This is a genomic window from Marmoricola sp. URHA0025 HA25, from assembly GCF_054059435.1.
This window is the reverse complement of sequence record NZ_JBSSCD010000001.1, coordinates 4,434,358-4,490,294: the sequence shown is the minus strand read 5'-3', so window position 1 is coordinate 4,490,294 and position 55,937 is coordinate 4,434,358. Positions and strand designations below refer to the sequence as shown.

The window sequence follows — 55,937 nt, the reverse complement described above, 5'->3', positions numbered from 1 at the left end:
CCGAAGACGCGTCCGGCGATGATCGCACCGAGGGCGACGATCACCGAGATGGCGAACAGGGTGATCACGCCCCACAGGACGTAGCCGGTGATCTCATCGGTGGGCGCCACCGCTCCGGGCGGGGCCTTCGGGCAGATCTTGGTCGCGACCATGATCGAGGTGGCGGTCAGAGTGGACATGGGCTGGCTTCCTTTCGTGGATGTGCTGGGTTTCAGCGGTCCTGGCCCTCGACCAGGGGTTCGTGGTCGACGCCGTCGCACGAGGTGTCGAAGCCGTCCGCCGCGAGGGCGGTGGCCGGGGCGGGCAGTCGGTCGCGCAGCTGGCCGGCCGCACTGAGCAGTGGCTGGGGCAGCGGCGTGGATGTCGGGCCGTAAACGCTGAGGTCGCGGTCCAGCGGGATCTCGACCAAGCCGTCGACGGCGTCAAGTGCCCGGATGGCCGGGCCGAGCGATCCTTCGACGGGGCGGCCCCACTTCTTGCGGCGAGGGCCGAGGACCGCGACGGTCACCTGGGCGGCGGCCTGGAGTGCGTCCAGGGCGACCTCGAGGCGGCGCATCCCAGGGACCGTGGCGGTCGTGGCCACGACAAGGACCGGTGCCGTGGCAACCAGCTCGGCCAGCCAGCCGTCGGCCAGGAGGTGGTCGAGGTCCCAGCCGCAGTCGAGGAAGGTGACCGCGACGGGCCGGTCGGGGTCGGTGGGCAGCGGCACGGCGGCCGCCGTGCTGATCCGCTCGGCAGCACGCTCGAGGAGGATCCGGTGGTGAAGCCCATCGCGCAGGCCGCGGCGCCAGCCGGTGCCGGTAGCACCGAGCTCGGCTGTACTGGCCGAGGCCAGGCCGCTCGCCGAGGCCGAGCAGCACTCGACGACACGGGCCGGTGAGGTGGAGACGGTGGCCAGCGCGAGGGCGAGGATGGTGGCTCCGACACTGCCCCCGGCGCCGATGATCGGGATGACGGTCTCGGCCGCGAACCACTCCCCCGACGACGGCGACGCGGCGGCGTTACCGGCGGTCCCGGGGCGGGCAGTGGAGCGGAAGCGTCCGGACTGCACTGCCTCCCAGGCTCGCTGGAGCTCACCGAGGGAGACGATCGGACGACCCGCCCCGGTAGCGACCGCCTTACCGGTTCGGGTGTCGTGCTTGGGGTCCTGGGTGGTCGTAGTCATCACTCGCCGTCCTCACCCAGGGCCTGGCGCGAGCGGGCGATCGCGTCGTGGACCTCGCTCGGGGTGAGGTGCTGGAGCCGCTCCTTCGCGCGGTGGCTAGCGCGGAGCCGCTCCCAGCAGGCGTCCATCTCGGCGATGGTCTGCTGCTCGAGCGCGGCGACCTGGAAAAGACGGCTGATGTCGCCTGGGGTGAGGTCGGAGTCGTTGGTGTCCATCACCAACTGAAGGCGCCGCAAGGAGCCCTGGTGCTCACCGCTGCCGGGATTGGTCGGGCGGCTCATGCGACGTACCGATCCGAGGCGGCCGTCAGGGCGGCGACGCTGGTGTTGAGGTGCCGACGGATCGTGGCGGAGGAGACACCCAGCCGGTCGCCGACCTTGCGGGTGATCTCGCGCCCGCCGAGGCCGCAGTTGGCAGTCCGACCGCGGGCCGGAACGGTGGTCTCGGCCTCCTCGATCAGCTCGGTCAAGACGAGCCGGTCACGGTCGCTGATGAGCCCCTCACACACCCCCCAGGCCAGGAGGGCCTCGACCTCCTGGGTCGGGGTCCGGTCGGCGAAGAAGTCGACGGTGAGCTGCTCGCGGGTCTTCTCGTTGAACTGGGCGGCGTCGACGCCGGGCTCACACTCACCCTCAAGGAGGCGTCCGTACAGCAGGCCGGTGTTGGCCCAGGCGCGGTCGGAGCGGCGTACCTGACCCAGGTCGCCGAGGTCGAGCAGGACCCCGGCGCGGGTGGCGGCCAAGATGTTGGCGGCTACCTTGCGGCGGCGCTTCCAAGGGAAGGAACGGACCTCGAGCCACAGCTGGGCGGCTACCAGGTCATCGATGCGAGGAGAGAACCCGGCCAGCCGGGCCGCCAGGGTGGCGGCTCCCGGCAAGAGGGCCCAGGCCAGTGCGGCGCCGGCGAAGTGGTCATCGCCGGCGTCGGTGGCTGCCATGTACGCCAGGGCGTAGAGGGCGTCCTCGCGCTTCTCCACGTCGACAGTACGGAGCCAGTCGCGCAACTCGTCGACCTCGACAACAGCACTCAGGCGCTCGTCGTGGGACGACCACGTCGACCAGCGCTCCCGGACCTGCTGCATCAGCAGGCCGTCCTCTTCCAGCCCCAGCTGCTGCTGCACGCTCATCGCGGTCCTTTCGTCGTGGATGGTCACGACGGAAAGGTCGCCTTCGGGCGTTACCGGTTTCGTTCCCGCAACCCGTGTTTTCGGAGGGGGAACGTGCCTGGGGAACGGTGCGCGAACTCGCGTTTGCGCAGGTCAACGCAACGTTCCCCGAGAAGTCGAGAAAGTTTGGGCTGACCCGTTGAATACCGTCCCAAGACCTATTGGTTCTATTAGCCGGTTGCGCGGTATCAAGGCCTTGCGGCCATACCCTGAGGGGGTGAGGTCCACCGTCGACAGGTCTCTCTGGGCACCGCTGAGCAGGAGGTGAGCACCGGTGACGACTCAACGTGGCCAGTCCTGGCTGCTCGCCGACCGGGGCATCCTCGACCCCGACGACCGCGTCTCGCAGCAGCTCCTCGCGCTCGCCCACGCCCGCCAGACCCGGCCCCTAGGTCACCTGCCACCGAACACCCAGCCTCAGGGTCAGGACAACTGATGGTGCCGATCGCCGGGTCAGGAATGCTTAATGAGGTAGTCGTCGCGGACAAGTGGAGCGCGGAGCACTCGGCTGACCATCGAGATCGCCAGACCTTCGAAGGCTGGATCGTCGAAGTTGAAGTCAGCTCGGTAGCGACCCGGGTCGAGTAGATGCTCGGCCGGCGCACAGGACGCCGGCAGTCCGCTCTTATCTCGGCGTGCAGGTGGCGTCCCCCAGGCGGCGTCGCGCTCCCCGCGTGCTGTTAGATGTCCGGATTGCACTGACATGTGAGGCAGGCCGGGATTTATCACTTCGGAGTCGCCGGGCGCTCGTTTCAGTTAGGTATCGCGCGGCTGACCACTCGCTGGCTTAGTGTCGGCCGCTTCGCGACGCAACTCCTGCAGATGCGGCTGCTCTTTGGAATGCGTCAAGCGCAGCGTCCCGTTGGGCGATGTCGTTGAACAAGCCGCCGAGCTCGAACCAGAGCTGTGCGCCCGTTGGCGAAGGGGCGAGCCCCGTGAGGATGGCTGCAGCGCGCTCGTAGGCACCGTTAGCGGTGCGTGGGTCGCCTTCGATGGCTGCGACCCGGCCGCGCAGGAGGTGTGCTTCGGCCGCGAGCAGGGGCACGTCGACGGCGATGTCGGCACCGTTGGCGATGAACTCCATGGCGGCGTCGTGGTGGCCGAGCTCGAGTTCGGCTCGCGCGAGCATGAGGTGGTGTTCTGCCACGTCGATGGGGCGGGGCGCGGACCAGACGAGTTCCTTGCCGGCCTTCTCAAGAGCAGTCATCGCGCCACGCACGTTTGGTGGTTCTGCCTTGAGTTGGGTACCGGCGTACCGGATGCGCACTCGTGCTCGGTCGCGGGCTGCGGCGCCGAGTTCGAGAAGCGCGAGCGCGCGCTTAGACAGGTCTAGGGCGACATCGAACGCACCTTGCTCGGCTTCGACAGCGCTCGCTTGCCAGTACGCGAGCGCCTGGTCGAGTGGGGTTTCGCGTTCGTCTGAGGCTTGGATGGCGTACTTGTACAGCTCGAGTGCGTAGTTGGTTGTCGCCTCGTTGCATGTAGGCGCCGGCGATGGCGATGGCGAGTTGGTTGGCTTCTGAGAGCCCTTCGAGGTTGAGTTCGCGGGCGATGACGGCTGCGTGTTCGCCGAGTTCGATGGCACGTCCGGCGTCACCGATCTCGCAGTAGCAGCGAGTGAGTGCGACAACGGCACGGAGCCAGAGAGTGTCGGTCCTGGGCGTGGACGTGACTTGTTCGAGGGTCTGGATGGCCTGTCTGAGGTCGCCGTGCGCTTCGAGTGCGAGGCCGTGGAGGTGTAGGGCGCGTCGTTGAAGATTGCGCAACCCCGGGACGTCGAGACCGCGTACAGCTTCAGTGGTGTGTTCGAGAGCCGTTGTGTTCTCGCCGAGTGCGAGGGCCATCTCTGAGAAGTCGAGAAGTAGCTCGATCTGGCGTTGCTGGTCGATGCTGACGCCGGTGAGGAGCTCTTCAACTGTGACATCGAGGCGTGAGGCGATGCGTTGGAGGAGCTTGTTGTCCAGGCGGCGGTCTCCGCTTTCGATGCGGGAGATGTGGGCGGGGGAGACGTCTCCTCCGGCGATGTCGGCTTGGGTGAGGCCGGCTGCGATGCGTGCGGTCCGGATGCGTTGTCCGAGCTCTACCGGGTCGATGGCGCGGCTGAGTTCGAGGAGGTCCGGTGTCACGTGTCCAATTCTGGCGTGCGCGGTGACGGTTCGGTAGGCGTGGGGGCGCGAGCCTGGTCGCGCATCTCGGTCTCCGGCCGGCGGGTGCGGTTCGGCGTCGCGGTGGTTCATCAGGCTGACGCTTGTGTGTGCTCGGGTGGGATGTCGGGCGGGAGTTCGCCGCGGGCGAATCCGATGCCGCCGGGGCCGATGCACCAGTCGAGGACTTCAATGGGCATCTGGTCCGGCCCGACGAGGAGCATCTTGCGGAGCCATGCGCGGTCGTCGCCTGGTTCGGGTGCGGGCCCGGGCGGTCCGCCGACTTTCCAGAACGCGTGGTCCGGGTCGTCGATGCGGCTGAGGAACTCGTCGACCTGGTAAGGCCAAGTGGGTGTGCTCCACCACCAGCGGGCTTGCTTGCCCCAGTTGGCGAGCATCATCAGCGTCGCGTGCGGGCCGTGGGAGTCGGCGAGGTCGAGGAGGTTGTCGAGCATGTGTCCAGCACGGTTGGAGAACTCTTCGAGCTCGTCGCGTGCGAGTTCGGCGAGGGTGATGCCGTGGGGGAGTCCTCGGTCGGGTGCGAACACGTCGTCGTGGAGGCAGCTGAACCAGGCTTCGAGGACTTCGGTGTATTCGAGGGTGAGGGCATGGCGGCTGTCGAGTCCTTCGGTGAGGGCGTCTGCGAACTGGGTCCACATGCTGTCGCGGATGATGCGGGTGGTGGCGACGTTCGCGGCCATCATCTCGGCGTCGTGGATGCGTCCGGCGCCGTGCCATTCCTCGAGGACGGTGTCGCGCCAGAGCATCCGGGTGAGCGCGACGGGCGCCCAGGTCAAGAGTCCGGGTATGTCGTCGGGGTGGGGTCCGTGTTCGGTGAGGACGCGTGGGAACGCCTCGATGTCGGCTTCGGTGATGCCGTTCATCTGCCCTCCCCTTCCTGGTTCCACTGGTGTTCCTGATGCTGCCACGAGCCGCCGACCTCGCGTCGATCTGGGCGCAGAGGAGCCGCGACTTTCCGCTTGGGAACTCGTTCTGTCGGTACTCGGGTCAAGAGTTCATCGGAGTGGCGAACCTCGCGTTTTGACCCTCCAGAAATTCGGGGAGGGTATGGTCCGAGACGTAGCGGAAGGGAGGAAATCTGATGAACGTTCAACATCTCCAGAAGCCCTTCACCTCGACCACCGCCGCTGCCCACGTCCCCAACATGAGCCACTCCACCAATCCCGCGCCCAGCCGGCATAGTCGGCGATTGCACGCTCCGTCCTCGCAGGCACGGTGAACGTCATGACCAGCCACGCCCACGGGGCAACCCGATGACTGCCACGCGGACCCTTGCTCGGTTCGAGTTCGAGGCGCACATGATGCCGGCCATCGCGGCCGCCTCGGACCGCCTTGTTGCCGGGCTCCCGGACCCCGGCCGGTACAGCGTCCTGTACGAGGTCCAGGCGTTCGAAGCTGTCCCGGACGTCGTCATCGTCCAGTACGACCCGGCCGCTCAGCGCCACCGCCTTCAGCATGGCGCCGCGCCGGTGACCGACACAACCTCGGCTCGAGTACTGCGGGCGCTGACCGCTGGAGTCATTGACATCGACGCGCTCGCTGCAAGCTCGGCCGTGTCCCGCGCGCACCTTCGCCGCAGCGTCCTCCCGACCCTGGCGGAGGGCGGCTGGACGAACCCGCTCGGCAGCCGAGCAACCGATGTCGAGCTCCTGCATGTGTTCGAGCCGCTGCTCAGCTGGGTCGTCACCGTGGAGGCCAAGCGGTCGAAGTGGCGTGATGCTGTCTCGCAGGTCCGGCGTCATCAGGCGGTAGCGAACCGGGCGTTCATGGCGCTCGACGCCGCCCACATTGCCCCGGCGCGCACGTACGCGAAGGAGCTCGCGCGAGACGGCATCGGCCTGATGAGCGTGGACGCCGCCACTGACACCGCTGCCGTTGAACGGATGCCGAGCAAGCGTCGCCGTCACCTGGACCTTGCTCAGCAGGTTCTGGGGGAGCGGGTCTGGGAGATGCGTCTGGCCCAGACGATCGTCGGGACGACGTCGCACGTGTTCGGGAGAGTTCTCCCATTCGTCGCGAGCGCCTGACATCGCCTCAGTCCGTTCGCTAGCTCAGGTGAGCAGCGTTTCCCAGTTCCCGAGGTGGTTGGGCGCGCTCTCGCCGAACAGCTGCGCGGTCGCGGAGAGCCCGGCAACGAACGCCTTCGCATCCTGGACAAGCTTCAGCGCTTTCGCCTGCCGCTTCTTGGGGTCGCGTCCTAGTTCACCGGTCAGCTCGGCCACGCTGAGCAGGTAGTGCAGCTGCTCGTCCTTCTTGTCCCAGGTGGTGGGGGACAGGGTGCGGCAGTACTTGCACGTGCACTGTGTGTGACCGGGCTGGTCGAGGAGCTTGCGGTGGTCGGGGTAGAGGGTGGTGTGAAGGACGTTTCGGTCGAAGTACCGCTGGCGTTCCTCGTTGCCGCCGCCACCGCCCTGCGGGGGCTTGTCTTCGTAGGCTCGTTCGGCTCCGGACATCCCGGTGGAGAATCCGCTGGCGCCCAGTGCGGTGGCCAGCCATCCGGTGCCGGCGCTGTTGGGAAGGAAGACGACCTTGCCCTCGGCCCTCGCGGTACGTGCGAGTTCCCTGTAGCCGGCGAGGACGTCGGCGTGGCGGAGCTGCGAGTAGTTGATAGGCGTTACCCGCGGCCACATGACTCGAACCCACCACAGTTTCTCGGGGTTCTCGACGAGCTCTGCGAGCAGGTAGTCACGGAACCTGCTGTTCGAGAGCCAGGTGTGGTGGAGCGTGAGGTTGACAAACATCGGCTCGTCCTCAAGTTCCTTGCGGGACTTCCTCACCCACTCCATCGCAGTGTCGAGTTCGGCGACCCCGGCGGTGCCGACCCAGCCGCTCGCGGAGAGGAACACGTTCGCGCCTGCGTCGTACTGGGCGTCGAGGACCCTGCCGACCCACTTCTTCTTGGGGATGGCGGGGACCTCCTTCGCCCACGGGTACCAGGTCTTGACTGATTTTGCGGGGACGGCGTGGGGGGCCTGGTTGGGGCCGTTGAGGGTGTGAATCTCGGGGTCGGCGATGCGCAGTGCGGCCTGCCGTACCGAGTGCATGAACGTTTGTGCTCCAGCGGGGGGCTGTCGGGTCAGGCGGGTTGCTGCTGCGATGCCGGCCTCGGTGCCGACGGACTTGGCTGCGCGGGTGATGAGGTCGGGCAGCAGCGCGGAGTGAGCCCAACTGCGGTGGACCACCAGGGTGGGGACGTCGCCGTTGAGGATTTCGCCGATGGTGGGGGCGTTGGGTGCTGCCGGGGTACGGACGAGCGAGCGGGTCACGGGGTGTCTCCTAGGTTCAGTCGAGGTCGTTCAGTGCCCGGGCTGCGCTGCCGCGTTGGTATGCGGTGGGGTTGAGCATCCGGGAGACGACGTTCTTGAGGTCGTTGGGTAGTTCCTCGGGTAGTTCGTCGGCGCCGTCGGTGAGCCGCTTGATGGCGGCGGCGTGGTCGAGTGCGTGGGCCCTGTCGCCGTAGAACGGGTGCTGCCCGGTGACCATCACGTGGAGGACGACGCCGATGCCGAAGACGTCGGCGAGCTGGCGGGCTTTCTCGCCTCGGAGCTGTTCGGGTGACATGAACGGCACGGTGCCGATGAGCTCGGGGTAGACGGTGAGGGTCTCCTGGTCGAGGACCTTGGCGAGGCCGAGGTCGAGTAGGACGGGCTGGCCGATGTCGCCCCCGCGGAGTGCGATGTTCTCGGGCTTGATGTCGCGGTGCACGGTGCCGGTGGCGTGGAGTTCGGCGACGCCGCCGATGAGTCCGCGGGCAAACCGGCGTACGTCGTCGGGCGGGACGGTTTGCCCGGGGGTGAGGTAGTGGGCGAGGTCTCCGCCGTCGATGAACTCGAACACGAGGGCGGCGTGGTCCTTGCCCTTGATGGTGACGGTCCGGGTCTCGCGGAGGTTGACGACGTTCGGGCAGGAGACCGACTTGAGGCCGCGGATTTCTCGCTTGAGGAACGGCTCGGGGTAGTCGGGGTCGATGATGACCTTCACTGCGAGGTCTTCTCCGCCGACGGTGACCTTCCAGGTCTCGCCGTAAGCGCCGGCGCCGAGCGCGGTCGCTGCGGTGGCTCCGAATCCGGCTGCGATGTCGGTGTCGGTGAACTGCGGCACGAACGGGGGCTGTCCGCCCGGCTGGTAGAAGGCCCTGATGAGCTGCACGCCGGCTCCTGTGTCTCTCGGTGTCTCAGCCGTTGACCGGCTCGATGGTCAGGCGCTGGAGGACCTGGCTGGGCAGGCACCGGTGCTCGCCGAGCACGGTCCGGATGAGTTCGCGGAGGTCGTCACCTTCGTGGCCCTTGTGCCGCAGGAGGAGCGCAACCCACGCGTCGCGGGCGTCGCGGGCGATGGCGCGCATCTCGTCGGGGTGGGCGAGGTACACCCATGGGTCGGCCGCGGTCGCGGCGTCCGGGCTGATGTTGGTCCGCGGGGACACGATGATGTCGGCGACGAGGTCAGGCATCGCGACGCCGCGGTCCTCGGCGACGAACTTCAGCTGTGTGTTGGCCTGTCGGACGTCCTTGATGGACAGGGACTGGTCGGGGTTCTCCTCGGTCTTGGCCTCGAGCGCGACCCAGATCTGCTCGGCCCAGCACCAGACCGAGTCGGCACGGGCCTGACCGCCGGGCTTGCCGGCGTCAGCGCCGAGCCACTTGCCGAGATCGGTGAGCGCGGGCTCGCTCTTCTGGTGCTCGACCGCGGCGAGGCGGGCGTCGATGGTGTCGAACGCGGTGCCGACCTTGGTCCGGGTAATGCCTCGAGCGACCGTCTCGGCGATGCGCTTGAGGGCAGGCAGGTCGCCGGCGACCTGCTCGACCGGGACGTCACCGGGGTCGGTCTCGCGGAGCCAGGTGGTGCCCTTCGCTGCCTTGTGGGCTTCGGCGAGGAGACCGGTGCCGGTTCGCTTCGCGTTCGCGTCGGACGCGGTCGCAGCGAACGAGTAGACGGCGGCGAGGTAGGTCCAGAACGACCGATAGGAGCGGAGCTTCTCCTCACCGGAGAGCGCCTGGGCGGCTGCCTGCGCGGCGGCGCGCGCGCCGACGTAGTCGCCACGCCAGGCGCACTGGGCCGCGAGAACCTCGTGCGGCGCAGACGCCGCGAGCTTGGCCTCACCCTCGATCGGAGTGCGGGTGAGGCGTGCACGGACCTCGCGCAGGTGGGGCTCGGCACCGGTGTGCCAGGCGTCGCCCTGCTCGAGGAACATGTCGATGTTGTGCTTGATGTCGGCCAGGGTCTGTTCCTCGGAGTTCTCCGCGCCGAAGTAGACCTCGGCCTGCAGGTCGACGTCGAGGGAGCCGATGCGGCTGTTGTTCGTCAGGTACCGCATGAGGTCGGTGCCTTGGACGAGCACGATGGCGTGGTCGTTCGGGCTGCGGGTCGCGCGGCCGGCGCCCTGGACGACACGGATGCGGGTGCGCTCCTCGAGGGCCGCACGCGCGCGGAGGTTGGTCGCGAGGAACTGCTCCTGCAGGTGCGGGAGCTCGGGGAGGCCCTGGAGGACGACCAGGCGGCACGCGTCGCCGGGCAGGTCGATGCCGTCGTACCGGCCGGCGAGCGCGAGGACACCCTTGGGTGCCTTGGCGAAGACCTCGGTGGTGGTCGCGATGTCGTCCTTGGTGAACAGCGGCGAGCCCGCGACGTTGACCGCGGTGGCCACCTCGACTGCCTGGTTGGTCGACTTGGCCAGGACCAGCGTCTTGCCGGCGGCCGTCGCTGCGGTCTGGGCGACCTGGAGGGGGTCGGCGTCGGTCAGGTCGGAGAACACGAAGTACCGGCGGCCCGACCGCGGTGCGCGGGAGTCCTGCGGCAGCGGCACTCGCTTGATGGACTCGCGGCCGAACGCTCGGTTCAGTTCGCCGGCGTGACCGAGGGTGGCGGACAGATAGATGCGCTGGTCGGCGTTGGTGAACGGGCGACAGGCGCTGGTCGGGGGGATGAACGGCCGGATGCTGATGGTGCGCCAGGAGACGTAGACCAGGCAGGAGTTCAGGCCCGAGCGGACCATCTGGGCCTGCCACCACTCCGGGCTCTTCTCGGGCAGTTGCGCCAGGGCGCGGTCGAGGCGGGCAGTGAGAGCGTCGTACCGGCTCGGGACGACGAGTCGGACGTCCCGCTTGGTGCCGATGTCGGGGGCAGGGGACTTCAGGCGCTGGACGAACATGCCGTCGAGGCCGGTGGCGACGATGTCGAGGATGGCCTCGTACGCCGGGTTCTTCCGCTGAATGTTGAGGGTCCACGCCTCGGCGACGTACTGCTCGGCGGCGTGGGCGTCGTCGAACAGAATGGTGCCGGGCTCGCCGAACTTCGGGCTTGCGTTGAAGATGCCGGAGTACGTGGTGAGCGCGACGGCCTCGGCGGACTCGTACGCCGCCTGGTCCTTGCCGTCCCAGTAACGGTGGCTGTCGACCAGAGTGACGGCCGCGATCTGCTCCCGACGTGCGACCTCGGCGACCTGGTAGGCGAGCTGCTTGGTCGGGCAGGCGTACACGACCGGCTTGTCGAACTTCATGCGGCGCCAGGTGGTGGCGAGCAGGCCGACCATGGTCTTGCCGGTACCGGTCGGCAGCTCGAACGCGACGTCGGGCTGGTCGACGAAGCCGGGGGCGTAAGCCCGCAGGAGGTCCGCCTGTGGCCGCCACAGCTCGGGGATGGCACCGGGCTTGCGGGGAATCTCGTCGAACAACTCCAGCGGTGTCGCCGGTACTGCGACCGGGCCGCTCACTGCACGGAAAGCCATTCGAAACCGCTCCTGACAAGCATTGACAAGTCGTATCCACAAGGTTCGACAAGCCCCGTTCGGGGTCCTCGAGGCGCCACTCTACGCGTAGGTCGGGCCGGAAACGGAACTGAAGCCGGTCTTGCGTGGCTGCTTTTCTCGTGCGAACCTGAAATCACGCGGTTTATCCGCGTAAAGTTTCACTGTCTCGCTAGCACTCGCTTCCCAGCGTCCAGCGAGTCCCCAGCCAGGACACTGCGCAGCTCGGCTCGCGCAGGGCGCGCCGAACTGCCTCGGCGCAGCCTCGCGCCGACGACGACAACAATCTCCCAGGGAGGGCAGATGACCACCAGCATCACCGGGAGCTCGGGCGAGCCCGAGACCGCCGCCAAGCAGCACCTGTACGACATCTGGCAGCACCCCCGCTACGGCGAGTACCCGCCGCGCGAGGTCGTCGACACCGTCTTCGCCCATGGCTTCGCCGCCGACCTGTCGCTCGGCATCGGGCAGGTCCACTTCGATGAGGTCAGCAAGCAGACCACTTGGACGTGCATCGCGGTCACCGACCGGGTGCTCCTCCAGGTCAGCGCGACCGCTGTCGGTCCCGGCGGTGACATCTGGAGCAGCTCCCGGCCGGGCCGCAGCGCCGTCGAGTACCTCGAGTACCCGAACGTGACGGTGGTGACTACGCCGCTGGCCAACCTCGCCGGCGTCGAGGTGACCGCCACCGGTGACGTGAAGGCGTGGCAGCCCGAGCACGCGGTCCGCCGGACGTGGAAGTTCCGCTTTATCGACGGCACGGACTTCGAGCTGAGCACCAACGAGGTCGACCGCCTGGAGCACCCGAACGTCTCCGAGGTCGCGACCTTCCTCGCCAGCAGCATCTGAGGCTTCCAAAGCACGAGGCGTGCCAGACCACTCCGTGTTCGCTTTGGCCGCTTAGTCATTCTAGGCCGAAGTGACGCACGTCCGGATCTCGGCATTATCCGGTAAGCCACCGCGCGGGTCAGGACAAGGACCGGAAAGCGCTGGTCGACATCAACTGGGCCTCCTCAGCCGTGGTTGTTCAGGACCTGGAGTTCGCCCTCCTTGATGTGCACCGTCGATACGAGCGCGGGCAGCCGAATGGTGCCCTGCTGGCCGGCGCCAGCCCAGTCCACCTTCCAGTACGAGTTCGCGGTGACGGTGTACTCGTGGTTTGGCTTGTTCCAGGACGTCTTCTGGTACGTGTAGCCGCAGTCCGGCGACGGCCTCGTCCCGTCGACCGAGCTGTTGTACGGGGTGCCCTGACCACAGTTGATCGGCGCTGAGCCATCACCCATGTCCCACTCGACCCTCTCGACCGTCGCGGTCGCCGTCACCGTGATTCCGCCGGCGCTGGCCGACGCTGTGATTGGCCCGTACGTGGTGGAGGTCGGGTTCTGAACCCACATCCACACCGGCACGCCGATCACCCCCATCGCCTTCGGGTTCGCCTCCGTCGGCATTGGCGCCAGACCAACCGTGATCGCGTGCATGTTCATCTGCTTGATGGCCAGCTGCGCGACCTGGTACGGGGTTGGTCCAGTACCGGGTCGGTCCGGCGGATTCGTGAGCCAGATCGGGATCGCTCCGTAGCCGAGCACCTGGCAGCCGTAGATGGCGCCATCCGGGTAGTGCCCACCCCACGCCGGATCAGTCGGCGGCGGCTGGGGATCGGCCAGCCACATGTAGCACTGGTTCGCATTCGACCACCAGTGCCCGTTGTCCTGGCACGGGACCGGCCCCTTATTGACCAAGTTCGAGCCGTCGCTGTAGCACGCCGGCCCCGTATCCCCGGAGCTCCCAGGGCCAGGGCCGTGGGTCGGGTTCGGGGTCGGGGTCGGATCGGGCACCGTGACCCACACCGTGCACTGCTGGGTGGTTGGGTTCACGAGCTGGCACTTGGTCTCCGCGTGTGCGGCCGGTGCGATACGAAGAACGACGATGGCCAGAGTTGCCGCGACGCCCAACAGCAGTGACGCAGTCGCCCTACCGGTGCGGAGCGGGGCGTAGCTCACAGCGTGCATTTCCCGACCTCCTGGTCCTCACCGACCGCTACGCGCCAGCCATTGGCACGGTCGGTATTCCAGTGGTAGTTGGCGACCGTGTACCGGGTCGTCAGTGCAGACACTGGCTGGCCGACCTGCTTCCCGGCCCGGTCCGTCACGCGGGTTGCACTCGCGTCCACGCACACGTCGATGGTGACGTAGGGGACTTTGCCCTTTGCTGGGTTGGAGTTGTCGAGACTGATCGTCCCGACTTGCATCTTGGTGACCTTGGTGTCGCCGGTCTGCTTCCAACCCTTGGACCGCCACTGACTGAGCGTGTTGTGCTCCGCGGTCAGCAACGTACTGACAGCGACGGACTTGAGGAGCGATAGCGGGGTGCTGGGGTCCTGCCCGATGCGGTCAGTAGTGGCGAAGTACTTTTCGACCATAGCCTGCGCCGCGGCAGATGCCTGGCTCTTGGGGTCTGGTGACGTAGAGGGTGAGGGAGCAGCCGCACTGGTGCTGGCTAGCGGCGTGGAGTGCGGAGAGCCACCCCCGCAGCCAGACGCCGCCATGGCGACGGTCAATAGCAGTGCGACTCCCCCGCGAGTGGTTCGCATCGTGTGGTTCTCCTTCTGTGTGCTGCTGGTCATCCCGTTGCCTTCCAGCTTGAGATGATCTTCCTCGATCGTTCCGAGAGGTCTCTCGGGGCGAGGCCGTCGTCCGAGCGGTTGTAGACCTCCTCGTTGAGGAACTTCTCGGCCTCCTCGAGACGGCCTTCGGCCTTCATGACGCGGGCGAGGTTGAACTGCATGGTCTGCTCGTCGGGGGCTGCGAGTACGCCGACCTTGGCGACGGCGTAGGCGTCCTTGATGGCGCCCTGCTTGAGGTAGTGGGTGGTGAGGATGTGGGCGGCGTCGGAGACCATGTAGACGGCTTCGTGGTCGGCGCGGTCGCCTTCGAGCAGCCAGGACCAGCCGGTCTCGCGGAGCTTGGAGTACGGGACGCCGTCGACGAGGGTGAGGGCTTCACGGAGGTCTGTCATGCCGGCTTCGCCTCGGCTTTGTGCGCGGGCCTTCTTCTGCTCGAAGAGCTTGGTGTCGACGATGACGCCGCCGGGGCCGGTGTCGAGCTGGTAGACGTTCTTGCCGTGTTCGCGCTTGGCGGGTGCGTCGGGGGCCTTGGGAAGGAAGGGCTGACCGGTGACCGGGTTGGTGCCGAGCCAGTCGCGCAGGATGGTCATGTCTACCCGCACCCGGTTCTTGTTCTCGTAGCCGAATGCCTCAACGACTTCGTCGGTGGTGGCCCCGTGGCGTGACTTCGAGGCCAGGTAGGCAACGAGCTCGGTGTAGAACCCGACGCGGTCAGCGACCTCGGTCATGTCGCCGCCGGCGGTGAGCTTGACCGGGCCGAGCAGCCGCAGTCGGGGCCTGGTCGGGTCCTTGGTGATCCACGCGTGGTAGTCCTCGTCGAGGGTGGCGAGTTCGGCCTCGACGGCCTCGCAGACCTTAACCGGGACGCGGGGTGCGACCTGCTCGAGGTCCTCCTCGGTGGTCGCGGCGGCTTCGACGTAGGCCCGGTCGTCGTCCTCGAGCATGGAGCGCGCGGGCTCCTGCTCCGCGGCTTCGGTGATCTCTTGGACGTTGCGGGGCAGGGTGTACTCGCGGCGGATCGCTCCGGACTTGTCGGTGAAGGCCTCCCAGCCGTCGATTGCCGTCTCGTCGATGGGCACCTCGACGTCGGCGAGGTCCTGACTCTGCTCGAGGACCTGTGCTGCACCGTCGGCGGCTTCGGCAGTTAGCCCAACCGGGATGAGGTCGAGTCCGGCCTTCTCCACCCGGAGCCGGCCATCGGGGGACAGGTCAATGGCGAACCCGCCGGCGAGGTCGCGGTCGGCCAGGACGACCGAGGCGCCGGTGCGGTCGGGGTGGTCGCCGATGACGTCGATGAGCCGTTGCAGGGACGCTTCGTCGGCCTCGACGGCGTCGACGAGGAGCAGGCGGGCCAGCCACAGCTCGTCGTCGATCTGGGTGGAGCGGCCGGTGGGGGTGTCGGTGCCGAGGCCCTCGGCTCGGTCGATCATCTCCAGGGCGGAGGCGAGGACGCTGTCGGCGGCGGCGTCGGTGGCGGTGGCGTGGTAACGGGTCCGGGTGGGGTTCATCCGGGCTGCCTCTGAGCCGGTGCCGACGCCGTCGATGCGCGCCGAGTCGGCCCATGGGGCCAGCGCCAGCTCGCAGGCGATGTAGCGCAACAGGTCGCGAGCGCGGTCGGTGTCGCCGGCGATGGTGATCGTGCCCAGGTGCTCGAGGTTGAGCAGCCACCAGTGGCCGTCCTCGTCGCGACCGACGGTGGCCAGGAGCGGGAAGGGCGCCGGGGCGCTCTGTGGGCCAGCGGCGACGCGAGAGCTGGTGGTGGCGGTCCACCGGAGCTTGTCGGGGCTGCCCATCCATGGGTCCGGCAGGTCCGCGGGCTCGGTGAGGTGAAGGGTTGCCGAGGTCTCCGTGAGCTCGACTGCAGCGACCGGCGGTGCGGACTCGTGTGCGGCGGCGATGTCGAGTGCGAGCTGGCGCAAGACGGCGTTGAGGAACTCGATGGACTGCTCCATCGGGTGCCCGGCGACGGTGATGGTCTTCTCGTAGGGCGCGAGCTCGGGCGGCGGCACCGCGACCGCGCGGCCGGGACGGCGGACCTCGAACTGGCGGCGCCGGCGGCGACGCAGTGCGAGGAGCAGGACGCCGGATAGCACCGTTCCCCCGGCGAGGCTGGAGACGACCCACGGCGCCGAGAGGATGTTGGTGTGCTCGCTGCTCGCCTGGTCGGTGGTGTCGTCGTGGGAGGCGGCTGGCGCGGTGGGCTTCGCGGGTGTGATCGGCTGAGCCGGGGTGCTCGGCGTGGCCGGGATGCCCGGGTCGGTGTCGTGCGGCGCCTGGTCGGTGGGCGTGGTCTGGTGTTGCTTCGGAGTCGTCTGGTGGGTCTTCGTCTGCGGGCCGTCGGCCGTGTTCCGGGGAGTGCGCGGCTGGGGAATGTGGACGGTGTACCCGGGCAGGATCAGGTCGGGGTTGGTGACGTGGTGGCCGTCGGGCTGGGTGATGCCGGTGGAGGCCTGGAAGATCTCGGGCCAGCGCTTCGGGTCACCGAGGTGGGAGGCGGCGATGTCCTCGAGGGTGTCGCCGTGCTCGACGACGTACGCCTGGGTGGCGTGGCTGGCGTTGTGGGTGCCGGGGATCTTCAGCACCCAGCCCTGCTCGAGGAAGCCGGGGTTGTCGCCGACGATGTGGCGGTTGAGCTCGACGAGCTCGTGGTAGCGGTTCCCGTCCCCGAGGTAGGTCTGGGCGAGGTCCCACAGGTTGTCTCCCTCGCGGACGCTGTAGGAGAACGTGGGGCGGGTGTCCTGGCGGGTCTCCTGGTGGATGGCTGGCGCGCGGTGGTGCAGAGCGGCCGCCGTGGTGGTGGTGTGCGTGTTCGGCGCCGGCGAATGCGGGGCGGGCGCGGCGATGGCGGCGCCGGTGTGGCCGAGGGAGGCACTGGCGAGGGGGGCACCGGCGAGGAAGAGCAGGGACGCAGCCGCGACGAGGTTGCGGGCCGCTCCCTGGGGCTTGCCGAGGATCGGCAGGTCGCGGGCCTCGACGCGGCCGATTCTGTAAGCCAGCTCGAGGAGGATGAGCACGGCGGCGATGAGCCAGGCGATCCAGACGACGCCCTTGATGATCTGGAGGGCGAAGGTGCCGTCGTCGCGGCTGAACAAGTCGTGCTTGAGGGTGGCCCAGTCAGGGATGTGGTGTGGGATCGGCTCGGAACCGAGCGCGAGCATCACCAGCGGCATCCCGATGAGGATGGCGAGGATGCCGAGGCTGGCCGCCAGGCCCTGGAGGCGGGTGGAGAAACGGGGTCGGGTGGTCATTGGGCCACGCCTCCTTCGGTGCGGATCAACTGTGCGGAGGCATCACCCGTGACCTTCAGGTGGCTGATGCCGAGAAGGCCGAGGAACGTCGTGTCGTAGGTCTCGCTGGTTGTCACCTCGATCGTGGTGCCGTTGACGATGCTGACCGATCCGTCCAGGCCGGCGGCTTGGAGGTACTGCTGGGCGGCGTTGCGAGCCGCAACGAAGTTCACGCTCGCCTGGGTGCCGGTGACGACGTCCCCGCTGACCTGCTCGGCGCCGACACGGGCGGCCTGGGCGGCGACGTCTTGGGCGTGCTGCTTGGTGTGGACCTGGCCGGGTAAGTCGGTGCCGATGCCGGCGATGCCGACGAGGGCGATCGCGCTGGCGATCATCCATACCGAGATCGAGCCGCGCTCGTCGCGGCGGTCGTCGCCGGGCAGCCGGTTGAGGGCGCCGGCGAGCGGGGCCAGCGGAGCGCGCATTAGGACCTGCCTCGGTAGGAGTCGAGCGGGCTGGTCATCGTCTCGGTGATGGTGCGCTGGTTGATCCCGGGCAGGCCGAGGCCGGAGACGTCGATGGTGCAGGTGACGGTGGCCTGGATCAGTGCCGCCGAACCGGTGGTGCCCAAAGCGGTCTTGAAGGCGCTGGTGTCGATGGTGACGTTGGAGCGGGTGCAGTGGATGCCCTGCTGGGCAAGGCTGGACATGGCCGAGGACTGGCCCGAGGAGGAGGCCTCGCTGCTGGTGCGGCTGATCGAGGCGCTGCGGGCGGCATCGTAGGCGGCGGACTGGACGGCCTGCTTGGCCATCTGGACGCGGCCGCCGAGGATGACCAGGGCGATGAACATGCCGAGCGCGACGGCGACCAGGACGGCCTCGATCGAGGCTGCGCCCCGCTCGTCGTGATCACGGCGGGCGTCGGGATTCCCGAAGGGAACGGGCCAGCTCATTGCGTGAGCCTCTCGACGGGCACGGTGGCGGACTGGGTGATCACGACGTTGACGCCGGGGATGACGCTCATGCTGTCGCCGGTGACGGTCACCGTTGCCGTGGTCGCCGTACGTGATCCGACCACGCTGGTGTTGACGATGACGCCGGGACCGCCGGCCTGGTTGAGGAACTGTTGGGCGGCGGCGATGCCGGAGGCCTGGCTGCCGTGCTGGGATCCGGCCTCTCGTGCGCCCTCTTGTGCGGCGGCGATGGCGACCGAGCGTGCGTGGTAGTACAGGGCGGCCTGGAGGCCGAGGAACAGCAGAGTGAACAGGCCGATCATCAGCAGGACCATCTCGACGGTGGTCGCTCCGCGCTCACCGCGGCGCTGCCGCCGGTGGGTGGGTGTGCTCAGCCAGCGCGCCAGACGAAGGCGCAGAAGGTGGCTGAGGCGGGTCATTCGTGGGTCCTTCCCGAAAGGGTGGTTGTTCGTCGAGCTACTTGATCTGGTCCTTCTTGGAGTTGACGTAGGCGGTGATGGCTGCGACGACGCCGCCGGCGATAACGATGAGGGCGACGGCCCAGATGACCTGCTCGATGGTCACCGAGCCGCGCTCGTCACGGTGACGGCGCAGGGTGTTGTGGGCGTTGGCGAGTGTGCGGTCAATGGGTGCCATCAGGCGGATGCGCAACAGGTTGAGGGCGATGAACTGCTTGATCATTGTCGGGTTCTCCTTGGTGTTAGGACTCGTGGCGGGACTCAGGACTGGATGATGCGGAGCAGGGTCGGGGCGATGAGGATGAGCATGAAGGTGACGCCGAGGAGGCCGCCGGGTACGTACATGCGCTCGGAGACGGCGTTGGACTTCGCGACTTCGTCGCTGAGCATCTGGGAGCGCATCTGGGTGGCGCGTGCGCGCAGGTGGCTGTAGATCTGGGCGCCGGACTCGCCGGAGAGTCGGGTGATGTCGGCCAGGTCACCCAGCTCGGAAACGGACATCTCTTCGGAGAGCTTCTCCAGTGCGTCCCAGGTGGTGGTGGTGCCGAGTTCCGCGGGCAGGAGCGCCTCGCGGAGACGCTCGAATGCCCAGTGCCGGGTGAGTTCGGGTGAGCAGGCGCGGACGAGGGCCTGGTTGGTGCCCGAGCCCTGGAGGCGCTCGGTGGCGACGAACTCGTAGTACGGGATGAGCATCTTGGTGAACTCGGCCCGCTTGGTCTTGGCGTCGTCGATGGCGTTGTAGTTGGGCAGGAAGAACATGCCTATAGCGGCGACGATGGAGAAGATGATCGGGAAGGAGAACCCGCTGAGGTGGATGAACCCGATGTGGCCGATGACGTAGGCTAGGATCGGGCCGGCGACCAGTCCGACGAGGGCGAAGGTGACCTTCTCGCCGTAGAACTGGGCGACCGACTTGCGCAGTACGCCGAGGTCCTTGTGCGGGGTGCCGACCCAGGCCCGGCCGGGGAAGACGCGCATGGCCCACAGGCCGACCTTCTCGGTGGAGTCCAGGTCACGTTCGGCGTCCTCGATGACGCGGCGGGCGCGGCGCTCGACATAGTCCGGGGAAAGCCGGTCAAGGGCGTCAGACAGGTCGGGGTGGGTCGGGGCCAGACGCCAGACCATCGCGGCGAGGGCGCCGCCGAAGATCAGGCCGCCGAAAATGGCCAGCTGGAGTCCGGTCGTCATCGTCCCTCCCCTTCCGGGCTGACCATGAGGCGCATGCCCTGGGGCGGCTTCGACATCGAGCGCATCCACAGCAGGATCGCGACGTAGGCCGAACCGAGGACGAGCAGGATGGCCTGCCCCAGTGCCGTGGTGTAGGGCTGGATGTAGGAGCCGTTGAGGAACATGTAGCCCAGCACGGCGATCGAGATGGCCGTGACCACCGTGGCCGTCGTGCGGGGCTTCTGCTGGTCGGCGGCGATCGAGCGGCGGGCGCGGACCGTGGCGGCGACCGATTCGGCGATGCCGTCGAGGGTGTCCGCGAGGCCGGCGCCGCCGGAGTTGGTGGCGGCGAGGACGAGGTTCAGAGCGATGAAGTCGCCGACCTCGTCGTCGATCTCGTCGGCGAAGACTCGCAGGGCACGGTCGATGGTCCAGTCCGACCAGAGCCGGTTGACCAGTCGGGTGACCTCGGGGCGGATCGCCTCTGGTGTGGTGGACAGCGACCGCTTGAGTGCGGAGTCCAGGCCCATGCCGATGGTGAGCCGTCCGGACAGGCCGCGGGTCCACTCCTCGAGCGCCTGGAGCCGTTCGGGGCTGGAGCCGCCGCGGGCCGGGCTGAGCAGGAACGGGAGCCCGATCGCCGCTGCAGGCAGCGCGACCACGGCGAGGAGGAAGCCGGTCAACACTGCGACGGCCACACCGACCAGGAACGCGATCAGGGCGCGGATGCGGGTGCGGCGTGGCATCTGCGCGATCCGGCGTCCTAGTCGGCCTTGCTGGTGCTTGACCGGGGTGCCGGGCAGAGTGGGCGGCGGCCCGACGACCAAGCCGATGATGCCGGCGACGAAGAGCGCGCCGCCGAGGGCGGGAATGAGCGGTGTCATGACGGCTGCACCCCCCTGGCTCCCATCGCGCGCTGGAACGCGGGCAGGTCGAAGCCGTGGGCTTGGAGCTCGTTGAGCAGGCCCTTCTTGATCGGCGTACCGCTCGGGGAAGCCACGGTGTTGCCGAAACCGGCCTCAAAGACGTGGTCGAGGTTGTAACCGGCGTCTCCGGGCTCGACCAGGGCGACCTCGGAGACCCAGCGGGTCCGTGACCAGTGGTTCTTGCCGTCGGGCTGGGTCAGCAGGCCGATCTGGACGACGACGTCGACTGTCTGGGCCAGCTTCAAGGTGGCCAGCTCCGAGGTTTGTCCCGCCTCCATGGCGCAGGTGACTAGCTTGTCCATCGTCTGCCGGGCGTTCTTGCCGTGGGTGGAGCTGATGGAGCCGGCTCCGGACTCCATCGCCTTGATCATCGCCCAGATCTCCTTGCCGCGGACCTCGCCAACGATCTGGCGCGACAGCGTGAAGCGGAAGGAGTCGTCGATGGCCTCGTTCAAGGTGAACTCGCCGGCGCGGCCACCGAACGCGTCGACCTCGGTCGAGCCGGGCCGGGCCTCCCAGGGCACCACGACGAGGTGCCGCTCGGGCATCTCGTGCAGGAAGAGCTCGTACTCGGTCTCGAAGGTGCCGATCTTCTCGAAGGGGTCGATGCAGGCGCACAGGGCTCGGATCAGGGTCGTCTTGCCAGCGCCCTGCGGCCCGGAGACCACGATCGACTTCCCGGCCCGGACACAGGCGCGCAGGAAGTTGGCCATGACCGGGGTGAGCATGCCCTTGGCGACGAGGTCCTCGAGGGTGATCCGGGTGAGGCGGTGGCGACGGATGACGACCACCGGGTAGACGGTGACGAATGCGGTGGCGGCCAGGCGGGCCCGCATCGGCTCTCCGTTGTCGTCGTTCCAGGACAGGGAGAGGTGCAGTTTGGGGACGGACTCGTTGAAGGGTCGTTCGTTGTCCTGGGGTCGAAACCGGTTGGCGACCCACCGGAGGAACTCGATCAGCTCCTCGTCGCTGTCGGCGACGGCGTGGGCGCGTTCGAGGCTGCCGTCGATGAGGTCGAGCCAGACAGTGTGGTGGCCGGTGATGATGATGTTCTCAACATCGTCGCGGTCCAGCAGCGGCTGGAGTCGGCCGAGCTTGAACAACGCGTCGTCGAGGGCCTTGCGCAGCCACTTGCGTTGTTCGAGTGTCCAGGGCTCGCGGCCGGCGGAGATGTCGCCCGAAACTCGCTGCTTGATGATGTCGGCGATGATCGAGCGGCCGCGCTGCTGGCGGGCGCCTGCGTCGAGGGCCTCGGCGTTGATCGCTTCGGCGAGCCGCGTCGTGGCCTCCAGGCGCAGTTCGCGCACCAGCTGCCAGTCGGCCCGGCCCGGCTGGTAGGCGCCCTGGTCTTCCAGCTGACTGGGCAACGCGGGCACGTCCCACGGCCCGGCGGCGCGGTGGCCGTTCTGCCCTCGGCCGTCGACACCGTCGATCACCACTCCGCCGGCCTGGTGGCCGTTGGCAGACCAGGTGACCTTGGGTCCGGTGGGCGCGTTGAACAGGGGCAGCCGGGCCGGGTCGGGCATCGGCTCGGAGTTGTGCTCAGACATCGGTGGCTCCGTTCGGCGCAGGGGTTCGGCCGCGGGCGGCCAGGGACCGGGCCGCGGCCGCGATCCGGTCCTGCCGGTTGGTCGGACGTCCGGCGAGCTCGTCGAGGTTCCCCGCATGCACCATGCGCAGCGCCTCGGCGGCGGCGGCGTAGGCCTTGATGAGTCCGGAGGTCTCGAAGTTCTTCGGGGGCCGGGATCCGTGGGAGTAGACCTCGGCAACGTCCTTGTCGTAGGGCAGGCTGGCCAGGACCGGCAGCTGGAGCGAGCGGGCAACCTGCCCGTCGCCGTAGGCCTGGACCCGCCGCGGAGCGTCTTGGACGATCATCATGGCGAGCCGGGCGGAACTGCCGTGCTCGCCGAACCGGGCCCGCAGGCTGGCTGCCCAGGAACGGGCACCCGCCAAGGAGACCAGGCTGTTGCGGGTCACGAGCACGACGAGATCGGCACGATCGATGAGCAGGCTCGGGCTGCCGACCAGGCCGAGACGACCAGCGTCGACGAGGACGTCGTGCCCGGCCTCGTCGAGGCGGTTCAGTACGCCAAGCAGCTGGGGCCACAGGGAGCTGAGGCTGGGGGCCTGCTCGTGGGAGCGGATGCCGGCCAGGAACCGGGCCTCGCTGTCGGGCAGCTTGGCGATCGCGGCGGCGAAGGCTTCGTCGAGGCGCTCCTCGGCCGCTGCGACGGCCAGGTCGATCAGCCCGAGGCCGGGTTCCAGCTCGCCGCGGAAGTGGCCGGCGAGCAGGGCCGAGGTGCCGGTCGGATCGGCGTCGAGCAGCAGCACCGGTCCAGGCCAGTGGTAGGCCAGGCCAGCCGCGGCCGTCGATACACCCGGAGAGCCGGATGCCGAGGTCAGCACGTACAGGGCCATGTCACTGCCCCCGCGAGTCCAAGACCAAGGCGACCTTGCCGTTGGCGGCCTTGGCGGCCAGGCCGGGAGCGGTGCTGGTGGGGACGGAGACGTCGACGACGCTGTTGCCGGTCTGCGGGTCTCCCCCGCTCGAGCCCGACGCGTTCGGCGCGCTGACACCAACCACGGTGCCCTCGATGGTGGCGGTGTCGGTGGCGAAGGTGGCGCTGTTGTCGTCGCCGACGGCGACTAGGCTGACCTTGTCACCGACCCTGATGCTGCTCGCCGGCATCTGCGCCGGGGTCAGGGAGAGGCCGACAACGGCCTGCCCCTTGGCAGGAACGCTGACCTTCCCGAACGAATGCGGAGTGACGACGCTGCCAGCGGCCATGTCGAGCTGGGCGACCTGGCCGATGACCGTCGACTCCTCGGCAGCCGGAACAGTCTGGAGGTCGGCGTCGCTGTTCATGTCGACGAGCTTGAGGTCACCGGAGGAGATGGTCTGGCCGGCGTGGATTGTCTTGACGACGGCGACGACCTGCTGGGAGTGGCTGGCTCGGGTGAACGCGAACGCCGAGACCACCGCTCCTAGGCACATCAGGCCGATACAGATGACGTAGAACAACGGCTTGCGGCGACGTCGGCCGTCAGCCTGCAGGAGCGTGGATTCAACGGCCGCAGTCACTTGAAGTCCTCCCGAGTTCGAACACGGTTCTGCCCACAGACGGGATCTGGAGTGCTCCTGGGGCTCACATCCCACAGAAGTCGCTCGTTACTCCCTAGCGAGAAATTAGCACGCTTGTCGATAGGGGGCGGCGCTTGTGTGTGCTCAAGGCGTGTCGCAGGGCGCACGGATCTCACATCGCCACGCTGCGCGGCGCGATGGATGGCGCCAGACCCGAGATACACCTGCCCTCCTCCGAGAAAGGACGGGCCACCACTGTAGAACCGATTGCGATCGAGAGGGTGAGACGGAGCTGCTTGCTCGACAGCGAGGTTCAGTTCAGGTCACGCCGAATGTGCCTTGGTATGCGCTAGGGCCCGGGCGACGGCACCGGCAGGGACCCGGAACGCCTGGGCGAGTGAGGCGATGACGGCGTCGCTGGGGCTGCGCGTCCACGCGCCACGTTCCCAGCGTCGGTAGGTGGACACGGCGACGTGCAACTGATCGGCGACGTCTGCACTCTCCAGACCAGCGACGAGCCGCAGGTAGCGCAGATCAGGATTGCCGTCGTCGCAACGCAGCAACTCGGGGACGGTGGCGCCGAGGACCTCCGCTAGCCGGTGCAGCAGCGCCGCGCTCTTGGGCTCGAACGCCCCGCGTTCCCACACTGACACAGCCTCGCCGCCCGCCAGCCCCAAGGCCCGCGCGACCTGCCCTTGGGTCAGTCCCGCCTTCTGACGAGCCTCGCGAAGCGCTGCGGGGTCGAGGGACGCGGTCACGGCCGGATCGTATCGGGGCCAGGCCCTCGCCACGGAGGCGAACTCCACCGTGCGGGCGCCCTCACGTCCGACCATCACGGTGCGACGGTTCCGAAACGTGTCACAAACCTGTCACTGGGCTATTTTGGGGGGGTGCACCGCGGTTCCCCCACTCCACGTCTTCGCAGGTCAGGACGCTTGCTGTGGAGCCGCCTGTCGGAATCGAACCGACGACCTATTCATTACGAGTGAATCGCTCTACCGACTGAGCTAAGGCGGCGGGGTGGTGCGCCGGACGAGTATAGGGGCGCGCAGGGACCGCGAAGAAACCGGATCAGCACTTCAGGTCGGGCTCGGGGACCTTGCCCTTCACGAGCCAGGACTCCACCGCGTCGTCGACGCAACTGTTGCCGCGGTGGAACCCGGTGTGGCCGTCACCGTCGCGGGTGATCAGCTGGCCGGTGTCGAGCTGCGAGGCCAGCGCCTGGGCCCAGGCCAGCGGCGTGGCCGGATCACGGGTCGTGCCGACCACCACGATCGGCGGTGCGCCCGCGGCGTGCAGCGCCACCGTGTGCTGGCCGCTCTGCACCGGCCAGCTCGCACACGTCGAGAGCCCGTAGGCGAACGCCCGGCCGAAGGTCGGCGAGGCCTTCTCGAACTCGGCGAAGTGGGCCGGCACGTCCTTGGTGGGGATGGTGTCGTCGTGGTCGAGGCAGTTGACGGCGTAGAACGCCTCCATCGAGTTGTCCGCGTAGCTGGAGGGTCCGCGCGACGTGTAGAGGTCGGCCAGGGCCAGCAGGTCGCCGCCCTGTCGGTCGTCGAGCGCCTGCTTGAGCGCGGCCGACAGCTGGCTCCAGTAGCTCTTGACGTAGAGCGGCATCCAGATGCCGATCATGCCGAGGCCCTCGGTGAGCTCGCGGCGCTCGCCGGTCGGCAGCGACTTCTGCTCCAGGGAGGCCAGCAGCCCCTGGATGGTCCGCAGCCCCTCGTCGACCGTGGAGCCGAGGAAGCAGCTGCCCCGGTCGACGCAGTCCTTGACGTAGGCGCGCAGCGCCGTCTCGAAGCCTCGCGCCTGCCCGAGCCCGAGCTGCTCGTTGGACAGCGACGGGTCGATCGCGCCGTCGAGCACGAACCGGCCGACGTGGCCGGGGAAGAGGTCGGCGTACGTCGCCCCGAGGAAGGTGCCGTACGACGAGCCGAGGTAGTCGAGCTTCCGCTGACCGAGGGCGGCCCGCAGGATGTCCATGTCGCGCGCCGCCTCCTTGGTCGACATGTGCCGTGCAAGGTCACCGCTCTCGTCCAGGCAGCCCTGGCCCAGCTGGTGGATCAGCTGGTCCATCTCGGCCCGCTCCGCGTCGGTGTCGGGATCGGGGTCGAACGCGACCAGCCGGTCGAGCTCGGCGGTGTCCACGCACTTCAACGGGTCGCTCTGCCCGACGCCGCGCGGGTCGAACCCGACGATGTCGTAGGCGTCGGAGAGCACGTTGCCGAACTGCAGGGAGCCGCCCGCGGCGAACTGGACGCCGGAGCCGCCCGGGCCACCCGGGTTGACCACCAGGGACCCGATCCGGTGGCCCTGTGCGGGCACCTCGAGCACTGCCAGCTGGATCGTCTTCGCAGCGGGGTTGTCGTAGTCGAGGGGCACGTCGAGCAGGGCGCACTTGTCACGACCGCAGCCCTGCCACTTCAGCTTCTGCTCGTAGAACCGCGCCAGCGCCGGGTCCGTGCTGGGCATCGGCGCCGTCTGCGTCGGTGACGCCGTGTCGGTGGGCTGCACTGCATCCGATGAGTGGGCGCTCGGGCTCGCGTCGTCGCCCCGGGTCGCGCCGACCACGACCGCCACCACCACAGCGAGCGCCACCGCGCAGGCAAGGAGCACGAGCGCGACGCGCCTCCGGTCGCCACCGGCCGGTGGCTCGGCCACGCCGGGCTCGGACGGTCCGCTCGGAGGCTCAGGGGGGTACGCCATGGGTCAGAGCCTAGGTCCACGCGCGAAGCCCGGAGCGCTGCTCGTCCACAGAGGGTCAGGCGTCGCCGATGCGGAGCGACACCATCAACGACTCGAGCGCGAGCATCGGCGGCACGTTGAACTCGAGCATCTGCTCCCGCGCCTCGAAGACCGCGTCGATGCGACGCAGGTTGCCCTCGGGCGTGGTGACCGCAGCCAGTCGCTCGACATCGGCCCGGATCTCCTCGTTGACGACCTCGGAGGCGGCTCCGAGCTGGAGGGTCAGCGCGTCGCGGTAGACCGACACGAGGTCCATCAGCCCGCGGTCGACCACATCGAGGTGGCGTCTCTTGGCGCGCGTCTTCTGCGACTTCTCGAGGTCGCGGAGCGCGGGGGCGTACTCCCGGGGCCGGCGGCCGCGCTCGACCACGCCGTAGATCCGGTCGAGGTCGTCCTTCTCACGCGCGTCGTGGGAGCCGGTGAGGGCATCCGCCTCCTCCTTCGCCACGTCGTGGACGGTGGCGGCCGCGAGCATGCACGCCCGCAGGTTCGTCAGGCTCGCGGGGATCTGCACCACGTGTCGGCGGCGCGAGCGGGTGTCGTCGTCGCGGGCGAGCGCACGGGCGCGGCCGATGTGCCCCTGGCTGGCGCGGGCGGCGTGCAGGGCGACCTCCTCGGACGCCCCGTCCCGGGTGCGCAGGAACCCGGCGACGTCGTCGGTGCTCGGGGTGGCGAGCACGACCAGCCGGGTGCGCGACCGGATCGTCGGCAGCACGTCCTCGACCGTGGGAGCGCAGAGCACCCAGACCGTGCGCGCATTCGGCTCCTCGACGGCCTTGAGCAGTGCGTTGGCGGCCGGCTCGGTGAGCCGGTCGGCGTCCTCGATCACCATCACCTGGTAGCGCCGCCCGACCGGCGCGAGAGCCGCGGTGCGGACCAGCTCGCGGACGTCGTCCACGCCGATCGACAGCTTCTCGGTGCGGGTCACGCGCACGTCGGGGTGCGAGCCGACGGCGACGTTGTGGCACGACTGGCACACCCCGCAGCCGCCCTCCTCGCACTGGAGTGCGGCGGCGAACGCGACGGCGGCGTTGGACCGGCCGGAGCCGGGCGGTCCGGTGATCAGCCAGGCATGGGTCATGTCGCCGGCTACCGCCTGCTTGAGCCGGGCGATCACCGGGCCCTGGCCGACGAGGTCGTCCCACACGGTCACGGCAGCAGCTCCCCGACGCGGTCGCAGATCTTCGCCGAGAGCTCGTCGCGGTCGGCGCGCGCGTCCAGCACGAGGTAGTGCTCGGGATTGGCCGAGGCCAACGCCAGGAACCCGTCGCGCGCGCGCAGGTGGAAGTCGAGCGACTCCGCCTCGATCCGGTCACGCTGCTCGAACCGGCCCAGCCCGTCGGCCGGCTCGACGTCGAGCAGCACCGTCAGGTGCGGCCGCAGGTCGCCGGTCGCCCATCGCAGCACGTGCTCGAGCTCGGCCGCGTCGATGCCGCGACCGGTGCCCTGGTAGGCGAGCGAGGTGTCGACGTACCGGTCGGTGATCACCACCGTGCCCTGCGCGAGCGCGGGCCGGACGACCTTCTCGACGTGCTCGGCCTTGTCCGCGGCGTACAGCAGCGCCTCCGTGCGGTCGGCCAGGTGGCCGGTCGCGGGATCGAGCACGATCCGGCGGATGTCGCGGCCGACGTGGGTGTCACCGGGCTCGAAGGTCAGCAGCACGTCGGCACCGCGGCCGACCAGCCAGTCGCGCAGCAGCCGCGCCTGGGTCGATTTGCCGGCCCCCTCGCCGCCCTCGAAGCAGAGGAACAGCCCGGAGTCGGCATACACACCACGCCCGGTGGCGGAGCCCGTCGAAACCACGAGCACACCCTAGACGCGACCTAGGACTTCTTCGCGGCGGCCTTCTTCGCGGTCTTCTTGGCGGCGCTCTTCTTCGTGCTCCGCTTGGCCGTCTTCTTCGCCGCCTTCTTCACCGGACCCTTGGCGCGGCGCTCGGCGAGCAGCTCGGCCGCGCGCTCCAGGGTGAGCTCCTCGACGGAGTCGTCCTTGCGCAGGGTCGCGTTGTACTCACCGTCGGTGACGTACTCACCAAAGCGGCCGGCCTTCACCACGACCGGCTTGCCCGAGACCGGGTCGTCGCCCAGCTCCTTGAGCGGTGCCGAGGCCGCCTGCCGGCCACGAGTCTTCGGCTGCGCGTAGATCGCCAGCGCCTGCTCGAGGGTGATGTCGAACAGCTGCTGCTCGGTCTCCAGGGAGCGGGAGTCGGTGCCCTTCTTCAGGTACGGGCCGTAGCGCCCGTTCTGCGCGGTGATCTCGTCCCCGGACTCGGGATCGGTGCCGACCACGCGTGGCAGCGACAGCAGCCGGAGCGCCTGCTCGAGGTTGACCGTCTCGAGGGACATGTCCTTGAACAGCGAGCCGGTGCGCGGCTTCTGCTTCTTCGGAGCGTCCTCGGGCAGCACCTCGGTGACGTAGGGACCGTAGCGACCGTTGCGTGCCACGATCACGTTGCCGCTCTCCGGATCGGTGCCGAGCTCGGTCTCCGCCCCGGCCGGGTTGGCGAGCAGCTCGCGGGCCATCTCGGCGGTCAGCTCGTCGGGCGGAAGGTCCTCGGGGACGTTGGCCCGCGGCCTCGAGCCGTCCGCGTCGCCCTCGTCGGCAGGGCCCTCGACGTAGGGCCCGTAGCGCCCGACGCGCAGGTCGATCCCGCTCGGCTCGCCGTTCGGGGTGAGCACCGGGAAGGTCGCCAGCTCCTTGGCGTCGATCTCGCCGAGCTCGGTGACCAGCTTCTTGAGCCCTTCGACGTCGGCGCTGCCGAAGTAGAACTCCGCCAGCTCGGTCTGCAGGTCCTTCCGACCCCCGGCGATCTCGTCGAGGATGTCCTCCATGCGCGCGGTGAACTCATAGGAGACCAGCCGGGCGAAGTGCTCCTCGAGCAGCCGGATCACCGAGAAGGCCAGCCAGGCCGGCACCAGCGCGGTGCCCTTCTTGTAGACGTACCCGCGGTTGAGGATCGTGCCGATGATCGAGGCGTACGTCGAGGGCCGGCCGATCTCGCGCCCCTCCAGCTCCTGGATCAGGGAGGCCTCGGTGTAGCGCGCGGGCGGCTTCGTCTCGTGTCCGCTTGCCCGGAGCGCCGCCGCGCTCACCGACGCGCCCTCGGTCAGGTTCGGCAGCTTGCTCTCGGCGTCGTCGCGGGCCGCGTCGGCGTCGTCGGTGCTCTCGACGTACGCCTTGAGGAAGCCGTGGAAGGTGATCGTCCGGCCGCTGGCCGAGAAGACGACGTCCTCGCCGTCGGCCGACGGGCCGCCGAGCCGGATCGTCAGGGAGTTCCCGGCGGCGTCCTTCATCTGCGAGGCGATGGTGCGCATCCAGATCAGCTCGTAGAGCCGGAACTGGTCGCCGGTCAGCCCTGTCTGGGCCGGCGTGCGGAAGTTGTCGCCGGCGGGCCTGATCGCCTCGTGGGCCTCCTGGGCGTTCTTGACCTTGGAGGCGTAGACGCGCGGTGCGTCCGGGACGTACTCCGCGCCGTAGAGCTCGCGGGCCTGGGCGCGGGCTGCGTTCAGCGCGGTGTCCGACAGGGTGGTCGAGTCGGTCCGCATGTAGGTGATGTAGCCGTTCTCGTAGAGACGCTGCGCCACCGACATCGTCGAGGAGGCGCTGAAGCCGAGCTTGCGGCTGGCCTCCTGCTGCATGGTCGTCGTCCGGAACGGTGCGTACGGCTTGCGGGTGTACGGCTTGGACTCGACCGAGCGGACCGTGAAGGCCGTGTCGTGCAGCGCCTCGACGAGCTGCTCGGCGCGGGCCTGGTTGACGTGGACGACCTTCGCGCTGTCCTTGAGCTGGCCGTCGTCACCGAAGTCGGCGCCGCGGGCGACCCTGACGCCGTCGATGCTGTGCAGCTTGCCGCCGAACATCCGCTGCTCGTGGTCGGCGCCTGCGTCGAAGGTGCCCTCCAGGTCCCAGTACGACGCTGCCCGGAACGCCATCCGCTCGCGCTCGCGGTCGACCACCAGCCGGGTGGCCACGGACTGGACGCGGCCGGCCGACAGGCCGGACATGACCTTCTTCCACAGCACCGGCGAGACCTCGTAGCCGTAGAGCCGGTCGAGGATGCGCCGCGCCTCCTGCGCCTCGACGAGGTCCATGTCGATCTCACGGGGCGTCTCGACCGCGGCCTGGATCGCCTGCGGCGTGATCTCGTGGAAGACCATCCGCTTGACCGGGAGGTCCGCCTTCGGCTTCAGCTCGTCGAGCAGGTGCCAGGCGATCGCCTCACCCTCGCGGTCCTCGTCGGTGGCGAGGTAGAGCTCGTCGGCGTCCTTGAGGAGGCCCTTCAGCTTGGTGATGTGCGCCTTCTTGTCCCGCGAGACGACGTACACGGGCTTGAAGCCGTCGTCGACGTTCACGCCGAGACGAGCCCAGGGCTCACCCTTGATGTTCGCCGGGATGTCCGCGGCGGTCTGCGGGAGGTCGCGGATGTGGCCGATGGACGACTCCACGACGTAGCCCCGGCCGAGGTAGCCCTCGATGGTGCGGGCCTTGGCCGGTGACTCGACGATGACGAGCTTGTGTGCCACTTCTGGTGCGGTCCTAACCGAATGGGTGGCGGGTTGCCGGGACACAAGGTAGCGCGACCGCCCACGGGCCGACGCCACGTGTCCAGTCGGCCCCGGTCAGGCGGCGCCCGGGCCGCCACGTCGCCGGAACACCCGCCGCAGCCACTCGGACCAGCGGACGGCACGTGACCGACGGACCGCGTCGAGCTCCCGCTGGAGCCGGCGGTTGCGCTTGCGTTGCCGCCTGAGCCGACGCTTCAGGGCGGCCACCTCCGGGAGCCGCGACTCCTCGAACGTCGAGGCGAAGAGCGGGTCGCCGATCGCCGCCAGCGCGTCGTACGACGCCTGCAGCGCGGCCTCCGCCTCCCGGACGCGCTCGTTCGCCGTGTCTGCGGCTGCCCTCGCCTCACCGATCTCGGCCTCGAGCTCGGCGACTCGTAGCCGCAGACGCTCGAGCTCGGTCACCGGGATCCTTCCGGGGCGAGCTCGGGCAGGAGCAGGTCGCGGACCTCGCGGCCCGCGCGCTCCAAGGAGAACCGGGACGTCGAGTCGCGGGCGCGGTCGGCCAGCGCACGCCCAGCGGCGGCGTCGTCGAACAGGAGGCGCATGGCCTGGGCGGCCTCGCCCACGTGCGGGTCCGCCCAGATCGCGTCGGGATCGTAGGGGAACGCGTCCGGTCCGACCTCGACGAGGTCGTGGCCGACGAGGAGGGCCGTGCCGGCATCCATGAACTCCAGGTTGCCGGAGTATCCCGTGGCGATCACCGGTGTGCCGCGCACCATCGCGTCGGCCAGGTTGAGTCCGTAGCCCTCCGACCGGTGCAGTGAGACGTAGACGTCGGCCAGCTCGATCATCGCCAGCATGGCTGCCGACGACACGTAGTGGTCGAGGAAGAGGATGTCGGGGCGGCCGTGGGCATGGGCCTTCACCCTGTCGGCGTCCTCGGGCCGCAGGTGTCCGTTGATCGACTTCACCACCAGGCAGGCCCCGTCGCTGGGCGAGAACGCCTCTGCGTAGGCACGGATCGCGGCGATCGGGTTCTTGCGCCGGTAGCTCGAGAAGTAGTCGAAGTTGGTGAGAAAGACGAAGCGGTCGGCCGGCAGGCCCAGTGCAGACCGGCTGAACCGGGTCGGCTCGGCGGGTGCCGCGGGCATCGGCAGCGGGATCGTCCGCACGGGCATGTCGGTCGCAGCGGCGACGGCGGCTCGGGTGAACTCACTGGCCACCCAGACCTCGTGCACGAGGGCGAAGCTGCCGTGGAAGCGCTCCGGGAACACCTCGAGCTCCCAGAACCAGACGCCGATCCGGTCACCGCGCACCGATCCGAGATCGAGCTCGTGGACGACGTGGGGGAGCTGGTCTGCGTTCACGCAGATGACCGCACTGTCGTAGCCGACGCGGTCGGTCACCTGCTGCTGGGGAGCGTGGTCGTGCCGCGAAAGGCTTCCGGTGCGCACGGCGACGAGCTCGGTCGGCAGGCCGGACTGCCGCACGGACGAGGCGACCCGCCGGCCTGCCTCCCCCACGCCGAGCTCGAGGTCGGCATAGGCGATCACGCTCCAGCCGAACGGGTGCCGGGTCATCGCGGCAGCTCGAGGAAGCCATCGGCGAGCAGCTCGCGTACGCCGCCGAGACGGGCGTCACCGACCGCTTCCGCCCCGAGGAGCTGCTCGAGCGCAGCCAGCAGCTGGCCGACCGTGAGGTCGCCGTCGCTGGCACCCGCGAAGCCCGCCTCGACGGTGTCGACCTGTCGCGCCCGGCGCATGCCCCGCTGCTGGCGCAGCACGATCCGCCCCGGATCCTCTGCACCCGGGGCACCGTGGGTCTCCTGGACCACGTCGGCCCGCAGACGCAGCCGGGTCTGCAGCAGCGCCTCGTCGGAGAGCTCCTCGAGGGCCGCGACCCGGGCGAAGTGCGCGGTCACCTCCGGTCCGAGCGGCTGCTCGACCTCCCACCGCCACTCCTCGAGGCGGTGGTGGGAGCCACCCTCCCTGAGGTTGATCCAGCCGAAGCCGATCGCCTCGATTCGCTGGTCCTCGAACCAGGACAGCCAGGTGTCGTAGCGGCGCCGGTAGTCCGGCGTCCCGTGCACGCCGGCGTCCTTGAGCCACAGCTCGACGTACTCCGCCGGGTCGAGCACCTCGCGCTGGACGACCCACGCGCCGCAGCCCTCGACCCACTCGGCGAGGCGCTCGTCCCAGGGCCGATCACGCAGGATGGCCCAGTTGGCCAGCACCTGCGCGGTGCCGCCCGCCGTGAGGTGGCGCGGGACCGCCCGGACGATCTGCTCCACCACGCCGTCGCCGGGCACGCCCGAGTCGCGGTAGACCAGGCGCTCGCCGGTCGCAGGCGAGATCACGAAGGGCGGGTTCGTCACCACCAGGTCGAAGCGCTCGCCGCCGACCGGTTCGAACAGGCTGCCCTCGCGCAGCTCGATGCTCACCTCGTTGAGCTCGGCGTTGAGGCCGGCCAGCCAGAGCGCGCGCCGGTTGACGTCGGTGGCGACGACCCGGCGGCTGTGCGCGGTGAGGTGCAGGGACTGGACCCCGCAACCGGTGCCGAGGTCGAGGGCGCTCTCGACCTCTCCACGGACGGTGAGCTCCGCGAGCGAGGTTGCCGCCGGGCTGATCCCCAGGACGTGGTCGGCGTCGACCCGGTTCGGTGCGCCGTCGAGCCCGGGGGTGAGGTCGGACAGCACCCAGAGATTGCCGGCGTCGGCGCCGTAGGGCCGCAGGTCGACGCGGGCCGCCACCTCGCCGACCGACCGCTCGAGGATCCCGGCCGCACAGAGCGGGTCGAGCAGCCCGGGCAGCGCTCGCTCGACCTCGCCGACGGGCGAAGTGGCCTGGAGCAGCCAGAGCCGGGTCAGCGTCTCGAGCGGCGATCCGCCGTGGGTACGCCGGCTGCCGGGCGTCGTCTCGTTGCGGTGCAGAGCGGCGTGGGCCGTCGTACCGAGGACGGCCGAGACGCCGTCGTAGGTGTAGTCGGCGGCCAGCAGCGCGTCGCGGAGGCGGGGGATCAGGTCGGCCACGGGTCGACCCTAGAGAGTGCGAGCGCAGCACGGGCCGCCACCCGGAGGTGACGGCCCGTGCTGCGCGCTGAACTCAGGCCTGCGGGTGCGGCGCGAACGCCGAGGACCCGCTGTCGTCGTGGTCGTCGCTGATGGCGACCTCGCGCTGCTTGGAGATGTAGACCGCGACCGCGATGATCGCGACGGCCACGAGCGCGATGACGATGCGCAGGCCGTCGTGCTGGTCCTTGCCGACGCTCATCGAGACGACGGCGCTTGCGATCAGCAGCGAGACCAGGTTCATCACCTTGATCAGCGGGTTGATCGCCGGACCTGCGGTGTCCTTGAACGGGTCGCCGACGGTGTCGCCGATGACCGTCGCCGCGTGGGCATCGGAGCCCTTGCCGCCGTGGTGGCCGTCCTCGACGAGCTTCTTGGCGTTGTCCCAGGCACCGCCCGAGTTGGCCAGGAAGATCGCCATCAGCGTGCCGGTGCCGATCGCGCCGGCGAGGAAGCCCGCGAGCGACGCGACACCGAGGCCGAAGCCGACGGCGATCGGAGCGAGCACCGCGAGCAGACCGGGTGTCACCAGCTCACGCAGCGAGTCCTTCGTGACGATGTCGACGACCTTGCCGTACTCCGGGCGACCGGTGCCCTCCATGATCCCCGGGATCTCGCGGAACTGGCGGCGGACCTCGAAGACCACCGCGCCGGCTGCGCGACCGACCGCGTTGATCGCCAGGCCGGCGAAGAGGAACACCACGGCCGCGCCGAGGAGCACCCCGACGAGGACGGCCGGGTTGAACACGAAGAAGTCGGTGAGGGAGAACTCGGTCGCCTTCGACTTGACGAGCTCGTCGAGCACCGAGGTCGCATAGGAGCCGAACAGCGCGGTCGCCGCGAGCACCGCGGTCGCGATGGCGATGCCCTTCGTGATCGCCTTGGTGGTGTTGCCGACGGCGTCCAGCTCGGTGAGGATCTGCGCTCCCGCCGGGCTGACGTCGCCGGACATCTCTGCGATGCCCTGGGCGTTGTCGGACACCGGTCCGAAGGTGTCCATCGCCACGATCACGCCGACGGTGGTCAGCAGGCCGCAACCGGCCAGGGACACCGCGAACAGCGAGATGGTGAGCGAGCCGGTGCCGAGCAGGAACGCCCCGAACACTGCCGCACCGATGACCAGGGTCGTGTACACGGCGGACTCGAAGCCGACCGCGAGGCCGGACAGGATCACCGTGGCCGCACCGGTCAGCGAGGTCTTGCCGACGTCCTTGACCGGCTTGTACTCGGTGCCGGTGAAGTACCCGGTCAGCGCCAGGATGCCTGCCGACATGACGATGCCGATCACGACGGCGGCGGACGCGATCAGGCGCGGGTCGCCGTCGGCGCCGCTGCTGGAGATCCGGTCCAGGACGTTGCTCGGGACGCCTTCGAAGTCACCGAAGCTGCCGGGCAGGTAGACGAACGACAGCACGATCGAGGCGAGCGCACCGACGCCCGCCGAGATGTAGAACGCCCGGTTGATGGTCTTCAGGCCGTTCTCGCCGGCACGCGGCACCGTCAGGTAGACGCCGAGCACGGCGGTCAGCGCACCGATCGCGGGGATCAGCAGCGGGAAGACGAGGCCCTTGTCACCGAACGCCTGCGAGCCGAGGATCAGCGCGGCGACCAGCGTCACGGCGTACGACTCGAAGAGGTCCGCGGCCATGCCTGCGCAGTCGCCGACGTTGTCGCCGACGTTGTCGGCGATCGTCGCCGCGTTGCGCGGGTCGTCCTCCGGGATGTTCTGCTCGACCTTGCCGACCAGGTCGGCGCCCACGTCGGCGGCCTTCGTGAAGATGCCGCCGCCGACACGCATGAACATCGCCAGCAGCGCGGCGCCGAAGCCGAAGCCCTCGAGCACGTGCGGTGCCTCGTCCTTGAAGATGATGACGACGATGCTGGCGCCGAGGAGGCCGAGGCCCACGGTGAGCATGCCGACCATCGCGCCGGTGCGGAAGCCGATCTTCATCGCCGGGTCGCGGCCGGTCTCGTTCGCCGCCGCGGCCACTCGCAGGTTCGCCTTCACTGCCAGCGACATGCCGAGGTAGCCGACGCTCGCGGAGAAGCCGGCACCCACCAGGAAGAACAACGAGCGGCCGAAGCGGACGCCCCAGTCGTCGGCGGGGAGGGCGAGCAGTGCCACGAACGCGATCGCGGCGAAGACGCCCAGCGTGCGGAACTGGCGCGTGAGGTAGGCGTTGGCGCCTTCCTGGACCGCGTGCGCGATGTTCTTCATGTTGTCCGTGCCTTCGCCGGCAGCCAGGACCTCGTTGCGGAACATCGCTGCCATGGCGAGCGCGCCCAGCGCGATCACCGCCACGACGACGACGAGTACGAGGTTGGAGCCGTCGAGCTGCACGACCTCGGGAATGAGCCCGGTCATGTTTCTCCTCGGTGTGGTTCGGCTAACACAGACCGGGCCGGAGTCTACGCACGTGTGTCCCCCGTCACGACCGTGGGGTGAGCCAGATCACGCCGTCCTGGGGCGATGTGCCCGGAAGCGGCTCAGACGCCGAGCGCGCCGGTCTCGGAGTCGTGGATCGTGAAGACCTTCGCCAGGCCGGTGATCCGGAAGATCTTCAGCAGCCGGTCCTGGCTGCAGATCAGCTCCATCGAGCCCTGCTGGGCGCGCACCTTCTTCAGGCCGCCCACGAGCACCCCCAGGCCGGTCGAGTCGAGGAACTCCACCTTCTCCATGTCGACCAGGAGGTCGTGGTGGCCCGCGTTGACGAGCTCGGTGATCTTGTCGCGCAGCTTCGGAGCCGTGTAGACGTCGATCTCGCCTCCGACGGTGACGACCGTGCGGTCGGCCACCTCACGAGTCTCGAGCGATAGGTCCACAGTCTCTCCCAAGCGTGATGCGGGCGTGTGCGCCGGTCGTTCGACCCGGTGACGGGTCCGTTTCCATTCAATCACGACTGCACCGGATCGGGCCCCGGGGCGACGGGGCACGCCGGAGGTCGGCGGCCGCTGTCAGACTCGTCCGGGTGAGCACGATTCCGCTGGAGACGCTGGTCGAGCGGATCACCGGCGCTCCGGGTCGCGACGACCGGCTGACCCACCTCGAGGTGCTGCCGCCGCGGGCGGCCCGCAGCTGTCCGTGGCCGGAGTGGGCGCACCCCGCCGTCGTCGAGGCGTGGCAGCGGATCGGCGTACGCAGCCCGTGGGAGCACCAGGCCGAGGCGGCGACGCTCGCGCACGACGGCACCCACACGGTGATCTCGACCGGCACGGCGTCGGGCAAGTCGCTCGGCTACCTCCTTCCCGGGCTCACCGACATCGTGGCGTCCCGCGGTCCGAAGGGTCAGCGCGGTGCGACTGTGCTCTACCTGTCGCCCACCAAGGCGCTCGCGCAGGACCAGCTGGCCGCGGTGCGCAGCCTCGGGGTGCCCGACCTGAGAGCGTCGACGCACGACGGCGACTCCTCGCCTGAGGAACGCGAGTGGACCCGCGACCACGCGGAGTACGTGCTCACCAACCCCGACATGCTGCACCGCTCCCTGCTGCCCGGGCACGAGCGCTGGTCACGCTTCTTCGCCGCCCTGCGCTACGTCGTCATCGACGAGTGCCACCACTACCGGGGCGTCTTCGGCGCCCACGTGGCGCAGGTGCTCCGCAGGCTGCGCCGGGTCGCGGCGCTGTACGGCGCCGACCCCACCTTCGTGCTGGCCTCGGCAACCGTCGCCGAGCCCGAGGTCGCAGCACGGCGTCTCACCGGCCTGCCGGTCGTAGCCGTCACCGACGACGCCTCCCCGCGGGGGCGGGTCGCGCTGGCTCTCTGGGAGCCGCCGTTCGTGTCGCACGCCGGCGAGCACGGTGCCCCGGTACGCCGCTCGGTGACCGCGGAGCTCGCCGACCTGCTGACCGACCTGGTCGTCGACCGGGTGCGCACGCTGGCCTTCGTCCGGTCCCGCAAGGGCGCCGAGGCGGTGGCGCTGGGAGCCCGTCGTCTGCTCGCGGAGGTCGATCCGGTGCTCGCCGACAGCGTCGCGGCGTACCGCGGTGGCTACCTGCCGGAGGAGCGACGGGCCCTCGAGCAGGCCCTGCGGAGCGGAGAGCTGATCGGCCTGGCCGCGACCAACGCGCTCGAGCTCGGCATCGACGTCTCCGGCCTCGACGCCGTGCTGCTCGGCGGCTTCCCCGGCACACGCGCGGCGCTGTGGCAGCAGATCGGTCGCGCCGGCAGGACCGGCGGCGACGCGCTGGCGGTGATGGTCGCCCGCGACGACCCGCTCGACACCTACCTCGTCAACCACCCCGACAGCCTGTTCGGGCGACCGGTGGAGGCGACCGTCTTCGACCCGGACAACCCCTACGTGCTGGGTCCGCACCTGTGTGCGGCTGCCGCCGAGACGCCGCTGACCGAGGAGGGCCTCGCACTCTTCGGGCCCGGTGCCCGGAGCGCGGTGGAGGCGCTCACCGCTGCCGGCCTGCTTCGGCGCCGGCCGCGCGGCTGGTACTGGACCGACCGCCGGCGCGCCTCCGACCTCGCCGACATCCGGTCCTCGGGTGGCGCTCCTGTGCGCCTGGTCGAGGTGGACACCGGACGGGTGCTCGGCACGGTCGACCACGCGTCGTCCCACGGCACTGCCCATGCGGGGGCTGTGTACCTGCACCAGGGAGAGAGCTACCTGGTCCACGAGCTCGACCTCGACGAGTCGGTCGCCATCGTGTCCCGTGCCGAGGTCGACTACTCCACGTCGGCGAGGGAGATCACCGACATCGCCATCGTCGCCGAACGGACCCACGAGGCGTGGGGCCGGGCACGGCTGTCGTTCGGGTCGGTGCGGGTCACGCACCAGGTCGTCTCCTTCCTGCGGCGACGGGTGCCGAGTGGTGAGGTGCTCGGCGAGCAGCCGCTCGACCTGCCGGAGCGCACGCTCGAGACCGCGGCCGTCTGGTGGACGCTGCCCGACGACGTGCTCGAGGACTGCGGGATCGACCCGGTGGACCTCCCCGGCGCCGCGCATGCAGCCGAGCACGCCTCGATCGGACTGCTGCCGCTGTTCGCGACCTGCGACCGCTGGGACATCGGCGGCGTGTCCACCGCCCGGCACGCCGACACCGGTCAGCTCACCGTGTTCGTGCACGACGGCCATCCAGGTGGCGCCGGCTTCTCCGAGCGCGGGTTCCAGACTGCCGCTGACTGGCTCGAGGCCACGCGCGACGCCATCGGCTCGTGTGCCTGCACCGACGGGTGCCCGTCGTGCGTGCAGTCCCCGAAGTGTGGCAACCAGAACAACCCGCTGGACAAGCGCGGTGCGGTCCGACTGCTCGACCTGCTGCTCACCGGAGTGCCCCGGGAGTAGCACCCGGCGTGGGTCCGCGCACCGGCTCCGGTCCCGCGCGAGCCCGTGCCTCCAGGACGCGGCCGCCCAGCAGCGGCGGTAGCGCCACCGAGGTCGCCACCAGCACGGTGGGCCCCTGCACGAGGCACGTCGTCACCGCGGCTCGCTGACGGCCGGCGATCAGGGCCGCCGCAGCGCACGGCTCAGCGCCACGCTGGAGAGCAGCAGCGGCGGCCAGTGAGGCAAGGTCGGCTGCGCTCTGCGCGCGGCGGTGCGCGAGCACGATCGCGACCGTGCCGACGGAGACCGCCGCGACGAAGACCAGCACGGCGACGAGCCCGACGGCGATCACGACCGCCGCACCTCGGTCGTCGCGTCTGCGAGCGGTCGTCAGGGCCATGCCTGCTCCTCGGCCGCAACCGCGCTCGCCCGGGCGTGGTAGACCGGCAGGAACGCGAAGATCCCCCCGGGCCCGCGCACCGGTGCGTCGACCGTGACCGCGATGCTCTCGCCCTCGTGCTGCACCGAGATCTGTGCCCCGGCCGTCGCCACCCGGGCACCCAGGCCGACGCTTGCCTGCGGGTCCTCACCGCGGGCCAGCGCACGAGCCGTCTCTCGGGCGGCGTCCAGGGCCCGGACCTCGGTCGCCCCGAGCGCGACCAGCCAGGCCAGGCCCAGTGCGAAGAGCACCAGGACCGGCAGCACGACGGCCGCCTCGGCGGTCACGGCACCGGACTCGTCCCTGGTTGGTGTCATTCGGTCCTCCTCCAGCTCGGTCCGAGTGGTCGGCGGGGAGTGCCGCCCGTGCCCCTGAGTGCGCCCCCCGCCGACCGGCATCGGATCCTCCTCAGACGTCCGTCGTCCCGGCTCCGCAGCCGTTCAGAACGGCAGCAGCTTCAGGACGTGGTCGAACACGGTGTTGACGATGTGCTGCCCCGTGTCGCTGGTGAGGAACTTGAAGAGGAGACCGGCGAAGCCGACACCCGCACCCGTGCAGACGGCGTACTCGGCGGTGGTCGCACCTGTCTCGTCGCGCTTCTCGATCGTGGTCCTGCCCATCACATCTCCTGACATCTCGAGCCACTCCGGGTGGCGTCTTTCCCTTGTGGGGATGAGGTTTCTCGTCGTCGCGGGTGGCCGCGACGACCGATTTCGGGACGGTGGACAACTGCTGTCGCCTGCCCGCTGTGGACCGTCTGCGGTCACTCGAACAACCGCATCGTCGAGAACACCCCGACCACCATCGGGACCACCCCGAGCACGAGGAAAGCCGGCAGGAAGCAGATGCCGAGGGGCGCCGCTGCCCGCACCTCGACGCTGCGAGCGAGCACCTCGGTGCGGGCGTGGGACTCCGCTGCGAGCTCGGTGGCCAGGCCGGTGATCGCGTCGCGGACGGAGGCCCCGGACCGGTGCGCCCGGGTCATGGCCCGGCCGAGCGGGCGCAGCTGCGGGTGCTCGTCGAGCGCGCGCCAGACCGCGAGCGGATCGACCCCCAGGGCCAGCCGGTGCCGCACCAGCCGGAGCTCGTCGGCCACTGCGCCCGGGAGCGCTGCGGCGACCGCGTCCAGCGCACCGGTCGTCGCGGCTCCTGCGTCGAGGCACGCGCCGATGAGGTGCACCGCGACCGGGAGGTCTCGCGCGAGCTCTTCGCGGCGCCGGCGGAGGACCGGGCTCTCCGAGCGCCCGAGGACCTTCCATGCGAAGACGGCGGCGGCGACCGCGGCCACGATCCCGACCTGCCCGCCGACGAACACCCAGGCTCCGGTGAACGCCAGGCCGGCCAACAGCGGCCGCAACCGGAGGAGAACGGCGCGGTCGCTGTCGAGGCTGGCCTCCGGCGCCTTTCGAGCCACCGGACGTCGCGGCGACGGGGCGAGCAGAAGAGCCACGGCAGCCGCTGCCGCCGTCGATCCGAGCAGGGCCGCCGCGGTCATCGGCGGCCCAGGACGCGGTCGGCGATCCGGGCGAGCCAGACCAGGCCGGCGTACTCGAGGGCGAGGCCGGTGCAGAGGCAGACGAGGCCGGGCGTCGAGTCGAGCAGGAACCCGACGGGACTGCCGCCGAGCCCGCTGCCCAGGGCCAGGACGGCCAGAGGCAGCACCGCGAGCAGGCGGGCCGTGGCCTGTGCGGCCGCCATCTCCGTGGACAGGACCCGCGCCGTCGCCCTGTCGTCGCGCAGGCGCTGGGCGGCCATGGTCAGTGCGGCGGCCAGCCCGGCTCCGGACCGGTGGGCGACCTGCCAGGCCGCTGCCACGATCCGCAGCTGGCCCGCCCCGGGTCGGGCACCGAGACGGCGCAGTGCATCCGGAACGTCGGCACCCAGACCCGCGGCGACGGCGACCGGGGCCAGCTCCGGCCAGTCCTCGGCCGCTGCGGCGAGAGCGGTCACCGGTGGCTGACCGGCACGGAGGTCGGACGCGAGGCCCTCGCACATCGTCAGGACGTGCTCCGCACGCCGCTCTGCGTCTGCGACCCGCCGGCGTCTGGTCAGCTCACGCGCGCCTGCGCCAACCACCGCCACCGCGACGAGGCCGAGCACGACCCGGCTGCCGTCGAGCACGACGACGGACGTGCCACCCGCGACCGCCAGCGCGCCCAGCAGGCCCGGCTGCGAGCGCGGACGGCCCGATGCCGCCAGGGAGACCGGCACGAGGAGCGGCCGGAGCAGCAGCCAGGTCGCGCCGGCCGCTGCCGACGCCGCGATCAGGGCGGTCATCGGGCCAGCAGCTCCTCCAGCGTCGCGAACCCGGGACCCGGGTGCGGGTCGAGATCGGCGCCGAACGTCACCGCCGGCACTACGGTCACCTCCGAACCGTCTCGTCGCAGCACGCCCACGTCGCGGATCCGGCGTGGCCCGGCGGCGGGCCGGTGGAGGTGCAGCACGAGATCGACGGCGGAGGCCAGCTGGCTGAGCGCCGCCTCGCGGGGAAGCCCGGCGGCCGTGGCAAGGCTGGCCACCCGGTTGGGGACGTCGACGGCGGAGTTCGCGTGCAGGGTGCCGCAGCCTCCCTCGTGCCCGGTGTTCATCGCGGCGAGCAGGTCGACGACCTCGGCGCCACGCACCTCGCCGACGACGAGCCGGTCGGGGCGCATCCGCAGTGCCTGTCGGACCAGCGTGCGCACGGTGACCTCCCCCGAGCCCTCGATGTTGGGCGGCCGTGCCTCCAGGGCGACGACGTGGGGGTGGTCGGGTCGCAGCTCACTGGAGTCCTCGACCAGCACGAGACGCTCGGCCGGGTCGCACAGGGTGAGCAGCGCATTGAGGAGCGTTGTCTTGCCGGACCCTGTGCCGCCACTGACCAGGAACGCGAGGCGCTGCCCGACGATGCGACGCAGCAGGGCAGCGCCCTCGTCGCTCAGGGCCCCTGCGGCCCGCAGCTCGTCGAGCGTGAAGACGCGCCGCTGTGGGACCCGCAGGGACAGCACCGTGCCCGGCCGGGCGATGGGCGCCAGCACGGCGTGGAACCGGGTCCCGTCGGGCAACCGCAGGTCGACGTACGGCGAGGCGTCATCCAGCCGGCGGCCGCCCGCTGCCGCCAGCCGCTGGGCAAGTCGGCGCACGGCCTCCTCTCCGCCGAACCTCAGGTCGGTCAGCTCGAGCCCGTCGCCGCGGTCCAGCCAGACCTGCCCCGCGCCGTTGACGAGGACGTCGGTCACTCCGGGTACCGCAAGGAGCGGGTCGAGCGGACCGGCCCCGTGCACGTCGCGCCGGAGGGCGTCGTGGACGGCGAGCACCGTCGCGTCACCCACGGGCCGGCCGTCCTCGCGCAGCGCCTGGGCGACGCGCTGGGGGGTCAGCTCGGCCCCGTCGCGGGCGAGGTGGTCGCGCACGGACACCAGCACGTCGTCGGGCACGCCCGGTGGAGTCGGGTCGAGCATGGTCATGCCACCGCTGCTCGCTCCCCGGCCAGCACGACCTCGGCCGCCTGCCGGGCCGCGCGCGCCAGCGTGCCGCGCCCGGAACGCAGCGGCCCGACGCCGAGACTGATCGCCTCGTCGAGGCCGCGCTGGTCGCCCATCGTCGCGACCACCGGGAGGCCGAGCAGCCGGCTGACCTCCCGGGGAGAGACTCCTGCCGCAGCCCCGCGGAGGACCAGGCCGGTGCCCGTGCCGGAAGGCAGTCGACGCGCGACCCGCGCTGCCGCCGCGACGGCCGGGACGGTCAGGGTCGAGACCAGCAGCACGTGGTCGCAGCGCGCGAGGATCTCGTCGACCACGGGATCCGGATGCCGCGGTACGTCGACCACGACCGTCGCGAAACCGCGCCGGGCGGCAGACAGCGCCTCGCGCATCGCGAACGCCTGCAGGCTCGAGGCCCGGTCGACCGGCCACGTGAGCACCGACAGCGCCCCTTTCCGCGGCAGCGCCTCGCGCAGCGAACGGGCACTGAGACGTCCGGTCGCCTGCATGAGCGCGTCCCACCGGACCCCGTCGACCCGCTCGAGGCCGAGGACCCGGTCCATCCCCGCGCCGAGCACGTCCGCGTCGATGACGAGCGTGCTTCCACGCCCTGCGCAGACCTGCGCCAGCGCTGCGGCGAACACGGTCGTCCCGACCCCGCCGGCCCCGCCGACCACCCCGACCGTGACCCCCGGCGACCCACCCCCGTCGCCGACGTCGGTGAGGACCTCGACCAGCCACGACTCCGAGGTCGGCAGCACCGCGACGCTCTCGGCGCCGACCTCCAGCGCGTGCCGGAAGACCTCGTCGGGCAGCGGGTCGTGGCCCACCACATGGACGCGGGATCGGCGAGGAGGCCGGCTGCGCGCCAGGTCGGCGGCCCTGTCCCCGCCCACCAGCACCAGCGGCGCGGAGGACCACGAACGCAGTGCCGGCGCGCTGGCGCGTGCCACCTCGGGAGCGACTCCGGCCGCGGCCGCGAGCCGGACCAGGTCGGCAAGGAGCCTCTCGTCGTCGGTCACGAGCAGCGGAGCGGAAGCGGGCTCGGTCATGGGAGGAGGCTCCCCCACCCGAGCCCGTACGCCGACCCGACCGGACCCGGCTGTGCACGGCCACCGTCCGGTCAGCCCCTGTGGACGCCAGCCGGCGTGCCGTCAGAGGAGGAGACCGCCGCCGATGCGCAGCACGAAGGCACTGACCACCACGATGAAGAAGATCCGCACGAACCGCGCGCCCCGGGAGACCGCGACCCGCACGCCGACGTAGGCACCGAGCAGGTTGCAGCCGCCCATCACCAGGCCGACCCGCCACAGCACGGCGTCGTGGGGGACGAACACGCAGAGGGCGGCCAGGTTGGTCGCCCAGTTCGCCATCCGGGCCTTTGCCGACGCCTCGAGGAAGGAGTACCCGAGCAGGCCGACCAGGGTGAACACGAAGAACGACCCGGTGCCCGGGCCGAGGGCGCCGTCGTACGCACCGACGACGAGGCCGCTGCCCATCGCGGCCAGCGTGTGCCGGTGGCCGCTGAAGCGGAGCGTCGTCGCCGCGCCCAGCTCCGGGCGGAACACCACGTAGGCACCGACCGCGACGAGCACCACCAGCACGATCGGCTGGAACGCGTCCTCGGGGATGCGCGCGGCGACGAGCGCACCGCCGAAGGAGCCGAGGAAGGCGACGAGCATCAGCGGCACGAACGTGCCGGCGTGCGGGCGGACCCGCCGGTAGTAGGTCACCGAGCTGGCCGACGTGCCGCAGATCGATCCCAGCTTGTTGGTCGCGAGGACCTGGACCGGGCTCGCGGACGGCAGTCCGAGAACCAGCGCCGGGAGCTGGATCAGGCCGCCGCCTCCGACCACGGCGTCGACGAAGCCGGCCGCCAGCGCGGCGACGGCGAGCAGCGCGAGCGTGGTCGGGTCGGGCACGGAACGACCCTAGGAGACGCTCCGCGCTCCGTAGACTCGACCCATGAGCCCCGTCGCTCGGCCCACCGCGGCGTTCTTCGACCTCGACAAGACCATCATCGCCAGGTCGAGCACGTTCGCGTTCTCCCGTGAGTTCCAGGCCAGTGGGCTCATCTCACGGGGCGCCGTGCTCCGCAGCGCCTACGCGCAGTTCGTCTACCTCGTCGGCGGCGCGGACCACGACCAGATGGAGAAGATGCGGCAGTTCATGTCGCAGCTGGTCTCGGGCTGGGACGTGCAGACGGTGCGCGACATCGTGGCCGACACGTTGCACAACATCGTCGAGCCGCTCGTCTACGACGAGGCCGTCGACCTGATCGAGGAGCACCACGCCGCCGGCCGTGACGTGATCATCGTGTCGACCAGTGGCGCGGAGATGGTCGAGCCGATCGGCGAGATGCTCGGCGCCGACCACGTCGTCGCGACCCGGATGGAGGTCGCCGACGGCAGGTACACCGGCAAGATCCGCTTCTACGCGTACGCCGAGAACAAGGCCAAGGCGATCAGCGACCTCGCCCGCAAGCGCGGGTACGACCTGGCCGGCTCGTTCGCCTACAGCGACTCGATCACCGACGTGCACATGCTCGAGATCGTCGGCCACCCGTACGCGGTGAACCCCGACAAGGACCTGCGCCGGATCGCCCGCGAGCGGGGCTGGCCGATCCTCGTGTTCGAGCGGCCGGTCGCCCTCGGCAACCGGGTCCGGCTGCCACCCGCGAAGCCCACGCTGGCGGCCCTCGCCATCGCCGGGATGGCCGGAGTGGGCGCCGCCGTGTGGATCAACGCGCGTCGTGGGCGCAGGAGCCGCTCCCCCTTCTGACGCGTCGCGCCCGGGTCGCGAAAGTCAACCCACCTAGGTCCTTGAAGTGCCCGCGGAGCGGGCGTAGACAGGACTCAGCGGAACAACTACAGACCAGCACATGGACGCGGAACCCACGCTCCGATCTACCCTTCCTACAGGGCGCTTGCATTCCGGGACACACCCGGGGCAACAGTTGATCACGTGCAGCTTGGTACCTGGGCCCATGTGTTTCGAGCGGCATCGAAGTTCACTTCGGTGCCGCTCAACTGTGTGGCCCTTCCGACCGGCTCAGCCGGCGGAGAGCGGCGAGGCCTCGACGCCGGCGGTGACCGCCTCGGCGGCGTACAGGAGCCAGGCCTGCAACCCCGACCGGCCGCCGTCGCGGTAGCCACGGAGGTTCGACTCGTACTCGCGGCGCAGCGCCAGGTGTCCGGCCTCGGGTACGACGACCGACGCCGGGTCCACTCCCCGGGCGACCATGACCAGCCGCTCGAGCGCGCGCGCGACGATTCCGTTGTGCGAGGCGAACGGCGCGACCGTCAGCACCTCCGCGTGCGCGAGCGCCGCCACCATCAGTGCCGGCACCGACGTCGAGGACAGGGTGGTGCCGAGCGCGTTCAACCGGGCCGCTGCCTCGGTCGTGACCGGCCTCCCGAGGGCCTCGTCGTCGACCACTCCCCTGCCGGCCAGTGAATGCAGTCGTGCGAGCGCCTGCAGCGGGGAGGACCCGATCACCGGGACGAGGGAGAGCACACCGGTGCTCACCCGCAGGGCCGCCTGCGCGGTCTCGTCGCCACGCCCGTCGCGCACGTCGTCCAGTGCCGAGGACGACCCTTCGAGGACGGCGGAGGCGTGCGCGCCCCTGAGGAGCGACTCCGTCGTCTGGTCGGGTGTGGTGCGGCGGAGACCCCGGTCGCGCAGCAGTGCGTCGATCCCGTCGCGCGCCGCGGCGAACGCCGACGGCACCCCTTCCAGCTCGGTCAGCCAGCTGAGCGGGTCTGGCGCGGGGTCAGGCACGCGGGCAAGGGTATCGGGTAGTTTCGGGGCGTGTTGGTGAGCCTTCGGCCGTCGCGAGCGTCGTCAGACGTGGTGCATGGCAAGGCGGAGGAGGGAGACGGCCCGGGGTTGGCCGTCGACCGACGACAACGCAGCCAGGCGCCGCGTATGGCGGCGCGCAGCAGGCCGCAAGGCCCACCAAGGCGCCCTGGGACACGATGAGCCCTGAGGACGGCAGCACGACGCGCGGCCACGCACTGTCCTTCGCCACGGTGTCGCAGGCCTATGACCGGGCGCGGCCGTCGTACCCGCAGGACGCGGTCGGCTGGCTGGTCGGCAGCCAGCGATCGACGGTCGTCGAGCTCGGCGCGGGCACCGGCAAGCTGACCGAGCTGCTGGTCGCCGCGGGCCACGACGTGGTCGCCACCGACCCGCTGAGCGAGATGCTCGTGCACCTCCGGGCCCGGGTGCCCGCAGCCAGGACCGCGGTCGCGACCGCCGAGCAGATCCCGGTCGCCTCCTGCGCGGCCGACGTGGTGGTCTGCGCGCAGTCGTTCCACTGGTTCGACCACGAGGTCGCGCTGCCGGAGATCGCGCGCGTCCTTCGCCCCGGCGGCGTGCTCGCGCTGGTCTGGAACGCCCGCGACGAGGCGATCCCCTGGGTGCGCAAGCTGGGCAAGATCATCGGCAGCTCGGACAACCGCGCCGACCTCGCCGACCCGGCGGCGGACTCCGAGCACTTCGGGGACGTGGACAGCCAGGAGTTCCGGTTCTGGCAAGCGCTGCGCCGTGACGAGCTCTTCGACCTGGTCCGGTCCCGCTCCTACGTCGCGCTGCTGGAGGACGCCCAGCGCGACGAGCTGCTCACCCGCGTGGGCGCCCTGTACGACGACTACGGGCGCGGGCCCGACGGCATGCAGCTGCCCTACATCACGCGCTGCTACCGCGCGGTGGTCCGCCATCGCACGCCACCGCCGGTTCCTCGGGTCTCCGACGGGATCGGCCGGCTACCGCTGCCGTCCGACCCCGACGACGACCCCGGCACCGTCCTCATCGACTTCAGCTAGCGCTCCGACGCGCCTCGCGAGGATTGACCGGTGTCGGTCCGGGGCACTTCCTGCGTGACGTGACGGTCATCACACGCATGGCCGTCCACACACCGGAGGTGCTGACATGACCACCCACTCATCCAGTCCGGGCGACCTCGAGGCGCGGGGTCAGGCCGCGCGCCATGATCCGGTCTACGACCGGCTCGCCGAGACAGCCGAGTTCCAGGAGGTGCGCCGGCGTACCGGGATGTTCGTGATCCCGGCGACCGCGATCTTCCTGGGCTGGTACCTGCTGTACGTGCTGATGTCGAACTGGGCCCACGACGTCATGAGCCACCGCGTCTTCGGCCACGTCAACGTCGCCCTGATCTTCGGGCTGCTCCAGTTCGTGTCCACGTTCCTGATCGCCGGGCTCTACGCGCGGCACATGAACAACCAGGTCGACGACCTCGCGCACGAGCTCGACGTCCGCTACAACGAGGAGCGCACGCGATGAGTTCACACACCCTGTCCGCCGTGCTCTTCCTGACGGTCGTGGCGGTCACCATCGCGATCACGTTCTGGGCAAGCCGCCAGACCTCCGGCGCCACCGACTACTACGCCGGCGGACGCACCTTCACCGGCTTCCAGAACGGCATGGCGGTCTCCGGGGACTACATGTCCGCGGCGTCGTTCCTGGGCATCTCCGGACTGATCGCTCTCAACGGGTACGACGGCTTCCTGTACTCGATCGGCTTCCTGGTCGCCTGGCTGGTGGCGCTCCTGCTCGTCGCGGAGCTGCTCCGGAACTCCGGCCGCTACACGATGGCCGACCAGCTCGCGTTCCGGATGCGGCAACGACCGGTGCGCACGGCGGCCGCGACCTCGACCGTGGTCGTGTCGATCTTCTACCTGCTCGCCCAGATGGTCGGTGCCGGCGCACTGGTCGCGCTGCTCCTCGACGTGACCAACGGGACGCTCAAGGCGCTCACCATCGTCGGTGTCGGCGCCCTGATGATCTTCTACGTCACCGTCGGTGGCATGAAGGGCACCACCTGGATCCAGATCGTCAAGGCCGTGCTGCTGATGAGCGGCACGGTCCTGATCACCGTGCTGGTGCTCGCCAAGTTCAACTTCAACATCTCCGACATGCTGCACACCGCCTCGACGCACACCGGCAAGGGCGAGGCGTTCCTGCAGCCCGGCCTCAAGTACGGCGCGACGACGACCAGCAAGATCGACTTCCTGTCGCTCGGGCTGGCGCTCGTGCTCGGTACCGCCGGGCTGCCGCACATCCTGATCCGCTTCTACACCGTGCCGTCCGCGAAGGTCGCGCGGAAGTCGGTGCTCTGGGCGATCGGCCTGATCGGCAGCTTCTACCTGATGACGCTCGCCCTCGGCTTCGGTGCCGCAGCGCTGCTGGACACGGGTCCGGGCAGCCAGGTGGCCACGTCCGGCGGCAACCTCGCATCACCGTTGCTCGCCGAGGAGGTCGGCGGCGGCCACGGCACCGACGGCGGCGCGATCCTGCTGGCCTTGATCGCCGCCGTGGCGTTCGCGACCATTCTCGCCGTCGTCGCCGGCCTGACCCTCACCTCGGCGTCGTCGGTCGCGCACGACCTGTACGCCACCGTGTTCAAGCGCGGTTCGGCCTCGGAGAAGGACGAGGTCAACGTGGCGCGGGTCGCCGCCCTGGTGATCGGCGCCATCGCGATCGCCCTCGCGATCCCGGCGCAGAAGCTCAACATCGCGTTCCTGGTAGCCCTGGCGTTCGCGGTCGCCGCGTCGGCGAACCTGCCGTCGCTGATCTACAACCTCTTCTGGCGCAGGTTCAACACCCGTGGCGCGGTGTGGGCCATCTACGGCGGCCTGATCTCGTCGGTGGGGCTGGTGATCTTCTCCCCGGTGGTGTCGGGCAAGGGCGTCGACCCTGCGGGGAAGAACCTCTCGCTGCTGCCGACGAGCGTCGACATCTCCTGGTTCCCGCTCGAGAACCCGGGCATCGTCTCGATCCCGCTCGGGTTCCTCCTCGGCTGGCTCGGCACGATCACCTCGAAGGAGCCCGAGGCAGAGGACCGCTACACCGAGCTCGAGGTCCGGGCGTTCACCGGAGCCGGGGCGGAGGGAGCGATCCTGCACTGACCCGACGAGGTTGCAACCCGGACGCAACCTCAAGACGTGTTGCATCCTCCCGGCGGCCCTCGTCGCCGGGAGGATGCGCCTCTAGGCTGGCAAGAGAGCCCGTGGCCGGCCCCTGACCCAAAGTTCCCGAGGAGTGCAAGTGACCGAGCAGTCCGAGACGCTGTCGAACCTGTCCCGCGAAGAGCGTCACTTCGACCCGCCCGCCGAGCTCGCGGCCCACGCGAACCTCACCGAGACGGCGTACGCCGACGCGGAGGCGGACCGGCTCGGCTTCTGGGAGAAGCAGGCCGACCGGCTGTCGTGGGAGACCCGGTGGGAGCGCGTGCTCGACTGGGACGACCCGCCGTTCGCGAAGTGGTTCGTCGGCGGCAAGCTCAACGCGGCGTACAACTGCGTCGACCGGCACGTCGAGGCCGGCGCGGGCGACAAGGTCGCCTTCCACTGGGTCGGCGAGCCCGCCGACGACACCCGGGACATCACCTACGCCGAGCTCAAGGACGAGGTGTGCAGGGCGGCGAACGCGCTGACCGAGCTGGGCGTTCAGACCGGCGACCGGGTGGCGATCTACATGCCGATGATCCCCGAGACCGTGGTGACGATGCTCGCCTGCGCCCGGCTGGGTGCGCCGCACACGGTCGTCTTCGGCGGATTCTCCGCCGAGGCGCTGGCCAGCCGGCTCGAGGACTGCGACGCGAAGGTGGTGGTCACCTCCGACGGCGGCTACCGGCGCGGCGCCCCATCTGCGCTGAAGCCGGCGGTCGACGAGGCCTGCACGATCTCCGAGAAGGCGGGCCACACGGTGAGCAAGGTCCTGGTCGTGCGTCGTACCGGGCAGGACGTCGAGTGGACGGACGAGCGCGACGTCTGGTGGCACGACGTCGTCGACTCGGCGTCGACCGAGCACCAGTGCGAGTTCTTCGACGCCGAGCACCCGCTCTACGTGATGTACACCTCGGGCACGACCGGGAAGCCGAAGGGCATCCTGCACACCACCGGCGGCTACCTGGTCGGGAGCGCGTACACGCACTGGGGCGTCTTCGACCTCAAGCCCGAGACCGACGTGTACTGGTGCACCGCCGACATCGGCTGGGTGACGGGGCACTCGTACATGGTCTACGGACCGCTGGCGAACCAGGCCACGTCGGTGATGTACGAAGGCACCCCGGACAGCCCGCACAAGGGCCGGTGGTGGGAGATCATCGAGAAGTACGGCGTCACGATCTTCTACACGGCGCCGACGGCGATCCGGACGTTCATGAAGTGGGGCGACGACGTCCCCGCGAAGTTCGACATGTCCTCGCTGCGGCTGCTCGGCTCGGTCGGTGAGCCGATCAACCCGGAGGCCTACGTCTGGTACCGCGAGACCATCGGCGGCGGCCGCACACCCGTCGTCGACACCTGGTGGCAGACCGAGACCGGCGCGATCATGATCAGCCCGCTGCCCGGCGTGACCTCCGCGAAGCCTGGGTCGGCGATGACGCCGATCCCGGGCGTGGTGGCCGACGTGGTCAACGACGAGGGCCAGTCGGTCCCCGACGGGTCCGGGGGCTACCTGGTGATCAAGGAGCCGTGGCCGTCGATGCTGCGCACGCTCTGGGGTGACGATCAGCGCTTCAAGGAGACCTACTGGTCGCGCTTCAAGGGCATGTACTTCGCCGGCGACGGCGCGAAGAAGGACGAGGACGGCGACATCTGGGTGCTCGGTCGGGTCGACGACGTCATGAACGTCTCCGGCCACCGGCTCTCGACCACCGAGATCGAGTCGGCGCTGGTCTCCCACCCCAAGGTCGCCGAGGCCGCCGTGGTGGGTGCGACCGACGAGATGACCGGTCAGGCCGTCTGCGCGTTCGTCATCCTGAGGGAGTCGGCGGGCGACGGCGGCGCGGACATCGTCCAGGAGCTGCGCAACCACGTCGCCAAGGAGATCGGCGCGATCGCGAAGCCGCGCCAGATCATGGTGGTCGCCGAGCTGCCGAAGACCCGCTCGGGCAAGATCATGCGTCGGCTGCTCCGCGACGTCGCCGAGAAGCGTGAGGTCGGCGACGTCACCACCCTCGCGGACAGCACGGTGATGGACCTGATCCAGAGCGGGCTCCAGGGCGCCGCGGGCGGAGAGGAGTGACTCAGCCCTGGCAGAAGACCTTGGCGTAGGGGCCGGCGGCCTCCTGGCGCTCGGTGACCTTCCCGTCGACGGTGATGGTGCACCAGGTCTTCTTGGAGTACGGGCCGCCGTAGGCGAGGATGCGCGCGAGGTCCGCGTCGCCGTAGGTTCCGTCGGAGTGGTGGAAGGAACGCGAACCACTCGTGTCCGACCCGGTGCGCGCCCCGTCCGCGAAGGGGATCCACCAGCCCACGGCCATCAGGGGCGCGTCGGACTGGGCAGTGACGGTCACGTGGTGCCGGGTCAGGCTCTGCGAGGAGCCGGAGGGCTTCCCGAACGACTTGGAGTCGAACGAGCCGTTCGCGGTCAGCGCCTGCAGGACGTCGCTGGCACCGGTGGCCGGCGACGACGGGGTCGGCAGCACCGAGAGCTCGTGGGTCGGGGTTGCCGTCGGCGTGGCCAGCGGCGCCCCGGGAGTCGACCCGCCGGACGGCGTACCGGAGCCGCCGGACATGCCCCAGACCAGGACGATCACGACGAGCACGGCGAGCGCCGTGAGACCGGCGGCCTTCTTCGGGTTGCGCTGGATCCACTCCATGGACAGGACAACGACCGGGTCCGCCTGAGGTTAGGGCGATTTGGCCGGAAAACTCCCGAGTCCCGGTGGGCCCTCAGTGGCCCCGCGGACCGGTCGCCTCGTCCCGGGTGGTGGCGTCCATCCGGCTGGAGGCGACCAGGCTGAGCAGCGTCGTGACGGCCAGTGTGCCCACGATCACCACCAGGGACAGCCAGATCGGGATGTCGGGCGCCCAGCCGACGTGGTCGCCGCCGTTGATGAAGGGCACCTCGTTCTGGTGCAGCGCGTGCAGGACCAGCTTCACGCCGATGAACCCGAGCAGGAACGCCAGCCCGTAGGAGAGGTAGACCAGCCGCTCGAGCAGGCCGCCGATCAGGAAGTACAGCTGCCGCAGCCCCATCAGCGCGAAGATGTTGGCGGTCATGACCAGGTACGGCTCGTTGGTGAGCCCGTAGATCGCCGGGATCGAGTCGAGCGCGAACAGCAGGTCGGTCGTGCCGAGGGCGACGACCACCAGGAACATCGGGGTGATCACTCGCCGGCCCGCGACCCGCGCGAACGACTTGGTGCCCTGCCACTCGGAGGTCGCGGGGAGGTGCCGTCCGACCCACCTCACCAGCGCGCTCTCCTCGTAGTCGTCCTCGTCCTCCGCGCCTTCGCGGGCGAGCTTGACCGCCGTGTAGACCAGGAAGAGGCCGAAGAGGTAGAACACCCAGCTGAAGTTGTCGATCGCGGCCGCCCCGACGGCGATGAAGACCCCGCGCATGACCAGCGCGATCACGATTCCGATCAGCAGTGCCGTCTGCTGGTACGCCCGCGGCACGCCGAACTTGCTCATGATGATGAGGAAGATGAACAGGTTGTCGACCGAGAGCGAGTACTCCGTGAGCCAGCCGGCGAAGAACTCGGTGCCGTAGCGGCTGCCGGAGAAGACGAAGACCCCGATGCCGAAGGCGACGGCCAGGCCGACGAACCCGACGAGGGCGAGCACCACCTCGCGGCGGCTCGGCTCGTGCGGCCTCCGGCCGATCACGAAGACGTCGAAGACGAGCAGGGCGGTGGTGATGCCGATGGTGAGCCACCAGACGAGGGGCGAGACGTGCACAGGTCCTCCGGACGCCGAGTAGTGCTGCGCGTGAGCGCACGGTCATGGTCCGGAGGTCTCTCCCGCCCGCCGGTCCGAGGTGCTGAACCCGGCCGGGCCGACGGCCCCGGGGCACGAGTGCCCGTGATGACGATGCCGCCGCGAAGGAATACTCCCCTCCAACACTGCCGATTGTTCCACACCCGGGAGGACCCATGATCATCGCCCGCGGCCGGACACGCCTGTTCCCGATGCCCGAGCCCCGGGAGTCGGGCTTCGTCGGCCGGCTGCTGCGCTCGGAGACCGTGGGCGGTGGTGTTGCGCTGGTGGCGGCCGCGATCGCCCTGGTCTGGGCGAACGTGGATGCGGGGTCCTACCACTCGCTGCGGTCTGCCCAGGTCGGCCCGCTCGACGTCGAGCACTGGGCGGCCGACGGCGCGCTCGCGGTCTTCTTCTTCCTGGCGGGGCTCGAGCTCAAGCGTGAGTTCCTGGTGGGCTCCCTGCGCCGGCCCGCCGACGCTGCGATCCCGGTGGTCGCCGCAATCTGTGGTGTGGCGCTGCCGGCGCTGGTGTACGTCGCGGCGAACGCCGGCACCGACAACCTCGCCGGCTGGGCGATCCCGTCGGCCACGGACATCGCCTTCGCGCTCGCCGTGCTCGCCGTCGTCGGGTCGGCGTTGCCCACGCAGATGCGGGTCTTCCTGCTGACCCTCGCCGTGGTCGACGACCTCATCGTGATCGCCATCATCGCCGTCTTCTACACCGACACCCTGGACTTCGCAGCGCTCGGTGTCGCTTTCGCGATCTTCGCGGTGTACGCCGGCTGTCAGCGGCTGCGCGTGCACAGCGCGCTGGTGTACCTGCCGCTCGCCGGCGCCGGCTGGTGGTTCCTCCACGAGAGTGGCGTGCACGCCACGATCGCGGGCGTGGTGCTCGGCCTGCTCACCCGGGTGGTCCCGGACGCGGACGAGGACGCGTCGCCGGCCGAACGACTCGAGCACCGGGTCTCACCGGTCAGCTCGGCGGTCGCGGTCCCCTTCTTCGCGCTGATGAGCGCGGGCGTCGTGCTCGACGGCGGCGGTGACCTGGTGACCGACCCGATCGTGCTCGGCGTGGTGCTCGGTCTGGTCGTCGGCAAGCCGCTCGGGATCCTTCTCGGCGCGTGGACGGTCGCACGGTTCACCCGGGCCGAGCTCGACCCGGAGCTCGGCTGGCGCGACATCGCGGGCCTCGCCCTGCTCGGGGGCGTCGGCTTCACGGTCTCGCTGCTCGTCGCGGACCTGTCGTTCGCCGGGACCCGCGCGGAGGATGCCAAGGCCGGCGTACTCGCAGGATCGCTGCTGGCCGGGCTGCTCGCCGTTCTGGTCCTCGGACGACGCAACCGGGTGCACGGCTCGTCGTGACGATAGGGTGCCCAGAGTCGAGAACGAGTCGGGAAACCGCTCGCCGAAGCAGCCCACCGAAGGCACGAAGGGAACTCCGCGCATGGCACACCGCGAGCCGCTCGACGAGCACGAGCCGACGATCGGCAAGCTCGTCGTCGATGCGTTCGACGACTTCGGCACGCTCGCCCGGAACTTCATCGAGCTCGCCAAGTCCGAGCTGCGGATCAGCGTGCGCGCCGGCGGCATGGCGGTCGTGCTGTTCCTGCTCGCCGGCTTCATCTCGCTGCTCGCGATCATCATGGTCTCGATCGCGATCGCGTTCTTCATCCACATGACCGACCTCGACCTGGCCTGGTGCTTCCTGATCGTGTTCGGCGGCTACCTGCTGCTCGCCGGCCTGCTCGGCCTCATCGGCTACCGGAAGGTCCGCAAGGTCCACGCTCCTGAGCGCACCATGGCGCAGGCCTCGGACACCCCGCGCGCGCTGATGCACAAGGGCTGAGCGCGCCCGCTCAGGCGCAGTTGCCGCTGGACACCTGGTCGGTCGCGCTGAGCCCCTGGGCGGCCGCCTGCCCGACCTGGTCGGCGGTCAGCGCGTAGCCGGTCTGCTTGTCGCTGACCGAGGCCGCGAAGATCACCCCGAGCACCTCGCCGGAACGGGAGACCAGCGGTCCGCCGGAG

At 70.0% G+C, this 55,937-nt stretch carries 55 protein-coding genes and 1 tRNA gene (2 of these 56 only partly in view); 11 read left to right on the top strand and 45 right to left on the bottom strand.

All coding sequences use genetic code 11. The features are described from left to right. The 4 genes in view from ACVW00_RS22120 to ACVW00_RS22105 are tightly spaced (at most 32 nt apart) and all read right to left on the bottom strand, a layout consistent with a single transcriptional unit that may run on beyond the window. Nucleotides 1-179: the 5' portion of a hypothetical protein gene (locus ACVW00_RS22120; protein WP_457113050.1), read on the bottom strand. Its footprint begins 118 nt before the window's first position; only the first 179 of its 297 coding nucleotides appear in the window; its start codon is at nt 177-179; its stop codon lies off the left edge, out of view. 32 nt (nt 180-211) lie between these two features. Next, the gene (locus tag ACVW00_RS22115; protein ID WP_457113049.1) at nt 212-1,165 is read right to left on the bottom strand and encodes a hypothetical protein; all 954 of its coding nucleotides are present in this window, start codon (nt 1,163-1,165) and stop codon (nt 212-214) included. Beyond that, nucleotides 1,165-1,446, bottom strand: coding sequence for a hypothetical protein (locus tag ACVW00_RS22110; protein ID WP_457113048.1), 282 nt, complete (start codon nt 1,444-1,446; stop codon nt 1,165-1,167). Before ACVW00_RS22110 ends, ACVW00_RS22115 begins: the two co-directional genes overlap by 1 nt. Beyond that, nucleotides 1,443-2,318, bottom strand: a complete 876-nt coding sequence (locus ACVW00_RS22105; RefSeq protein WP_457113047.1) for a hypothetical protein — start codon at nt 2,316-2,318, stop codon at nt 1,443-1,445. The genes ACVW00_RS22110 and ACVW00_RS22105 overlap by 4 nt, the downstream gene beginning before the upstream one ends. Before the next feature lie 286 nt (nt 2,319-2,604). On the opposite strand from ACVW00_RS22105, the gene ACVW00_RS22100 reads away from it, so the two are divergent. After that, nucleotides 2,605-2,766, top strand: coding sequence for a hypothetical protein (locus ACVW00_RS22100; RefSeq protein WP_457113046.1), 162 nt, complete (start codon nt 2,605-2,607; stop codon nt 2,764-2,766). A 351-nt stretch (nt 2,767-3,117) separates the two neighbouring features. Here the strand turns inward: ACVW00_RS22100 and ACVW00_RS22095 are convergent, their stop codons facing one another. The 3 genes from ACVW00_RS22095 to ACVW00_RS22085 all read right to left on the bottom strand — a co-directional run bounded on the left by ACVW00_RS22095 (nt 3,118) and on the right by ACVW00_RS22085 (nt 5,241). Then, on the bottom strand, nt 3,118-3,537 hold the full coding sequence (locus tag ACVW00_RS22095) for a hypothetical protein (protein ID WP_457113045.1): 420 nt from the start codon (nt 3,535-3,537) through the stop codon (nt 3,118-3,120). 112 nt (nt 3,538-3,649) lie between these two features. Continuing rightward, nucleotides 3,650-4,456 carry a helix-turn-helix domain-containing protein gene (locus tag ACVW00_RS22090; RefSeq protein ID WP_457113044.1) on the bottom strand — a complete coding sequence of 269 codons (807 nt, stop codon included), beginning with the start codon at nt 4,454-4,456 and terminating at the stop codon, nt 3,650-3,652. Nucleotides 4,457-4,566: 110 nt separating this feature from the next. After that, entirely contained in the window at nt 4,567-5,241 is a 675-nt protein-coding gene (locus ACVW00_RS22085; RefSeq protein WP_457113043.1) for a hypothetical protein, read from the bottom strand. A gap of 555 nt (nt 5,242-5,796) precedes the next feature. On the opposite strand from ACVW00_RS22085, the gene ACVW00_RS22080 reads away from it, so the two are divergent. Further along, nucleotides 5,797-6,522, top strand: coding sequence for a hypothetical protein (locus tag ACVW00_RS22080; RefSeq protein WP_457113042.1), 726 nt, complete (start codon nt 5,797-5,799; stop codon nt 6,520-6,522). Between the two features lie 24 nt (nt 6,523-6,546). On the opposite strand, the gene ACVW00_RS22075 is transcribed toward ACVW00_RS22080, so the two are convergent. Genes ACVW00_RS22075 through ACVW00_RS22065 form a run of 3 tightly spaced genes read right to left on the bottom strand, consistent with a single transcriptional unit; the run spans nt 6,547 to nt 11,219 of the window. Continuing rightward, entirely contained in the window at nt 6,547-7,761 is a 1,215-nt protein-coding gene (locus ACVW00_RS22075) for a hypothetical protein (RefSeq protein ID WP_457113041.1), read from the bottom strand. 16 nt (nt 7,762-7,777) lie between these two features. Continuing rightward, nucleotides 7,778-8,644: a serine/threonine-protein kinase gene (locus tag ACVW00_RS22070; protein ID WP_457113040.1), complete on the bottom strand. Its 867-nt coding sequence runs from the start codon at nt 8,642-8,644 to the stop codon at nt 7,778-7,780. A gap of 25 nt (nt 8,645-8,669) precedes the next feature. Beyond that, a complete protein-coding gene (locus ACVW00_RS22065) occupies nt 8,670-11,219 on the bottom strand; it encodes a DEAD/DEAH box helicase family protein (RefSeq protein ID WP_457113039.1) in 2,550 nt (849 codons plus the stop codon). 321 nt (nt 11,220-11,540) lie between these two features. On the opposite strand from ACVW00_RS22065, the gene ACVW00_RS22060 reads away from it, so the two are divergent. Next, nucleotides 11,541-12,086, top strand: coding sequence for a hypothetical protein (locus ACVW00_RS22060; RefSeq protein ID WP_457113038.1), 546 nt, complete (start codon nt 11,541-11,543; stop codon nt 12,084-12,086). A 164-nt stretch (nt 12,087-12,250) separates the two neighbouring features. Here ACVW00_RS22060 and ACVW00_RS22055 read toward each other — a convergent pair whose 3' ends face one another. The 23 genes from ACVW00_RS22055 to ACVW00_RS21945 all read right to left on the bottom strand — a co-directional run bounded on the left by ACVW00_RS22055 (nt 12,251) and on the right by ACVW00_RS21945 (nt 36,833). Next, a complete protein-coding gene (locus tag ACVW00_RS22055) occupies nt 12,251-12,907 on the bottom strand; it encodes a hypothetical protein (RefSeq protein ID WP_457113037.1) in 657 nt (218 codons plus the stop codon). 326 nt (nt 12,908-13,233) lie between these two features. Next, a complete protein-coding gene (locus ACVW00_RS22050) occupies nt 13,234-13,656 on the bottom strand; it encodes a hypothetical protein (protein WP_457113036.1) in 423 nt (140 codons plus the stop codon). A gap of 200 nt (nt 13,657-13,856) precedes the next feature. Then, entirely contained in the window at nt 13,857-17,108 is a 3,252-nt protein-coding gene (locus ACVW00_RS22045) for a LysM peptidoglycan-binding domain-containing protein (protein ID WP_457113035.1), read from the bottom strand. Then, complete coding sequence (locus ACVW00_RS22040) at nt 17,105-17,572, bottom strand: TadE/TadG family type IV pilus assembly protein (protein WP_457113034.1); 468 nt, start codon at nt 17,570-17,572, stop codon at nt 17,105-17,107. The genes ACVW00_RS22045 and ACVW00_RS22040 overlap by 4 nt, the downstream gene beginning before the upstream one ends. Next, the gene (locus ACVW00_RS22035) at nt 17,572-18,039 is read right to left on the bottom strand and encodes a TadE family protein (protein WP_457113033.1); all 468 of its coding nucleotides are present in this window, start codon (nt 18,037-18,039) and stop codon (nt 17,572-17,574) included. Before ACVW00_RS22035 ends, ACVW00_RS22040 begins: the two co-directional genes overlap by 1 nt. Beyond that, nucleotides 18,036-18,479, bottom strand: coding sequence for a TadE/TadG family type IV pilus assembly protein (locus ACVW00_RS22030; protein ID WP_457113032.1), 444 nt, complete (start codon nt 18,477-18,479; stop codon nt 18,036-18,038). Before ACVW00_RS22030 ends, ACVW00_RS22035 begins: the two co-directional genes overlap by 4 nt. A 37-nt stretch (nt 18,480-18,516) precedes the next feature. Further along, a complete protein-coding gene (locus tag ACVW00_RS22025; protein ID WP_457113031.1) occupies nt 18,517-18,741 on the bottom strand; it encodes a hypothetical protein in 225 nt (74 codons plus the stop codon). A gap of 38 nt (nt 18,742-18,779) precedes the next feature. Further along, nucleotides 18,780-19,706, bottom strand: a complete 927-nt coding sequence (locus tag ACVW00_RS22020; RefSeq protein ID WP_457113030.1) for a hypothetical protein — start codon at nt 19,704-19,706, stop codon at nt 18,780-18,782. Beyond that, nucleotides 19,703-20,569, bottom strand: coding sequence for a type II secretion system F family protein (locus tag ACVW00_RS22015; protein WP_457113029.1), 867 nt, complete (start codon nt 20,567-20,569; stop codon nt 19,703-19,705). Before ACVW00_RS22015 ends, ACVW00_RS22020 begins: the two co-directional genes overlap by 4 nt. Continuing rightward, complete coding sequence (locus ACVW00_RS22010) at nt 20,566-22,161, bottom strand: CpaF family protein (RefSeq protein ID WP_457113028.1); 1,596 nt, start codon at nt 22,159-22,161, stop codon at nt 20,566-20,568. The genes ACVW00_RS22015 and ACVW00_RS22010 overlap by 4 nt, the downstream gene beginning before the upstream one ends. Beyond that, nucleotides 22,154-23,029, bottom strand: a complete 876-nt coding sequence (locus tag ACVW00_RS22005) for a hypothetical protein (RefSeq protein WP_457113027.1) — start codon at nt 23,027-23,029, stop codon at nt 22,154-22,156. Before ACVW00_RS22005 ends, ACVW00_RS22010 begins: the two co-directional genes overlap by 8 nt. A 1-nt stretch (nt 23,030) precedes the next feature. Further along, entirely contained in the window at nt 23,031-23,693 is a 663-nt protein-coding gene (locus tag ACVW00_RS22000; RefSeq protein WP_457113026.1) for an SAF domain-containing protein, read from the bottom strand. A gap of 323 nt (nt 23,694-24,016) precedes the next feature. Next, nucleotides 24,017-24,451, bottom strand: coding sequence for a helix-turn-helix domain-containing protein (locus tag ACVW00_RS21995; RefSeq protein ID WP_457113025.1), 435 nt, complete (start codon nt 24,449-24,451; stop codon nt 24,017-24,019). 183 nt (nt 24,452-24,634) lie between these two features. Next, nucleotides 24,635-24,710, bottom strand: a tRNA-Thr gene (locus ACVW00_RS21990). Between the two features lie 54 nt (nt 24,711-24,764). Beyond that, nucleotides 24,765-26,399 (bottom strand): alpha/beta hydrolase, encoded by a 1,635-nt coding sequence (locus tag ACVW00_RS21985; protein ID WP_457113024.1) that lies wholly within the window; start codon nt 26,397-26,399, stop codon nt 24,765-24,767. A 55-nt stretch (nt 26,400-26,454) separates the two neighbouring features. Further along, on the bottom strand, nt 26,455-27,591 hold the full coding sequence (locus ACVW00_RS21980) for a DNA polymerase III subunit delta' (RefSeq protein WP_457113023.1): 1,137 nt from the start codon (nt 27,589-27,591) through the stop codon (nt 26,455-26,457). Beyond that, nucleotides 27,588-28,241 carry a dTMP kinase gene (tmk, locus tag ACVW00_RS21975; RefSeq protein WP_457113022.1) on the bottom strand — a complete coding sequence of 218 codons (654 nt, stop codon included), beginning with the start codon at nt 28,239-28,241 and terminating at the stop codon, nt 27,588-27,590. The genes ACVW00_RS21980 and tmk overlap by 4 nt, the downstream gene beginning before the upstream one ends. 20 nt (nt 28,242-28,261) lie before the next feature. Next, on the bottom strand, nt 28,262-30,961 hold the full coding sequence (gene topA, locus ACVW00_RS21970; RefSeq protein WP_457113021.1) for a type I DNA topoisomerase: 2,700 nt from the start codon (nt 30,959-30,961) through the stop codon (nt 28,262-28,264). A 96-nt stretch (nt 30,962-31,057) separates the two neighbouring features. After that, entirely contained in the window at nt 31,058-31,405 is a 348-nt protein-coding gene (locus ACVW00_RS21965) for a hypothetical protein (RefSeq protein WP_457113020.1), read from the bottom strand. Next, nucleotides 31,402-32,523, bottom strand: coding sequence for a glycosyltransferase (locus ACVW00_RS21960; protein ID WP_457113019.1), 1,122 nt, complete (start codon nt 32,521-32,523; stop codon nt 31,402-31,404). Before ACVW00_RS21960 ends, ACVW00_RS21965 begins: the two co-directional genes overlap by 4 nt. Further along, nucleotides 32,520-33,971 (bottom strand): DUF7059 domain-containing protein, encoded by a 1,452-nt coding sequence (locus tag ACVW00_RS21955; protein WP_457113018.1) that lies wholly within the window; start codon nt 33,969-33,971, stop codon nt 32,520-32,522. The genes ACVW00_RS21960 and ACVW00_RS21955 overlap by 4 nt, the downstream gene beginning before the upstream one ends. 73 nt (nt 33,972-34,044) lie before the next feature. Then, nucleotides 34,045-36,375: a sodium-translocating pyrophosphatase gene (locus ACVW00_RS21950; RefSeq protein WP_457113017.1), complete on the bottom strand. Its 2,331-nt coding sequence runs from the start codon at nt 36,373-36,375 to the stop codon at nt 34,045-34,047. Nucleotides 36,376-36,497: 122 nt separating this feature from the next. After that, entirely contained in the window at nt 36,498-36,833 is a 336-nt protein-coding gene (locus tag ACVW00_RS21945) for an STAS domain-containing protein (RefSeq protein ID WP_457113016.1), read from the bottom strand. A gap of 146 nt (nt 36,834-36,979) precedes the next feature. On the opposite strand from ACVW00_RS21945, the gene ACVW00_RS21940 reads away from it, so the two are divergent. Next, nucleotides 36,980-39,301 (top strand): DEAD/DEAH box helicase, encoded by a 2,322-nt coding sequence (locus ACVW00_RS21940; RefSeq protein WP_457113015.1) that lies wholly within the window; start codon nt 36,980-36,982, stop codon nt 39,299-39,301. On the opposite strand, the gene ACVW00_RS21935 is transcribed toward ACVW00_RS21940, so the two are convergent. From ACVW00_RS21935 to ACVW00_RS21900, 8 genes are all read right to left on the bottom strand, one after another. Further along, complete coding sequence (locus ACVW00_RS21935) at nt 39,279-39,680, bottom strand: Rv3654c family TadE-like protein (RefSeq protein WP_457113014.1); 402 nt, start codon at nt 39,678-39,680, stop codon at nt 39,279-39,281. The genes ACVW00_RS21940 and ACVW00_RS21935 overlap by 23 nt on opposite strands. Continuing rightward, nucleotides 39,671-40,036 (bottom strand): TadE family type IV pilus minor pilin, encoded by a 366-nt coding sequence (locus ACVW00_RS21930; protein ID WP_457113013.1) that lies wholly within the window; start codon nt 40,034-40,036, stop codon nt 39,671-39,673. The genes ACVW00_RS21935 and ACVW00_RS21930 overlap by 10 nt, the downstream gene beginning before the upstream one ends. Nucleotides 40,037-40,159: 123 nt before the next feature. Next, nucleotides 40,160-40,339, bottom strand: a complete 180-nt coding sequence (locus tag ACVW00_RS21925) for a DUF4244 domain-containing protein (RefSeq protein WP_457113012.1) — start codon at nt 40,337-40,339, stop codon at nt 40,160-40,162. Between the two features lie 143 nt (nt 40,340-40,482). After that, nucleotides 40,483-41,214: a type II secretion system F family protein gene (locus ACVW00_RS21920; RefSeq protein WP_457113011.1), complete on the bottom strand. Its 732-nt coding sequence runs from the start codon at nt 41,212-41,214 to the stop codon at nt 40,483-40,485. Continuing rightward, nucleotides 41,211-41,996 carry a type II secretion system F family protein gene (locus ACVW00_RS21915; RefSeq protein ID WP_457113010.1) on the bottom strand — a complete coding sequence of 262 codons (786 nt, stop codon included), beginning with the start codon at nt 41,994-41,996 and terminating at the stop codon, nt 41,211-41,213. The genes ACVW00_RS21920 and ACVW00_RS21915 overlap by 4 nt, the downstream gene beginning before the upstream one ends. Continuing rightward, nucleotides 41,993-43,165 (bottom strand): TadA family conjugal transfer-associated ATPase, encoded by a 1,173-nt coding sequence (locus ACVW00_RS21910; RefSeq protein ID WP_457113009.1) that lies wholly within the window; start codon nt 43,163-43,165, stop codon nt 41,993-41,995. The genes ACVW00_RS21915 and ACVW00_RS21910 overlap by 4 nt, the downstream gene beginning before the upstream one ends. Then, nucleotides 43,162-44,232, bottom strand: a complete 1,071-nt coding sequence (gene ssd, locus ACVW00_RS21905; RefSeq protein ID WP_457113008.1) for a septum site-determining protein Ssd — start codon at nt 44,230-44,232, stop codon at nt 43,162-43,164. Before ssd ends, ACVW00_RS21910 begins: the two co-directional genes overlap by 4 nt. A 102-nt stretch (nt 44,233-44,334) precedes the next feature. Beyond that, nucleotides 44,335-45,102, bottom strand: a complete 768-nt coding sequence (locus tag ACVW00_RS21900) for a sulfite exporter TauE/SafE family protein (protein ID WP_457113007.1) — start codon at nt 45,100-45,102, stop codon at nt 44,335-44,337. A gap of 43 nt (nt 45,103-45,145) precedes the next feature. On the opposite strand from ACVW00_RS21900, the gene ACVW00_RS21895 reads away from it, so the two are divergent. Continuing rightward, entirely contained in the window at nt 45,146-45,961 is an 816-nt protein-coding gene (locus tag ACVW00_RS21895) for an HAD family hydrolase (RefSeq protein WP_457113006.1), read from the top strand. Between the two features lie 270 nt (nt 45,962-46,231). Here ACVW00_RS21895 and ACVW00_RS21890 read toward each other — a convergent pair whose 3' ends face one another. After that, nucleotides 46,232-46,960 carry an oxidoreductase gene (locus ACVW00_RS21890; protein ID WP_457113005.1) on the bottom strand — a complete coding sequence of 243 codons (729 nt, stop codon included), beginning with the start codon at nt 46,958-46,960 and terminating at the stop codon, nt 46,232-46,234. 197 nt (nt 46,961-47,157) lie between these two features. On the opposite strand from ACVW00_RS21890, the gene ACVW00_RS21885 reads away from it, so the two are divergent. The 4 genes from ACVW00_RS21885 to acs all read left to right on the top strand — a co-directional run bounded on the left by ACVW00_RS21885 (nt 47,158) and on the right by acs (nt 52,231). After that, on the top strand, nt 47,158-48,006 hold the full coding sequence (locus ACVW00_RS21885; protein ID WP_457113004.1) for a class I SAM-dependent methyltransferase: 849 nt from the start codon (nt 47,158-47,160) through the stop codon (nt 48,004-48,006). A gap of 106 nt (nt 48,007-48,112) precedes the next feature. Then, complete coding sequence (locus tag ACVW00_RS21880) at nt 48,113-48,484, top strand: DUF485 domain-containing protein (protein WP_457113003.1); 372 nt, start codon at nt 48,113-48,115, stop codon at nt 48,482-48,484. After that, nucleotides 48,481-50,109 carry a solute symporter family protein gene (locus tag ACVW00_RS21875; RefSeq protein WP_457113002.1) on the top strand — a complete coding sequence of 543 codons (1,629 nt, stop codon included), beginning with the start codon at nt 48,481-48,483 and terminating at the stop codon, nt 50,107-50,109. Before ACVW00_RS21880 ends, ACVW00_RS21875 begins: the two co-directional genes overlap by 4 nt. A 139-nt stretch (nt 50,110-50,248) precedes the next feature. Continuing rightward, nucleotides 50,249-52,231, top strand: coding sequence for an acetate--CoA ligase (gene acs, locus ACVW00_RS21870; RefSeq protein WP_457113001.1), 1,983 nt, complete (start codon nt 50,249-50,251; stop codon nt 52,229-52,231). Nucleotide 52,232: 1 nt separating this feature from the next. Here the strand turns inward: acs and ACVW00_RS21865 are convergent, their stop codons facing one another. Next, the gene (locus ACVW00_RS21865) at nt 52,233-52,808 is read right to left on the bottom strand and encodes a hypothetical protein (RefSeq protein WP_457113000.1); all 576 of its coding nucleotides are present in this window, start codon (nt 52,806-52,808) and stop codon (nt 52,233-52,235) included. Between the two features lie 73 nt (nt 52,809-52,881). Then, nucleotides 52,882-53,892 carry a TerC family protein gene (locus ACVW00_RS21860; protein ID WP_457112999.1) on the bottom strand — a complete coding sequence of 337 codons (1,011 nt, stop codon included), beginning with the start codon at nt 53,890-53,892 and terminating at the stop codon, nt 52,882-52,884. Nucleotides 53,893-54,086: 194 nt separating this feature from the next. On the opposite strand from ACVW00_RS21860, the gene nhaA reads away from it, so the two are divergent. Then, nucleotides 54,087-55,274 carry a Na+/H+ antiporter NhaA gene (gene nhaA, locus ACVW00_RS21855; RefSeq protein ID WP_457112998.1) on the top strand — a complete coding sequence of 396 codons (1,188 nt, stop codon included), beginning with the start codon at nt 54,087-54,089 and terminating at the stop codon, nt 55,272-55,274. Nucleotides 55,275-55,356: 82 nt separating this feature from the next. Further along, entirely contained in the window at nt 55,357-55,758 is a 402-nt protein-coding gene (locus tag ACVW00_RS21850) for a phage holin family protein (protein WP_457112997.1), read from the top strand. A 10-nt stretch (nt 55,759-55,768) separates the two neighbouring features. Here the strand turns inward: ACVW00_RS21850 and ACVW00_RS21845 are convergent, their stop codons facing one another. After that, nucleotides 55,769-55,937 carry the 3' end of a MarP family serine protease gene (locus tag ACVW00_RS21845; RefSeq protein ID WP_457112996.1) on the bottom strand. The gene runs 1,001 nt beyond the window's last position, so the window shows 169 of its 1,170 coding nt (coding positions 1,002-1,170); the start codon falls outside the window, past its right edge — the gene reads right to left on this strand; its stop codon occupies nt 55,769-55,771.

Bases quoted from the DNA above. Each gene is read 5' to 3' on its own strand.
- ACVW00_RS22115 (WP_457113049.1), bottom strand. From the start codon at position 1,165: ATGACTACGACCACCCAGGACCCCAAGCACGACACCCGAACCGGTAAG.
- ACVW00_RS22110 (WP_457113048.1), bottom strand. From the start codon at position 1,446: ATGAGCCGCCCGACCAATCCCGGCAGCGGTGAGCACCAGGGCTCCTTG.
- ACVW00_RS22095 (WP_457113045.1), bottom strand. From the start codon at position 3,537: ATGACTGCTCTTGAGAAGGCCGGCAAGGAACTCGTCTGGTCCGCGCCC.
- ACVW00_RS22085 (WP_457113043.1), bottom strand. From the start codon at position 5,241: ATGCTCTGGCGCGACACCGTCCTCGAGGAATGGCACGGCGCCGGACGC.
- ACVW00_RS22080 (WP_457113042.1), top strand. From the start codon at position 5,797: ATGCCGGCCATCGCGGCCGCCTCGGACCGCCTTGTTGCCGGGCTCCCG.
- ACVW00_RS22065 (WP_457113039.1), bottom strand. From the start codon at position 11,219: ATGGCTTTCCGTGCAGTGAGCGGCCCGGTCGCAGTACCGGCGACACCG.
- ACVW00_RS22060 (WP_457113038.1), top strand. From the start codon at position 11,541: ATGACCACCAGCATCACCGGGAGCTCGGGCGAGCCCGAGACCGCCGCC.
- ACVW00_RS22055 (WP_457113037.1), bottom strand. From the start codon at position 12,907: ATGTGGCTGGCCGATCCCCAGCCGCCGCCGACTGATCCGGCGTGGGGT.
- ACVW00_RS22050 (WP_457113036.1), bottom strand. From the start codon at position 13,656: ATGGTCGAAAAGTACTTCGCCACTACTGACCGCATCGGGCAGGACCCC.
- ACVW00_RS22045 (WP_457113035.1), bottom strand. From the start codon at position 17,108: ATGACCACCCGACCCCGTTTCTCCACCCGCCTCCAGGGCCTGGCGGCC.
- ACVW00_RS22040 (WP_457113034.1), bottom strand. From the start codon at position 17,572: ATGCGCGCTCCGCTGGCCCCGCTCGCCGGCGCCCTCAACCGGCTGCCC.
- ACVW00_RS22035 (WP_457113033.1), bottom strand. From the start codon at position 18,039: ATGAGCTGGCCCGTTCCCTTCGGGAATCCCGACGCCCGCCGTGATCAC.
- ACVW00_RS22030 (WP_457113032.1), bottom strand. From the start codon at position 18,479: ATGACCCGCCTCAGCCACCTTCTGCGCCTTCGTCTGGCGCGCTGGCTG.
- ACVW00_RS22025 (WP_457113031.1), bottom strand. From the start codon at position 18,741: ATGATCAAGCAGTTCATCGCCCTCAACCTGTTGCGCATCCGCCTGATG.
- ACVW00_RS22020 (WP_457113030.1), bottom strand. From the start codon at position 19,706: ATGACGACCGGACTCCAGCTGGCCATTTTCGGCGGCCTGATCTTCGGC.
- ACVW00_RS22015 (WP_457113029.1), bottom strand. From the start codon at position 20,569: ATGACACCGCTCATTCCCGCCCTCGGCGGCGCGCTCTTCGTCGCCGGC.
- ACVW00_RS22010 (WP_457113028.1), bottom strand. From the start codon at position 22,161: ATGTCTGAGCACAACTCCGAGCCGATGCCCGACCCGGCCCGGCTGCCC.
- ACVW00_RS22005 (WP_457113027.1), bottom strand. From the start codon at position 23,029: ATGGCCCTGTACGTGCTGACCTCGGCATCCGGCTCTCCGGGTGTATCG.
- ACVW00_RS21985 (WP_457113024.1), bottom strand. From the start codon at position 26,399: ATGGCGTACCCCCCTGAGCCTCCGAGCGGACCGTCCGAGCCCGGCGTG.
- ACVW00_RS21960 (WP_457113019.1), bottom strand. From the start codon at position 32,523: ATGACCCGGCACCCGTTCGGCTGGAGCGTGATCGCCTATGCCGACCTC.
- ACVW00_RS21950 (WP_457113017.1), bottom strand. From the start codon at position 36,375: ATGACCGGGCTCATTCCCGAGGTCGTGCAGCTCGACGGCTCCAACCTC.
- ACVW00_RS21935 (WP_457113014.1), bottom strand. From the start codon at position 39,680: ATGGCCCTGACGACCGCTCGCAGACGCGACGACCGAGGTGCGGCGGTC.
- ACVW00_RS21930 (WP_457113013.1), bottom strand. From the start codon at position 40,036: ATGACACCAACCAGGGACGAGTCCGGTGCCGTGACCGCCGAGGCGGCC.
- ACVW00_RS21925 (WP_457113012.1), bottom strand. From the start codon at position 40,339: ATGGGCAGGACCACGATCGAGAAGCGCGACGAGACAGGTGCGACCACC.
- ACVW00_RS21920 (WP_457113011.1), bottom strand. From the start codon at position 41,214: ATGACCGCGGCGGCCCTGCTCGGATCGACGGCGGCAGCGGCTGCCGTG.
- ACVW00_RS21915 (WP_457113010.1), bottom strand. From the start codon at position 41,996: ATGACCGCCCTGATCGCGGCGTCGGCAGCGGCCGGCGCGACCTGGCTG.
- ACVW00_RS21910 (WP_457113009.1), bottom strand. From the start codon at position 43,165: ATGACCATGCTCGACCCGACTCCACCGGGCGTGCCCGACGACGTGCTG.
- ssd (WP_457113008.1), bottom strand. From the start codon at position 44,232: ATGACCGAGCCCGCTTCCGCTCCGCTGCTCGTGACCGACGACGAGAGG.
- ACVW00_RS21895 (WP_457113006.1), top strand. From the start codon at position 45,146: ATGAGCCCCGTCGCTCGGCCCACCGCGGCGTTCTTCGACCTCGACAAG.
- ACVW00_RS21885 (WP_457113004.1), top strand. From the start codon at position 47,158: ATGAGCCCTGAGGACGGCAGCACGACGCGCGGCCACGCACTGTCCTTC.
- ACVW00_RS21880 (WP_457113003.1), top strand. From the start codon at position 48,113: ATGACCACCCACTCATCCAGTCCGGGCGACCTCGAGGCGCGGGGTCAG.
- ACVW00_RS21875 (WP_457113002.1), top strand. From the start codon at position 48,481: ATGAGTTCACACACCCTGTCCGCCGTGCTCTTCCTGACGGTCGTGGCG.
- ACVW00_RS21865 (WP_457113000.1), bottom strand. From the start codon at position 52,808: ATGGAGTGGATCCAGCGCAACCCGAAGAAGGCCGCCGGTCTCACGGCG.
- nhaA (WP_457112998.1), top strand. From the start codon at position 54,087: ATGATCATCGCCCGCGGCCGGACACGCCTGTTCCCGATGCCCGAGCCC.
- ACVW00_RS21850 (WP_457112997.1), top strand. From the start codon at position 55,357: ATGGCACACCGCGAGCCGCTCGACGAGCACGAGCCGACGATCGGCAAG.